General features: G+C 55.4%; 47 protein-coding genes (1 of these 47 running past the window's edge). 11 read left to right on the top strand and 36 right to left on the bottom strand.

What is annotated here, in order from left to right; all coding sequences use genetic code 11:
- Positions 1–825, top strand: the 3' portion of a protein-coding gene (bioB, locus tag CKO12_RS04935) for a biotin synthase BioB (RefSeq protein WP_200153624.1). It extends 171 nt beyond the left edge of the window; 825 of the gene's 996 nt are visible here — the last part of the coding sequence; its start codon lies beyond the left edge, outside the window; it ends in the stop codon at positions 823–825.
- On the opposite strand, the gene CKO12_RS14865 is transcribed toward bioB, so the two are convergent.
- The 3 genes from CKO12_RS14865 to sat form a co-directional block, all read right to left on the bottom strand.
- Positions 822–1,676, bottom strand: a complete 855-nt coding sequence (locus CKO12_RS14865; protein ID WP_207146266.1) for a diguanylate cyclase — start codon at positions 1,674–1,676, stop codon at positions 822–824. The two genes, bioB and CKO12_RS14865, sit on opposite strands and share 4 nt — an antisense overlap.
- Positions 1,666–1,815, bottom strand: coding sequence for a hypothetical protein (locus tag CKO12_RS14640; RefSeq protein ID WP_207146265.1), 150 nt, complete (start codon positions 1,813–1,815; stop codon positions 1,666–1,668). The genes CKO12_RS14865 and CKO12_RS14640 overlap by 11 nt, the downstream gene beginning before the upstream one ends.
- 366 nt (positions 1,816–2,181) lie before the next feature.
- A complete protein-coding gene (sat, locus tag CKO12_RS04925; protein ID WP_200153622.1) occupies positions 2,182–3,366 on the bottom strand; it encodes a sulfate adenylyltransferase in 1,185 nt (394 codons plus the stop codon).
- A 157-nt stretch (positions 3,367–3,523) separates the two neighbouring features.
- On the opposite strand from sat, the gene CKO12_RS04920 reads away from it, so the two are divergent.
- Positions 3,524–3,739, top strand: a complete 216-nt coding sequence (locus tag CKO12_RS04920) for a hypothetical protein (RefSeq protein WP_200153621.1) — start codon at positions 3,524–3,526, stop codon at positions 3,737–3,739.
- Between the two features lie 8 nt (positions 3,740–3,747).
- Here CKO12_RS04920 and mlaE read toward each other — a convergent pair whose 3' ends face one another.
- The 10 genes from mlaE to glgX all read right to left on the bottom strand — a co-directional run bounded on the left by mlaE (position 3,748) and on the right by glgX (position 20,208).
- Positions 3,748–4,530: a lipid asymmetry maintenance ABC transporter permease subunit MlaE gene (gene mlaE / locus CKO12_RS04915; protein WP_200153620.1), complete on the bottom strand. Its 783-nt coding sequence runs from the start codon at positions 4,528–4,530 to the stop codon at positions 3,748–3,750.
- Positions 4,521–5,351: an ABC transporter ATP-binding protein gene (locus tag CKO12_RS04910; RefSeq protein ID WP_200153619.1), complete on the bottom strand. Its 831-nt coding sequence runs from the start codon at positions 5,349–5,351 to the stop codon at positions 4,521–4,523. Before CKO12_RS04910 ends, mlaE begins: the two co-directional genes overlap by 10 nt.
- Before the next feature lie 103 nt (positions 5,352–5,454).
- Positions 5,455–6,861, bottom strand: a complete 1,407-nt coding sequence (gene gltX, locus CKO12_RS04905; protein WP_200153618.1) for a glutamate--tRNA ligase — start codon at positions 6,859–6,861, stop codon at positions 5,455–5,457.
- 136 nt (positions 6,862–6,997) lie between these two features.
- Complete coding sequence (locus CKO12_RS04900; protein WP_200153617.1) at positions 6,998–7,219, bottom strand: HypC/HybG/HupF family hydrogenase formation chaperone; 222 nt, start codon at positions 7,217–7,219, stop codon at positions 6,998–7,000.
- Positions 7,220–7,315: 96 nt separating this feature from the next.
- Positions 7,316–8,527, bottom strand: a complete 1,212-nt coding sequence (locus CKO12_RS04895) for an acetate/propionate family kinase (protein WP_200153616.1) — start codon at positions 8,525–8,527, stop codon at positions 7,316–7,318.
- The gene (pta, locus tag CKO12_RS04890) at positions 8,527–10,668 is read right to left on the bottom strand and encodes a phosphate acetyltransferase (RefSeq protein ID WP_200153615.1); all 2,142 of its coding nucleotides are present in this window, start codon (positions 10,666–10,668) and stop codon (positions 8,527–8,529) included. Before pta ends, CKO12_RS04895 begins: the two co-directional genes overlap by 1 nt.
- Positions 10,669–10,734: 66 nt before the next feature.
- Positions 10,735–11,808, bottom strand: a complete 1,074-nt coding sequence (locus CKO12_RS04885; RefSeq protein WP_200153614.1) for a DUF4892 domain-containing protein — start codon at positions 11,806–11,808, stop codon at positions 10,735–10,737.
- Complete coding sequence (locus CKO12_RS04880) at positions 11,792–15,937, bottom strand: hypothetical protein (RefSeq protein WP_207146264.1); 4,146 nt, start codon at positions 15,935–15,937, stop codon at positions 11,792–11,794. Before CKO12_RS04880 ends, CKO12_RS04885 begins: the two co-directional genes overlap by 17 nt.
- A gap of 50 nt (positions 15,938–15,987) precedes the next feature.
- Positions 15,988–18,024, bottom strand: a complete 2,037-nt coding sequence (locus CKO12_RS04875) for a methyl-accepting chemotaxis protein (protein WP_200153612.1) — start codon at positions 18,022–18,024, stop codon at positions 15,988–15,990.
- A gap of 72 nt (positions 18,025–18,096) precedes the next feature.
- Positions 18,097–20,208 carry a glycogen debranching protein GlgX gene (glgX, locus tag CKO12_RS04870; RefSeq protein ID WP_200153611.1) on the bottom strand — a complete coding sequence of 704 codons (2,112 nt, stop codon included), beginning with the start codon at positions 20,206–20,208 and terminating at the stop codon, positions 18,097–18,099.
- A gap of 298 nt (positions 20,209–20,506) precedes the next feature.
- Here glgX and CKO12_RS04865 point away from each other — a divergent pair, with 298 nt between their 5' ends.
- The gene (locus tag CKO12_RS04865; protein ID WP_200153610.1) at positions 20,507–20,857 is read left to right on the top strand and encodes a PilZ domain-containing protein; all 351 of its coding nucleotides are present in this window, start codon (positions 20,507–20,509) and stop codon (positions 20,855–20,857) included.
- A gap of 67 nt (positions 20,858–20,924) precedes the next feature.
- Here CKO12_RS04865 and CKO12_RS04860 read toward each other — a convergent pair whose 3' ends face one another.
- Positions 20,925–21,887 carry a Gfo/Idh/MocA family protein gene (locus tag CKO12_RS04860; RefSeq protein WP_200153609.1) on the bottom strand — a complete coding sequence of 321 codons (963 nt, stop codon included), beginning with the start codon at positions 21,885–21,887 and terminating at the stop codon, positions 20,925–20,927.
- 448 nt (positions 21,888–22,335) lie between these two features.
- Here CKO12_RS04860 and CKO12_RS04855 point away from each other — a divergent pair, with 448 nt between their 5' ends.
- Positions 22,336–23,172 (top strand): symmetrical bis(5'-nucleosyl)-tetraphosphatase, encoded by an 837-nt coding sequence (locus tag CKO12_RS04855; RefSeq protein ID WP_200153608.1) that lies wholly within the window; start codon positions 22,336–22,338, stop codon positions 23,170–23,172.
- Here the strand turns inward: CKO12_RS04855 and CKO12_RS04850 are convergent.
- The 14 genes from CKO12_RS04850 to CKO12_RS04785 form a co-directional block, all read right to left on the bottom strand.
- Complete coding sequence (locus tag CKO12_RS04850; RefSeq protein ID WP_200153607.1) at positions 23,148–23,684, bottom strand: dihydrofolate reductase; 537 nt, start codon at positions 23,682–23,684, stop codon at positions 23,148–23,150. The two genes, CKO12_RS04855 and CKO12_RS04850, sit on opposite strands and share 25 nt — an antisense overlap.
- 3 nt (positions 23,685–23,687) lie before the next feature.
- On the bottom strand, positions 23,688–24,044 hold the full coding sequence (rsfS, locus tag CKO12_RS04845) for a ribosome silencing factor (RefSeq protein ID WP_200153606.1): 357 nt from the start codon (positions 24,042–24,044) through the stop codon (positions 23,688–23,690).
- A 41-nt stretch (positions 24,045–24,085) separates the two neighbouring features.
- A complete protein-coding gene (gene nadD, locus CKO12_RS04840; RefSeq protein ID WP_200153605.1) occupies positions 24,086–24,715 on the bottom strand; it encodes a nicotinate-nucleotide adenylyltransferase in 630 nt (209 codons plus the stop codon).
- A gap of 19 nt (positions 24,716–24,734) precedes the next feature.
- Complete coding sequence (locus CKO12_RS04835) at positions 24,735–24,893, bottom strand: hypothetical protein (protein WP_200153604.1); 159 nt, start codon at positions 24,891–24,893, stop codon at positions 24,735–24,737.
- A gap of 39 nt (positions 24,894–24,932) precedes the next feature.
- Positions 24,933–26,390, bottom strand: a complete 1,458-nt coding sequence (locus CKO12_RS04830; RefSeq protein WP_200153603.1) for an NAD(P)/FAD-dependent oxidoreductase — start codon at positions 26,388–26,390, stop codon at positions 24,933–24,935.
- A 180-nt stretch (positions 26,391–26,570) separates the two neighbouring features.
- On the bottom strand, positions 26,571–27,845 hold the full coding sequence (locus CKO12_RS04825) for a glutamate-5-semialdehyde dehydrogenase (protein WP_200153602.1): 1,275 nt from the start codon (positions 27,843–27,845) through the stop codon (positions 26,571–26,573).
- An 80-nt stretch (positions 27,846–27,925) separates the two neighbouring features.
- Positions 27,926–28,438: a hypothetical protein gene (locus tag CKO12_RS04820; RefSeq protein WP_242466212.1), complete on the bottom strand. Its 513-nt coding sequence runs from the start codon at positions 28,436–28,438 to the stop codon at positions 27,926–27,928.
- A 19-nt stretch (positions 28,439–28,457) separates the two neighbouring features.
- Positions 28,458–29,090: a nucleotide-binding protein gene (locus CKO12_RS04815; RefSeq protein ID WP_200153600.1), complete on the bottom strand. Its 633-nt coding sequence runs from the start codon at positions 29,088–29,090 to the stop codon at positions 28,458–28,460.
- Between the two features lie 35 nt (positions 29,091–29,125).
- Entirely contained in the window at positions 29,126–29,890 is a 765-nt protein-coding gene (locus CKO12_RS04810) for a LolA-like protein (protein ID WP_200153599.1), read from the bottom strand.
- Between the two features lie 20 nt (positions 29,891–29,910).
- A complete protein-coding gene (locus CKO12_RS04805) occupies positions 29,911–30,198 on the bottom strand; it encodes a hypothetical protein (protein WP_207146263.1) in 288 nt (95 codons plus the stop codon).
- A complete protein-coding gene (locus tag CKO12_RS04800; protein WP_242466213.1) occupies positions 30,195–33,899 on the bottom strand; it encodes an efflux RND transporter permease subunit in 3,705 nt (1,234 codons plus the stop codon). Before CKO12_RS04800 ends, CKO12_RS04805 begins: the two co-directional genes overlap by 4 nt.
- A 195-nt stretch (positions 33,900–34,094) precedes the next feature.
- Entirely contained in the window at positions 34,095–35,252 is a 1,158-nt protein-coding gene (locus CKO12_RS04795) for an efflux RND transporter periplasmic adaptor subunit (RefSeq protein WP_200153597.1), read from the bottom strand.
- 143 nt (positions 35,253–35,395) lie between these two features.
- Positions 35,396–35,899 carry a hypothetical protein gene (locus CKO12_RS04790; RefSeq protein WP_200153596.1) on the bottom strand — a complete coding sequence of 168 codons (504 nt, stop codon included), beginning with the start codon at positions 35,897–35,899 and terminating at the stop codon, positions 35,396–35,398.
- The gene (locus CKO12_RS04785; RefSeq protein ID WP_207146262.1) at positions 35,896–36,537 is read right to left on the bottom strand and encodes an IS607 family transposase; all 642 of its coding nucleotides are present in this window, start codon (positions 36,535–36,537) and stop codon (positions 35,896–35,898) included. The genes CKO12_RS04790 and CKO12_RS04785 overlap by 4 nt, the downstream gene beginning before the upstream one ends.
- Before the next feature lie 231 nt (positions 36,538–36,768).
- Here CKO12_RS04785 and CKO12_RS04780 point away from each other — a divergent pair, with 231 nt between their 5' ends.
- On the top strand, positions 36,769–37,332 hold the full coding sequence (locus tag CKO12_RS04780) for a lipid-binding SYLF domain-containing protein (protein ID WP_200153594.1): 564 nt from the start codon (positions 36,769–36,771) through the stop codon (positions 37,330–37,332).
- A 139-nt stretch (positions 37,333–37,471) separates the two neighbouring features.
- Here the strand turns inward: CKO12_RS04780 and CKO12_RS04775 are convergent, their stop codons facing one another.
- Entirely contained in the window at positions 37,472–38,611 is a 1,140-nt protein-coding gene (locus CKO12_RS04775; protein ID WP_338032696.1) for a phospholipase A, read from the bottom strand.
- A 299-nt stretch (positions 38,612–38,910) separates the two neighbouring features.
- On the opposite strand from CKO12_RS04775, the gene CKO12_RS04770 reads away from it, so the two are divergent.
- The 4 genes from CKO12_RS04770 (at position 38,911) to CKO12_RS04755 (ending at position 40,507) form a co-directional block, all read left to right on the top strand.
- Positions 38,911–39,087 carry a CsbD family protein gene (locus CKO12_RS04770; RefSeq protein WP_200153593.1) on the top strand — a complete coding sequence of 59 codons (177 nt, stop codon included), beginning with the start codon at positions 38,911–38,913 and terminating at the stop codon, positions 39,085–39,087.
- A 138-nt stretch (positions 39,088–39,225) separates the two neighbouring features.
- Positions 39,226–39,384, top strand: coding sequence for a DUF3309 family protein (locus CKO12_RS04765; protein WP_476695832.1), 159 nt, complete (start codon positions 39,226–39,228; stop codon positions 39,382–39,384).
- A 136-nt stretch (positions 39,385–39,520) separates the two neighbouring features.
- Complete coding sequence (locus CKO12_RS04760) at positions 39,521–39,874, top strand: BON domain-containing protein (RefSeq protein ID WP_200153655.1); 354 nt, start codon at positions 39,521–39,523, stop codon at positions 39,872–39,874.
- A 105-nt stretch (positions 39,875–39,979) separates the two neighbouring features.
- Positions 39,980–40,507 carry a Spy/CpxP family protein refolding chaperone gene (locus CKO12_RS04755; protein ID WP_200153591.1) on the top strand — a complete coding sequence of 176 codons (528 nt, stop codon included), beginning with the start codon at positions 39,980–39,982 and terminating at the stop codon, positions 40,505–40,507.
- A gap of 123 nt (positions 40,508–40,630) precedes the next feature.
- Here the strand turns inward: CKO12_RS04755 and CKO12_RS04750 are convergent, their stop codons facing one another.
- The 6 genes from CKO12_RS04750 to CKO12_RS04725 form a co-directional block, all read right to left on the bottom strand.
- A complete protein-coding gene (locus tag CKO12_RS04750) occupies positions 40,631–42,010 on the bottom strand; it encodes a diguanylate cyclase domain-containing protein (RefSeq protein WP_242466211.1) in 1,380 nt (459 codons plus the stop codon).
- Between the two features lie 130 nt (positions 42,011–42,140).
- Positions 42,141–42,860 carry a Crp/Fnr family transcriptional regulator gene (locus CKO12_RS04745; RefSeq protein ID WP_200153590.1) on the bottom strand — a complete coding sequence of 240 codons (720 nt, stop codon included), beginning with the start codon at positions 42,858–42,860 and terminating at the stop codon, positions 42,141–42,143.
- A gap of 123 nt (positions 42,861–42,983) precedes the next feature.
- Positions 42,984–45,347 carry a phosphoketolase family protein gene (locus CKO12_RS04740; protein ID WP_200153589.1) on the bottom strand — a complete coding sequence of 788 codons (2,364 nt, stop codon included), beginning with the start codon at positions 45,345–45,347 and terminating at the stop codon, positions 42,984–42,986.
- Positions 45,348–45,495: 148 nt separating this feature from the next.
- On the bottom strand, positions 45,496–46,620 hold the full coding sequence (locus CKO12_RS04735; RefSeq protein WP_200153654.1) for an ABC transporter permease: 1,125 nt from the start codon (positions 46,618–46,620) through the stop codon (positions 45,496–45,498).
- 2 nt (positions 46,621–46,622) lie between these two features.
- Positions 46,623–49,412, bottom strand: a complete 2,790-nt coding sequence (gene rbbA, locus CKO12_RS04730; RefSeq protein ID WP_476695831.1) for a ribosome-associated ATPase/putative transporter RbbA — start codon at positions 49,410–49,412, stop codon at positions 46,623–46,625.
- Positions 49,349–50,422 carry an HlyD family secretion protein gene (locus CKO12_RS04725; protein ID WP_200153588.1) on the bottom strand — a complete coding sequence of 358 codons (1,074 nt, stop codon included), beginning with the start codon at positions 50,420–50,422 and terminating at the stop codon, positions 49,349–49,351. Before CKO12_RS04725 ends, rbbA begins: the two co-directional genes overlap by 64 nt.
- Before the next feature lie 775 nt (positions 50,423–51,197).
- On the opposite strand from CKO12_RS04725, the gene CKO12_RS04720 reads away from it, so the two are divergent.
- Positions 51,198–51,908, top strand: coding sequence for a hypothetical protein (locus CKO12_RS04720; RefSeq protein ID WP_200153587.1), 711 nt, complete (start codon positions 51,198–51,200; stop codon positions 51,906–51,908).
- A gap of 134 nt (positions 51,909–52,042) precedes the next feature.
- On the opposite strand, the gene CKO12_RS04715 is transcribed toward CKO12_RS04720, so the two are convergent.
- Complete coding sequence (locus tag CKO12_RS04715; protein ID WP_200153586.1) at positions 52,043–52,372, bottom strand: HVO_A0114 family putative DNA-binding protein; 330 nt, start codon at positions 52,370–52,372, stop codon at positions 52,043–52,045.
- Between the two features lie 330 nt (positions 52,373–52,702).
- Here CKO12_RS04715 and CKO12_RS04710 point away from each other — a divergent pair.
- Positions 52,703–57,671 (top strand): beta strand repeat-containing protein (locus tag CKO12_RS04710; RefSeq protein WP_200153585.1); only part of this gene is annotated, 4,969 nt, incomplete at its 3' end.

The raw sequence follows: 57,671 nt of genomic DNA, 5'->3' as shown, positions 1-57,671 counted from the left end.
GATTGCAGCTATTGCGCCCAAAGTGCCCATCATCACACCACTTTGCAGCCGGAACGAATGCTGGCGCTGGACGCTGTGCTGGCCGCAGCGCGAACCGCGCAGGCAGCGGGCGCAACGCGGTTTTGCATGGGCGCGGCGTGGCGCAATCCGACCGATACCAATTTGGAACAGGTCATCGCCATGATTGCAGGCGTTCACGCGCTGGGGCTGGAAACCTGCGTTACCTTGGGAATGCTGACCGCAGCGCAGGCGCGACGCTTGAAAGACGCCGGGCTGGATTTTTATAACCACAATCTCGACACCTCGCCGGAGTTTTATCCGCAGGTCATCACCACCCGCACCTTTCAGGAACGGCTCGACACGCTGGAGCATGTGCGCGAAGTGGGCTTGAAAACGTGCAGCGGCGGCATTCTCGGCATGGGCGAATCGCGCCAAGATCGGGCGTCGATGCTGCGCCAACTCACTAATTTGCCCGCGCATCCCGAAGCAGTGCCGATTAACTTGCTGGTGCAAATTGAAGGCACGCCGCTGTTTGGACGCGATGCGCTCGATCCGTTTGAATTCGTGCGCGTGGTCGCCGCCGCTCGCGTGGTCATGCCGCAATCAAACATCCGACTGGCGGCGGGACGCAGTGAAATGAGCGACGAATTGCAGGCGTTATGTTTTTTTGCAGGCGCGAATTCGATTTTTTATGGCGAGCATTTATTGACAGCGGCGAATGCGACGGCAGCGCGAGATCGGGAATTGCTGGCGCGATTGGGATTGCAATTTGCGACGGTAGCGGCTGAACGCCGCGAGCCGGGCGGCTGTCATCATCAGCATTAAAGTGGCTGCGCCGCCGCACATACGCGATTGCGCCCTGCCGCTTTTGCTTGGTACAGACTGGCATCAGCCGCTTTAATTAAATCTGGAAGTAACGTATTTAATTGAGTGGAATTTTTAGTCTCCGCCACACCAAAACTCGCCGTGATGCGCACCGCGCTGAACGGCGCAGCAAGTTGAATATCCGACGTGGCTTGACGCATTCGTTCAGCAATAGCCAGTGCCTCTAATAACTCCGTTGCACCCAATAGCACAATGAATTCCTCACCGCCATAACGGGCGCATAAATCCTGCTTTCTAATGTGTTCTTGCAGCGTTTGTGCAAACGCAATAATGACTTCATCCCCGCAGGCATGACCAAATTGATCGTTAATCTCTTTGAATTTATCCAAATCACACATAATGATGCACGTTGCTGACGCTGCCGCATCGGAGAATTGACGCTGCGCAATCGCGTTACAAAAATACTGGCGATTGTGCAATCCGGTCATGCCATCGCGGATCGCATCAGCGTAGTATTTCAAACTCAAATCATTCAAAAATAGTGCATAAAATCCGCCGAGTAGCGCAAACACGATGGTAATTTGTACGACAAACGACCAGCCCATGTAATATGACGGCACCGTTTTCCAGTAATAAAAAAAATGCAATACAACAATGCTGATAACCACATAACACACTGCATAAAATAGCACCAACTCGCCGCGATGATGATTGTCTTTATGACGCCATAGCAGTTGCAATACCAAGAAAAACACAAATCCCAAGTTAGCACTCAATAATTGAATTCTTAACCCTAAAAGAAATTCATCTTCACGCAAAGCAAGAGCGACTTGAATTAAGCTAAATAACACCAAGTGCATCACAAAAAAATACCAGATCTGCACTGGGCATGGTAAATGATAACGCCATCTCAAGCCATAATAAACGCTGTAACCAGATAACAAATAAAATAGGTTTGTGATCAATACCGAAAGCGGCAGCGGCAGCCACACTCTGGAGATGAAGCCGATATAACTGATGAGCGAAAAGACAAACGAATAAACAAAATACTGTTTACTGATGTTGTGCGGTGCGGGGAGATTTTGAATAGAATTCAGCAGCAAAATTGCACCGGAATTGACGAGCAAAAACGACAGCATATACACAACTAAATTAGGGTCTAAAGTCATCATTTTCTCTGTAAAAATAATGTTGTGTGTGACTGTAAAGAATGATAATGCGCGTGGTGATTTTCCGGTAGTTCGGTGTTGTTGAGTAGGCAGTGGCGCGACGTGATTTAGAACACAGCGGCGGTTTTTTCATTATAAAAACCTCCCTTTTTTAAGGGGAGGTTAAATCAACGTCGTGATGCAACGATCAATCAAGCGATTGATAATAATCCATTAAAATCTGCGCAACTTCGGGGCGGGAAAATTCTGGCGGTGGCGCAATGCCGCTGCCCAACAATTCCCGCACTCGCGTTCCCGATAGCAATACAAAATCGTCTTTTGTATGCTCTGGAGCTTCACACATCATCACCACGCGGTTGAGCTTTTTAGAATACGCAGTGTGATCTGCTTTGAAAATTTCAATCTGCAACGCATCGTCTGGCAATTCATCAAAAATGGTCTGCGCGTCAAATGCGCCATAATAATCACCAACGCCCGCATGATCGCGTCCAATAATGAAATGAGTCGCGCCCATATTCTGGCGAAAATACGCATGTAATACGGCTTCTCGCGGCCCCGCATATAGCATATCAAAGCCATAACCAGTGACCATCGCGCTATTGGGTGGGAAATACAATTCAACCATTTTGCGAATTGACGCATCGCGCACTGGTGCGGGAATATCGCCGGGTTTTAATTTACCCAGCAGCATGTGAATCACCAAACCATCGCAATTGAGTCGCTGCATCGCCATGTGGCACAGTTCTTCGTGAGCGAGGTGCATCGGATTGCGGGTCTGAAATGCGACCACGCGCTGCCAGCCGCGCTCGGCAATCTCGTTGCGAATTTCAACCGCCGTGCGGAAAGTATCGGGGAAATCGCTGTGAAAATACGAGAAATTCAGCACCTGAATCGTTCCAGAAATCGCGCAGCGTCCTTGACTATTAAACGCGGCGACGCCCGGATGCGCGGGGTCTTGGGTGCGATAAACTTGCGCGGTCATCACTTCCATTTGTGCGGCGCTGACTTCCTCCAAACCGGTCACGTCCATGATCGCCAACACCGGATTGCCTTCGACGTTGGGATCGCGCAGCGCGATGCGGCGGGCGCTGCCAATCGCACTGAAGTCATTGATTAAACAGAGAATTGGTACCGGAAAAAAGCGCCCATTGGTCAAGCGCATGGTCTCAGCGACGCTGACTGCGTCGGCGACGGTCATAAAGCCAGACAGCGGACTAAAATAACCTGCGCCCAGCATCACCGCGTTGCCGGCGGCTTGCGAGCTGATGATGACGGAAGGCAAGGTTTCGGCCTCCCGCAACAGTGCGTGATGGTGATCGGGGTCGTAAACGAACAGCGGTTTTAAGGTGTCAGAACCGACGGGTTTAATCATGCGTTAGTGCTCCTGATTGCAAAGGGAATAATCCGCTCGCTCGCTGCGAGTGGCAATTGAACAATAGCACGTCGGCAAAAATATCTTTACACGGTTCTATTTATAGCAACAATAAAATTTTTTACGATTCAATTCAATTGCACAGGAGCAATTCGCCATGCCGTATTTCGTGTATCAAATCACCCCACCGCGCCAACTCACGCCGCTGCAAACCTTTGATCGCTATCAAGATGCGCGGACGCTGGTGCGCAGTCGTCGTCAAGCCGAAACCACTGCCGGGGTCGATTACCGCTTGATTTTTGCCAGCCAGCCCGGTGAAGCAGAAAAACTATTATCTGCGCCCCGCGATGAGCGCGTCATTGGCGAGGATTAAAGCGGCAATCACGCGCCAAACATCAATGCGGTGAGTACAAAATCAACGCCGAGCACAACGAGCGCGGCGTGTACCACCGAACGCGTGGTGGCGCGGCTAACGCCCTCGGCGGTGGGGATACTTTCATAACCTTGGAATAGCGCAATCCATGTCACCAATAAACCAAATACTGCGCTTTTAATAATGCCATTAACGACATCTTCTTGGAAATCAACTTTTGCTTGCATTTGACTCCAAAATGCACCGTCATCAACGCCAAGCAAGCCCACGCCTACGAAATAACCACCGATGATACCAACTGCGCTAAATAGCGCCGCTAATAATGGCATCGCCACCATGCCACCGAATAAACGTGGAATGAGAATGCGGCGCACCGGATCAACCGCCATCATTTCTAAACCTGCCAATTGTTCAGTCGCTTTCATTAAGCCAATTTCAGCAGTTAATGCTGATCCAGCACGACCGGCAACTAATAATGCCGTCACCACTGGCCCCAATTCGCGCACTAATGAAGTGGCAACCATCACTCCCAAACTTTGTTCAGCCCCGAATTGCGCCAATACATAATAGCCTTGCAAACCCAATACCATGCCCACGAATAACCCGGAAATTCCGACAATCAATAACGATAATACGCCGATATTGAATAACTGCGCCGTGAATAAGCGGGGACGCCGCAACAGTGCCCCGCTACCAAGCAAACAAGCAGCCAATAATAAATGCGCCCGCCCAATACGTTGCAACGTATTCAATCCGCCGCGCCCTAATTGTGCTAAATACGTTAATGCCATCCGCTACGTCCTCGAATTGGCGTGCGAAAATCGTCTGCTAATGGCAGCGCCGGATAATGAAATGGCAAAGGTCCATCAGGATTACCGTCCATAAATTGCCGCACCTGTACAGCATCATCTGCGGCTAATTCTGCTGGAGTTCCATGCGCAATCACTCGCCCCCCAGATAACAAATACATCGCGTCCGCAATTTGTGCAGTTTCTTGCACATCATGTGACACCACAACGCTGGTTAAACCTGCCGCATCATTTAATTGGTGAATCAGCCGCACCAATACTCCCATTGAAATAGGGTCTTGTCCCGTAAAGGGTTCATCATATAGCAGCATCATCGGGTCTAAGGCAATTGCGCGTGCTAATGCAACTCGGCGAGCCATACCACCTGATAATTCATGTGGCATTAAATCCCGCGCACCCCGCAATCCGACTGCTTCCAATTTTAATAACACCAATTTACGCAATAATGATGGCGACAATTTCGCGTGTTCGCGTAAAGGATAAGCCACATTTTCAAATACCGTTAAATCGGTTAATAATGCTCCACTTTGAAATAACATTCCCATGCGCTGCCGCAACTGAAATAACTCTTTTTTGGGTAAACGCTGCACATTTTTACCATCAACTTCAATATCGCCGGCATCTGGATGCAATTGCCCGGTGATGAGTTTCAGCAAGGTCGTTTTACCGCTACCGCTTGGGCCGAGCACAGCGGTCACAGCACCGCGCCGAATATCAAGATCAAGCTGATCAAAAATCAACCGCTCACCGCGCCGAAAAGTTAATCCGCGAATTTTGATTAAGATGTCACTGAAATCATTCATGAAACGATCCACTAACGACAGTTAATTCCTTTATTGTTCTAAACAAGAGCATTAAAAAAGCGCCTCAATAGCGCCTCTTTCACACAAGAGGCGCTAATAAAAATTAACCTCGCGCTGTAATATACTCTAGCGCCTTATCAATTCGCCGTAACGTCGCTTCTTTACCGACCAACAGCAGCGTTTCATCAATACCCGGTGATGCAGCGCGTCCCACAATTGCCACCCGCAATGGTTGCGCAACTTTACTCATATTGATTTGTAACCGTTCGGCGACCCGCTCCACCGTGTGTTTCAAAGTCTCCGCCGTCCAATCTTCATGCGCAAGCAATTCAAATGCAGCGCGAATTTGTTCTAAAGGTTCACGCGCCACTAAACGCAAATGTTTTTTTGCTGCCGCTTCCTCGAATTCAGCAAAATCACAATAACAAAAGGCGCTAATTTCTGCCAATTCCGTCAGCGTTTTAGCACGAGCCGCCTGCGCTTTAATCACCGCAGTTAATGCCGGACCAGTAGAAGGATCAATACCAAGATGCCCTAAATGCGGACTGAGCAGCCGTGCAATACGCTGAGGTTCGGCGTGTTGTAAATACTGTTGATTGAGCCAATTGAGTTTATCCGTATTAAATGCAGACGCAGCTTTATTCACATCGCCAATATCAAATAATTCAATCATCTGCTCAATAGAAAATATCTCTTGATCGCCGTGTGACCAGCCCAGCCGCACTAAATAATTCAATAATGCTTCCGGCAAATAACCCTGATCGCGGTATGCAATGACACTGACAGCGCCATGCCGTTTTGATAATCGTGCTCCATCATCACCGAGAATCATCGGCACATGTGCATAATGCGGTGGCTCGTGTCCCATTGCGCGTAAAATGTTGATTTGACGCGGTGTATTATTCAAATGATCGTCGCCGCGAATGACATGAGTAATGCGCATATCGGCATCATCAACAACGACGCTTAAATTATAGGTTGGCGCACCATCGCTGCGGCGAATAATTAAATCATCCAATTCATCATTGGCAAATGGAACGCGCCCCCGAATTAAATCATCAACAATCACCACGCCATCAGATGGATTTTTGAAGCGGATCACATGCGGCGCGTTTGGATCAATATGCCGATTGCAGCAATGCCCGTCATAACGCGGTTTTTGTTTGTGCGCCATTTGATCAATGCGCAGTTTTTCTAAGCGTTCTTTTGAACAATCGCAGCGATATGCCAATCCCCGCGCTAATAAATCATCAATCACGGCATTATAGCGATCAAAGCGGTGCGTTTGATAAAATGGCCCTTCATCATAGTCCAAACCTAACCACGTCATGCCTTCTAAAATCGCATTGACTGATTCGGCAGTTGAACGCTCTAAATCGGTGTCTTCAATCCGCAGAATGAATTGCCCGCCGTGTTTACGCGCATAGAGATAACAAAAAAGCGCAGTACGCGCTCCGCCAACATGCAAATACCCGGTAGGAGATGGAGCAAATCGCGTGCGAATAGTCATTTTTAATCAACACCGTAGTGAAAGGAATGAGTGGTGCCTGTTGTTATCAACAGAATGCTTCAAGGATAATCTTACTTAATTTAACAATCGTCATTACAACCGGCGGGTAAAGTTGTTATTTCAAGCGAGCGCAGCGTTATATTGCACCAATTTCTGCCAGCACGCGCAATGTTTCTTCTGCCGCTTCGGTGCTAATTTTATTGAGTGCATAGCCAACGTGAATGAGCACATAATCACCAACGGCGGCGTCATCAATTAACGCCAGCGACACTGTTTTACTAATACCACCAAGCGTCACCGTCGCTTGATCGGTAGCAGCATCAAGCTGGGTAATTTGAGCAGGAATGGCAAGACACATATTGGCACCGAATCCGTTAGCAGTGAAGTTTACGACATTGACGGTTACTATGATGAAAACGAAAATCCCCTTTTATAAAAAAGGGGATTTTGCAGGTTATACGTTAATAGACACTGCTGCTAATGCTTGCTGGGCAATTTCTAACTCTTCATTCGTGGGAATGACGAGCACTTGAACTGGACTTGCCGCTGTACTAATGCACCGCGCTCCATTCAATTCTCGCGCAGTATTTGCTGCATCATCCAAAATGATGCCAAGGTTTTCCAATCCCGCGCAGGTGCGGTGCCGAATACCAGTAGCGTTTTCACCAATGCCGCCGGTGAATACGAGCGCATCCACTTGTTCCAATTCCGCATAATACGCGCCAATATATTTTTTCAGGCGGTGCGTGGTCATGCCAATGGCTAATTCTGCTTGCGCATCACCAGCAGCAGCGCGGCTTTCAATTTCGCGCATATCATTCACACCACAAATGCCCAGCAGTCCACTCTGGCGATTGAGCATTTGATCGACGGCGGTGGCATCTAAACCGATGTTTTTCATTAAATAAATCACCACCGCTGGATCAAGATCACCACTGCGCGTCCCCATTACTAATCCTTCTAATGGCGTTAAACCCATTGACGTATCAATACACTGACCGCCTTGAATCGCGCAGGCACTCGCGCCATTACCGAGGTGCAAAGTAATCAGGTTGCATTGCGCCAGCGGTTTACCCAGCATGAGCGCAGCGCATTTCGCTACATAATGATGCGAGGTGCCATGAAATCCATAACGGCGAATCTGATGCTCGGTATAAAGAAATTCTGGAATTGCATAGCGATATGCAATAGGCAGCATGGTTTGATGAAAGGCAGTGTCGAATACGGCCACTGCGGGCACGGTGGGAAAGAGATGCTGGGCAACCCGAATACCAACTAAATGCCCCGGATTATGCAGCGGCGCTAAAGCCACCATCTGTTCAATGGCAGCAATCACGGCATCATCAATCACCACGGGGCGATTAAAATACGCTCCGCCATGCACCACGCGATGTCCAATTGCTGCCAATTCATTTACATCAGTTAATAGCTCATGCTCACGCAAATCGGCTATCAATAAATCAAGTCCCGCTTGATGCGTTGGAATGGATAATTGTGCGTGCCGCGATTGGGATGCGCCGCTTGCATCAGTCCAATTGAATTTGAGTTCGCTCTCGGTTTCACCAATCCGCGCCAGCATACCATGCGCTAAAACGTGCCAGTTATCGCTGAGAAAGAGTTGATATTTAATAGAAGAACTGCCTGTATTTAATACCAATACTTTCATTACAACGTCTCCTGCTTGATCGCGCTGGCAACTGCCAACTGACAACTCACTATTTCCGCTTCATTCTGCGCTTGAATTGCCGTAATCGCTACTGTATTCACGATGTCGGTGACGGTGCAGCCGCGACTTAAATCATTGACGGGTTTATTTAACCCTTGCAATACTGGCCCAATAGCAACGGCGTTGGCACTGCGCTGTACGGCTTTATAGGTGTTATTGCCGGTATTTAAGTCGGGAAAAATCAATACGGTGGCATAACCAGCCACTTCGCTATCGGGCATTTTTGAGCGTCCAATCTCAATATCTACTGCGGCATCGTATTGAATCGGCCCTTCTAATTTCAGATCAGGGCGGCGCTCGCGGGCAATACGCACTGCCTCGCGGACTTTTTCAACATCTTCTCCTTTACCCGAATCGCCGCTCGAATACGAGAGCATGGCAATACGCGGCTCAATTCCAAATGCAATTGCAGTTGTGGCAGAACTAATTGCAATGTCGGCCAATTCGGCTGCATTCGGATTTGGATTGACGGCGCAATCGCCATATACGAGCACGCGATCCGGTAAACACATGAAAAATACACTCGATACCAATTGCACGTCTGGTTTGGTGCGTACGGTTTCAAATGCCGGGCGAATGGTGTGCTGAGTCGTGTGCGCAGCCCCAGACACCATGCCATCCGCGTCGCCGCAATACACCATCAACGTGCCGAAATAACTGACATCTTCGAGGGCATCGTGCGCCATTTGCAGCGAAATACCCTTATGTTGGCGCAATTCAAAGTAAGTTTGCGCGTACCGCTCGCGTTCCGGTGCCGTGACGGGGTCGAGGATGCGAATTCCGTCCAGTTTTAGCCCTAACTCCGCGATTCTCCGCCGAATTTTGTCGGGATTACCGAGCAAAGTGAGTTCGGCCACGCCGCGCAAGGTGAGGATTTCGGCGGCGCGTAAAATCCGCTCATCGCTGCCTTCGGGCAACACGATGCGCTGTTGCCGCGCTTTGGCGCGTCGAATCAACTCGTATTCAAACATCAATGGCGTGACGCGCTCCGAATGGCGCACCGCAATGCGTTGGCGCAATTCTTCCACGCGGATTTGGCTTTCAAATAAACCGAGCGCCGCCGCAATTTTGCGATCATCGCCGGGCAAAATCGTCGCCTCCACCTGATGCACATCCATCACCGTCGTAAAGGTGTCGGTCGGCACCTGCAAAATCGCCACCTTGGTGCGCCGCAAGCCTTCAATCAGCCGCCGCACCGTGTCCGCCAGCGGCAGTCCGCCCGTCAACAACAGCCCGGCAACTCGCGGAAAAGATGACGACACATCCGCCGCCAAACTTGCCAAAATGATGTCAGCGCGGTCGCCGGGCGTGATAATCAAACAACCGTCCTCGATGTAGCGCAGAAAATCTGGAATCTCCATCGCCGCAATCCGATAACAACTCACCACCTGATGCAGCGCGTCGCCCTCGCCATACAAAATCGTCGCCCCCAGCGCCCGCTGAATTTCGCTGATAGTCGGACGCGATAACGCCGATTGTTGCGGCAGCACATAAACCGTTTCCGTCGCCGTTAACAAATCGCGTGCCAACGCTTTAATTGGCTCCACATGTTCAGCCGCCACGCCATTGACCACGCTGGCGAGAAAATCGCCGCCGCGCTCGCGCATCAATTCGTGCGCAATATGCAGCGCATCCACCGCTTCTTGCGGATCGCGCCCAAAACCTTTGACAACAATCACCAAACTACAACTAAAGTTAATGGCTAAATCGGCATTAAAATCAAATTCCAATGCCGGAATTAACCCATCATAATTGGTGCCCGCGCACACCACCAAATCACAGCGTTCTTCTAACGCCTTAAACTTATTCATAATCAGTTTAAGCAGTTCATCATAATGACCACTGCCGATCAATTGTCGCGCCGTTTCCACCGTGCAGCCATATAACATTTCAGCGGGAAATGGTAATTCATAGCGACTTTTAATAAGCGCGGTGAGATTATCCAGCTCGTTTTCTTTCGGCGCAAACGGACGGAAAAAACCGACCCGTTGATTCACCGCCGACAACAGCTCCATAAACCCCAACACCACCACTGATTTACCGCTGCCCGAACCGGCACCGGCGATATAAATACTTTGCATTGTCACACTCTCAATAAAGAAAAGATCGTCACGACTGAAAAGTCAGCAGTGACAAAATAAGCGCGGTTAATTCACCACCAATTCAATCCGGTAATTACGCATTCGCCCCGCTGGTTCCGCATTACTCGTAACCGGAGCCAGATGTGCCATACCGGTTGCCGCCAACCGTTTAGCGGCAATGTTAAACCGTTGAATTAACGCCTGCATCACTTGACTGGCACGTTGTTGTGAACGTTGCAAATTGGATTTTAATTCGCCAACATTATCCGTATGCCCCACAATATACAGCGTCAATTGTGGCTGTTGTTGCAACAATAACGCAATTTGCTCTAATTGCGCATCAGCAGCGGGGCGGATGGTTTGTTGTGCATCATCAAATTCAATTGCGTATAACACAGCGCGTCCAGTATCCGTTAATTGCTGCGCCAACTCCGTCGCATTTAATACAGCATTCGTGACGGTTGTATGATGAGATGGCGCAGTTGAGGACGATTCTGGCGGTGGCGCAGCAGCTTGCTGGGTAACGACCGCTTCAATAAAAATTGCAACCCGTTCTCCGGCAGCGGAATCCGCATAATTATCTTGCAATGCTGCAAAGAGAAATACATAAGATTCAGTGCCATCGTGTAAGCGTTGCACAACCTGAATGCGCGGATCGCGCACTGAACCTGCCGAATACACGGAACGCAAAATATAATTGCTGATAAACTGTTTACCATGCGTGGCGTTACTATAAAAATCGTCTACATTCTGCCCGCAGTATTTCGTACCCGCGCATTGAAAAAGCGATTGATACCCCAGCTCCGCTAACTGTTTTTGATAATAGCGCATGACTTCTAAAGAATTCACTTTCGGGGGCGCGAGATATAACAACCGCGTCACTTCACCATTAAGCGTCAATGCCTCTTCCCAATCGCTTTTTTTAGCGCGACTCTGCCATGCCGCAGTAGGAATTTTAGTCGTTGCCGCCGCGTGTTGTTCATAGCCAATCAATATCGTATTGGCGAAGCGCGGCAAATAGGGAAGTTCAACCGCATTCGGGACATCTTGGGTTAAATCAAATGCGGGCGCTGTCGTTATCCACAGCGCCAACGCGAATACTAAACCAATTTGATAACTGGATTTAATGTGCCAGCGCATCACTCACTTGCTCATGCTTTATCGGCGCTGCAATGGCATTCCACCCCCAGCGCAACCAATTCAATAGGCGCACTGCCAACCATAATGCCCACGCCAGCATCAATGCGCGATATACCCATAATGGCAGCGAATAAATCTCCACTTTCGGCAAGGCGTTATCTGTGCGATCTTGATACCAATTCAATACATGCGCAGTCGAATCATTACCCGCAATGTGCATATCGGGATAACCCAATAAACCCTGTTGAATTGCAATTAACAACGCAATTAACGCCGCTAGCGTCAATCCCGCCAATCCCGTGTGCAGCAGCCACAAACGCCAGCCCGCCGGTACGGTGTGCAATTGCCGCTGCCGCTGGTGTGCGCCGAGAGCAAATAACCAGCCAACAATCAACAGGTTCGCCCACACTTGCGCCACACTCAGCCCCACGCCGAGCAGCAGCCAATCGCGGGTGCGTAACGGCGTCAAGCGGCTGCGACCCAGCGCCAGCGCCATTCCCGTCACCACCAGCAATACGCCCCACACCAATACTGCCGGCCCCAGCAGCGGGCCAGTCGTCAATAAAATCCAGCGATCAGTCGGCATCTGCACCCGCACATTGAGATTCACCGCTGGCTGTCCCACATCCGGCAGCCTCGGCGTCAAGTGAAATCCCAGCGGCTGCGGATCGCGCCACGTCAGCGTCACCTGCTGGCTGCCGGGCACCAGCGGCAATTCAACTGCAATCGTCCCATCCGCTGCCGCAATTGGCACCGGCAGCACCCGTCCATCAAGCGCAATTCGCAGCGGCTCAACGCCCGCTGGCAACGGCAGTAGATGATTTCCACCGCGACTGCTGCGCAGCGCCAACGTCAGCGTCACCGTGCTCCCGCGCTGCCCCGGCGCGATCTGCGCCGCGACGCGATCAAATGTCAGCGTTGCGCCGGGCACTCCCAGCGGGCGCGTCAACTCCAGCGTCAACTGCTCACCAGCGCGGGGTCGCCACTGCGGAAGCCACTGCGCCAGCGGCTCGCGTTGATACACCGGCGCGAGTCCGTGCCAAGTCAAATGCCACAACGTGCTCAGATCAAGCGTCCACAATTCGCTCAAGCGCGGATCGGCGCTCGCCGTCAACGTCAATGCACTGACCGGATCAAGCCGCGCCGTCCACGTCAATTCGGTCACGCCCGGCGGCAGCGCCGCGAGCACTTGCCCGTCAACCACCGCCACTCCCGCCGTTTGCACCGCTTCACTGGGCAGCAGCGTGATCGGCAGCAGCACCGCAAATTCTGGCGCAGACAAGCGCAGCACTCGCGTTTCCACCTGCCATTCCACGCCAAATCGCAACCGCCGTTCGACGCGCAGCAACGGCGGCAATGCCTCCTGCGTCAGCGTCGCCAATGGCGCAGCATCTGCCGTCGCCAATCGAACGAGCTGCAACTGCGTCACCGTCGTTTCCGCCTCCAAACCGGCGACGCGCCAGCCGTCAACGTCCACCATCACCAGATGCGGCGCTAACGGCAGCGGCACATCAAGCTGCGCTGCCGCCGGAATTGCGCCCCGCAAAATCACTTGATGCTGACCGGCAGCGAGCGGCACAACCAATTGCCCCGCCGCATCCCGCTGCATCAGCTCCAGCGCCGCGCCATCCACTTCAACCTGCTGCGGCGACCACGCGCCACTGCCGCCCGGCACTGGCGCAGCGACTGCCGTTGCTGCGTCCAGCGTCAATTCCAGCGTTAAAACAGTCGCATCCGCTCGCACCGCCAACCGCGCCAATTCCACGCAGTGCGGCACACAATCTGGCGGAGCGAGGAGCCGCTCGCGCAATTCTTGCAACAGCTTTGGCGACGGCAATTCCTCTGCCAGCGTCGGCTCGGAATGCAGCCCGCCGGTCAGCGCCGCCATCAGCACCAGCGCCGTTTTCATTCCCGCTGCCGTCGGCTGCGGCAGTTGCCAACCGCTCAAGCGCCAGCCGAGTAGCCCCATCAACAGACTGCCGAGCAGCGCCACTCCCAATTGCAGCGGCGGCGTCAGCAGCCAGAGTTGCGCCGCTTCCGTCGCGCCGACCGGCCCGCTCCATGCCAGCGTCACCTGCTGCCAGTGCCAAGTCGGAACGCCGACGCCAGTTTGGATTTGCGCTTGCGGATCAATCACTTCCAACGGCTGCGGCGGTGCTGAAGCTGGGCTGGCGCTCTTGCGCCGCGCTGTCGATGACAGCATCTCGCGGGCGATTGGCGCTGCCGGTAGCGCGTCCACTGCGTCCTCAGTCAAACCGGAAACCTGCGGCGCGAACTGCACTTCGGCGTTGCCAAAACCGTCACCGGCTCGCGCCAACGCAGCGGGATGCGTGAGTTGCGGATAAATGCCGGTGCGCACCTGCGTGATAACAAACGACAAGCCAATCAACAGCAGCGCCAGCACGCTCCCGCGCCAATAACCCGTCACCACTTGCTGTACCCAGCGCCCGCCGAATGCTGCGGTCAGCACCGCCCGGCGTAACGCAGTCGCAGCGAGCAGATGCAGCCAGACTTGCTGCGGCGCGTCCGGCGCTTGCCACGTCAACACCAGCGCGAGCAAAGCCACTGCGCCCCAGCTCGCGCCCCACAGTCGCGCTGCGCCGATGACGACGATCAGCAGTAAAAACAAATCCAGCAACGTCCAGCGCGTCAGCCATGTATTCGGCACGTTATCGACGCCAGAAATCGCCAACACGTCCCAGCCCGGCGGCAGATGCAGCGTGGTCTGGGCAGAATCAAACCGCAGCGCCCAGCCCGATGCCGGTAACTGATTGATTGGCAGCTCTAAACGCCCATCGGCGCTGACGTTCACCAGCCCGCGTCGCACCTCCACGCCAGCCGCTGCGCCGTCGCCGAGCCGGTTAATCGGCACTGCTTGCCCGGCGATTTGCACCTGACCGAGCTGCAACCGCGCATCCGCTTCCAGCCGCCAAGTGCGCGTCAATTGCCCGCTGATCCGATCCTGCACGCTGTAGCCGCTGCCGGTGAAATCCAGCCACAGCTCGCGGTTGAGTTGCAGCCGGTCGGGATCGGGCGTCGGATCACCGCGCCGTTGCTCATCCAGCCGCAGCGTGTCACCAGCGCCGAGGCGATACACCGGCAACGCTGACCACTCCGCCGGGAGTTGCGTTTGCTGCGGATCAAGTGCTGGCGCTCCGCTGACCGTGACCTGCCGCAAATCTGGTCGCGCCGCAAATGCCCAAATCTCCACCGCCGGCCAGGGCGCGGGGCGCGGCGTCAAAGTCAGTGGGACGTTGAGATCGGGATGCGCGGTGGCAACCTCCAGCGTCCACTGCCCCGGTCGCACCTGCACCCGCAACATGCCATCTGGCTCCAAGCGTGCTGGCAGCGGACTGTTCAGATCAAACGGCACGCCGTCGCCAATCGGCACTGGGCCGAGTTGGATTTCTCGCGCCCGTCCGCCAACGGTGAGTTCCAACCGCGTCCGCATTTGCAGCGGTAGCTCGTCCTCAATTCGCCGCAGCACCGTCACGCGCAGCCAATCGCCCGCTGCATCGGCTGGCGCGGCGGTCGGATCGCGCAGCCACAGCCGTCCATCCGGCTCCAAACGCGGCTGCGGTTGCAGTTGCCCGTTGCGGCGCAGCGTGAATAAGCCAGTCGCGGCTGGCACCGGCAACGCATCCGGCAGCGTCGCCGTCGCCCACTGAAATTGCCCAGTTAAACGATGTTCACCGGCATCAAGCCGCACTGCCGGATGCCCGGCATGTGGCAGCACCGGCAGCGGCTGGTCGCCGTCGCGGACGGTTTGCGGCCAGAGCGCGGCATCGCCCGGCAGCGCGATCCAAGTGGTCGCCAATACCGTCCACGTTTGCGCAAAATGCCCGCCGTTGCTGTCGAGATCGAGTTCTAAACGCCCCGCCCACGCGCAGCGCCGTTCGCCACTGCGCAGATCAAGCGGACAATGACGGCGATCTTGACCGTCGGTGGCGAGCACCCACGGGAGCCAAGGTTGCAATGGCGCGGGGAGCCACGCGGGAATGGGGAGAGTTTGAAGAAATGGCGCGGGTATTGAATTGGCGGCGGCTGGCGCGGGATGCGTCAGTGCCGCCAAATGAATCACGCTCAAGAATAAAGCGAGGTGCCAATTGTGATAAACACGGGATCGCATCTGCTGATACATTTTTGGCGCGGCATTGAATGGTGAAAAGGGGTGATCAATTAAATACGGAATTGACGCAGCCGCGCTTGCAATCCATTCGCCAATTGCGCCAATTGTTCACTTGAATTGGCAATTGTCCGCGAGCCTTGCGCAGTCATTTCCACTGATTGCGTGATGTTATTCACATTGCGATTGATTTCTTCTGCGACTGCGCTTTGTTCTTCCGCCGCGCTGGCAATTTGCGTATTCATATCATCAATCCGCACAATTGCCGTGGCAATTGAATTCAACGCCGCGCCAGCTTGTCCGGCTTGCGCCACCGTTTCAACTGAACGGGAACGACTTTGCTGCATCGCCGAAACCGCACTTTCTGCGCCAGCTTGCAGCCGTTCAATCATCGTTTGAATTTCTTTGGTGGATTCTTGGGTGCGACTCGCCAAGGTGCGCACTTCATCGGCGACCACCGCAAACCCGCGTCCCTGTTCACCAGCGCGGGCGGCTTCAATTGCCGCATTGAGCGCCAGCAAATTGGTCTGCTCGGCGATGCTGCGAATCACATCCAGCACCTTGCCGATGGTGTCGGAATCAGTTTCCAAACGCCGAATCACCTCGGCAGCCGCGTCGATGTCACGCGCCAGCGCCTCAATCGCTGCCACCGTGTTTTGCACGATCCGCTCACCTTTACCCGCTTCCTGATTGGCATCGCGGGCAGCATGAGCGGCACTGTTGGCATTCCGCGACACTTCCTGCACCGTCGCCGTCATTTCGTGCATCGCAGTCGCCACCTGCTCAGTCTCCGTGCGCTGACGCTCCACCTGCGCCTTGGCCTCTTCGCTGCCGTCCGACAGATGCGCGGCTGCCGTTGTGAGCTGGGTCACAGCGTCAGTGGTTTGGCGCACAAGCGTATGAATTTTATCAACAAAGCGATTAAACGCCGTCGCCAGATGCGTGATTTCATCATTGCCCTGCACCGGCAATTGGCGGGTCAAATCGCCCTCACCGCTGGCGATGTCTTCCAGCACGGCAACCACCTCACGCAGCGGATGCGCGATGCTGCGGCTCAACAGCCAAATCAACGCGATCATCAACACCAGCCCCACGCTGCTGATGAGCAACATCTGCTGCATCAACTGCGTCGTCACCGTCAACACGCTGCCCATCGGCACCGCCAGCGCAATTGACCACGCATCGCCGGTGTCGCCGAGCGGGATTGGCTCGCTGATAATCAGCGTTTCGTCTGGATACAAGCTGCTGTGGCGCAGCGCCATAAAGGGTTGCACGTCGGTCACTGCTGCAACGAAACGCGGCAAATCCTCGCCCAACACATCGCCTTCCGTCTCGCGCATGTTGCGCCCCAGCCGCGCCGGATCAGGATGAGCAATCACGGTGCCGCCATGACTAAAAAACGCAAAGGTGCCGTTAAAAAGTTGAATTTTTTTAGTCTTTTCTTGAATTTCAGCAATCAGCAAATCCACGCCCACCACGCCCACAAAGCGCCCGTTTTCCAGCAGCGGCACCACAATTGAGGTGATCAGCTTGGTGACGCCGCCCACCGGATACAGATACGGCTCCAAAATCACTGGCTTGCGGGTTTGTTTCACCAGCAGGTAATAATCGCCCGCGCCCGGCGTGTCGTAATCCACCAGCGGTTCCAGCGCGATCTTGTCGCCGTTGCGATACCAATACGGCACATAACGCCCGCTCGCATCGTGCCCCGCCGTGCCCACAAATTGCGCATCGCGCCCATCAAAAGCATTCGGTTCCCAGCCCGTCCACGCCGCCAGCAAATGCGGATGATCGGCGAGATAACGCGCCAGCACTTGGTCGAAAGACTCGCGGCGCGTGGCGTCGGGAAATTGCGTTCGCGTTGCCGCCACGCTCGCCAGCGCCTTCACGCTGGCCAAATCTTGGGTCAAATAACTGACGATCCGCTCGCCTTCGATGTGCGCAAGCTGGCGCGTCGATTCGAGCGCATTGGCGGTCGCAGTCTCCTGTACCAGCATCCGCACGAGCAGCGCGGTGCCGAGCAGCATGACCACCGTCAGCGGCACCAAGGTAAACAACAATTTGCGCACCATCGGCAAGCGGTTCAGCATCGTCTTTCCTACCTGTCATCGTGATTGAAGCGATTGATCTCAATACAGTTTTAGCGCCCGGCAATGATCGCGCTAGGCGCTGCGTCCTTCCAACACCACGACGCTGCGGGCGCGTACCAGCAGCGGCGCAAAATCCACCGTGATCTGATCGCCCGGGGCGCTGACATCCAACGGCGCGGCGCGACTGGTATCCAGCGCCAACTGCCAGCGATCCAGCCGCCAGCGCAGTTGCGGCAGACGCGGCAGCTCAAAATGACACGCGGCATCACCCATGTTGAGCATGATGTGCAGCGGTGCCTCACTTTGATGTGCCGGAGCCAAGGTCAGCGCCAGCGTCGCTGCCAGCGGGTCATCCCACGCCGGCGCATTGAGCGTGGTGCCGTGCCACACCACATCCGGCACATCTGATCCTGCCTGCGGCTGGCCGGACAGAAAATGCCGCCGCCGTAAACTCGGATGACGTTTGCGCAGCGCAATCAGCCCGCGCACAAAGCGCAGCATCTCGGCGTTGCGCTCCACCAGCGTCCAATCAAACCAGCCAAGCGCGTTGTCTTGGCACCAAGTGTTGTTATTGCCGTGCTGGGTGCGCAACACCTCATCTCCCGCCAGCATCATCGGAATGCCTTGGCTCAAAAACAGCAGCGCCAGCAAATTTTTGGCCTGCCGCTGCCGCAGCGCCAGCACTTGCAGATCGTTGGTGTCGCCTTCGATGCCGCAGTTCCAACTCAGGTTGTCATCGCTGCCGTCGCGGTCTTTTTCACAATTGGCGTGATTGTGCTTGCGGTTGTAGGACACCAAATCCCACAGCGTAAAACCGTCGTGACAGGTGACAAAATTGATCGAATTGATCGGCTGGCGCAGGTTGGCTTGATACAGATCGCTGCTGCCAGACAGCCGCGTCGCCACTTCTGCCACCAGCCCCGGATCGCCGCGCACGAAACGGCGAATGGTGTCGCGGTAACGCCCGTTCCATTCCATCCAGCGATAGCCCGGAAAGCTACCGACCTGATACAGCCCGGCGGCATCCCACGCTTCAGCGATGATTTTGGCGGCCGCCAGCGTGTCTGAGAGTTCAATTTCCCACAGCACCGGCGGATTGGCCATCGGGCGACCGTCCGCATCTCGCGCCATCGCGCTGGCGAGATCAAAGCGGAAACCGTCAACGTGCATCTCGCGCACCCAGTATTCCAGCGCGTCGACGATGAAATGGGCGACGATGGGATGATTGGCGTTGACGGTGTTGCCGCAGCCGGTGAAGTCGAGATATTTCGCTTTATCCAGCGTGTCGAGGCAATAAAAGGTCTCGTTGCCGATGCCTTTGAAAGTCAAGGTCGGGCCGGTGCTGCCGCCTTCGCTGGTGTGGTTGAACACGACGTCGAGAATGACGCCGATTTTAGCGCGGTGCAGCGCCTTGACCATTTCGCGGAATTCGTTGAGATGGGTGCCGCGTTCGGGAGTGACGCAGTAGCCGGGATGCGGCGAGAAGAAGCCGAAGCTGCTGTAGCCCCAATAATTTTTCAGCCCCGCGTCCCAGACCGCTTCGGGCACGTCCTGCTCGTCAAACGCCATAATCGGCATCAATTCAACGTGTGTGATCCCAAGTGCTTGTAGATACGGGATTTTTTCAATCAAGCCGAGAAAGGTGCCCGGATGGGTGACGCCGGAACTGGGATGGCTGGTGAAGCCGCCGACGTGCAGCTCATAAATCACCGTTTGTTCTGACGGCAGCCGCAGTGGGACATCGCCTTCCCAGTTGTATTCTTCGGCGATCACCAGAGCACGGGGCGAATCGTGGGGCTGAATGCCGGTGCGCGAACGCCGGAAGCGTTGCCAGTCGCAGGTGTTAATTGCCCGCGCCCAAGGATCAACCAATTCGATCTCAGGATTAAAGCGCCAGCCGTGCGCCTGTGGCTGATTGGGGCCGTCCATGCGCCAGGTGTAATGGGTGCCCGGCGGCAAATCGACCACTAGCAGATGCCATGAAAAAAAGGTGTGATTGACTTGCGGATCAAGCCGAACGATTTGAAATGGTTCGGCGCTGCTGGCGCTGGCATAGAGCAATAATTCAGCGCCGGTGGCGTGGCGACTGAAAATGGAAAAATTAACACCGTCGTCTTCAACGGTGGCACCCGGCGGATAACGGCGTCCGGGCAGCGTGGCATAAGGGGTCTGGAGAGCGGACATCATGGCAGGAGGCGCGTCAAGCGAGAAAAATTAAAGCGTCGGTTGCCACAGCGAGAGTGATTGCATGGGCGAAACACCACCCATCATCTGCAAAATCTGCGAACTGGGGCCGAAACAGGATGATGATGTCATCATAACACGCAAGGTTATTCGTCATCTGCGTTGCTCAAAACTCCGAATTGAGCGGTGTAAAATAGCGTTGATGCGTACAGTTCGATGCGAAGTTAATTGATACAAAACAAATTGTTGACTTCTATTCGTTGCGCTTTTTCATTGTGGAAAACTCGTGGAATCGTGTATGGAAACTAGCGAATTTGATAATCGCCGCCAGCATCAACGCTCACTGATGGAAGGCTGTGAAGTGCAACTGAAACCGATGGATGCTGCGCTCGGCGAAGCGGTGAAATGCAGTTATGACAGCGCGTCGCGGGATATTAGCGATGGCGGAATGCGCATCTGGTCGGATCGTTGTTATCCGCTGCACACGCGCTTGCTGGTGTCATTTGAATGCAATGTGCAGGAATGGCCGAGCGTGACCACGCGGGTCGGGGTGGTGATGTGGGTCAGCCCTTTGGAGGAGGAAGGACGCTGTTTGCTGGGGATCAAGTTTGGTGATGACGATCCGCCAGAATCTGCGGCTGGCGATTGAAGAAAGTTGTCAGTTGACGGTTGTCAGTAAAAAGCACCGTTGTGACTGACAACTGCCAACTGACAACTCAGTCAAGCGGCACAGTAGCGGCAATCCGCGCCTGCACTTCCAGCGCGACCTCCAACGCTTTCAAGCCCGTGCGCCCATCCACCAGCGGCTGCTGCTGCGTTTGTACGCAGCGCACAAATTCGGCAAGTTCCAAATCCAGCGGTTTGATGGGTTCAATCTGGAGCCGCTGGCGCTGAATATCGGGACGCGGCGCTCCCGCCACCATCTGCGGTGCAGCAATATCAAGCGTTTGCGCGACGAAATCCAGCGACAGATACCGCTGCGGCTGAAACACGCGAATCCGCCGCGTGGTGTGATCCGAGACGCGACTGGCGACAACGTTGGCGACGGTGCCATTCGCAAATTCCAGCCGCGCATTGGCGATGTCTACATGCGATGTCAACACCGCAGCGCCAACCGCAGCGATGCTGCTGATCTCGGCAGGCACCAGCGACAAAATGATGTCGAGATCGTGAATCATCAGATCGGACACGACATCGACATCCGTCGCCCGTTCGACAAAACTGCCCATGCGTTGGGCTTCGATATACAGCGGAGAATCAATCTGTTGCGCCAGCGCCAGCACTCCGGCGTTGAAGCGTTCGACGTGACCAATTTGCAACAGTGCGCCGTGCGCTGCCGCCAGCCGCACGAGTTCTGCGCCCTCCGCAGCAGTGGACGCAATCGGTTTTTCGAGCAAGACGTGAATGCCCCGGGTCAGCGCCGGAGCCGCCACGGCGAGATGCGCAGTGGTTGGCACCACCACGCTCACCGCCGCGACCTCTGCCATGAGATCAGCAGCGTGTTCATACACTGCACAACCGGCTTCACGCGCTACGGCGTGGGCGCGGGCGAGATCGGTATCGACCACGCCCACCAGTTCGACTGCCGCCAGCCGTGAATAAATCAAGGCATGGAAGCGGCCGAGATAGCCGACGCCGATGACGCCCACCCGCAGGCGTGAGGCACGAGAGATTGACATCACTTTCTGCGACCGTCTCAACCGCCTACCGCTGCCGGGGCAGGTACCGGCGTTTGGATGGCGATGGGATAGTCACTGGCACCGGAATAGAGCATGACCTGATATGTCAGGGTCACGCACATCCCAATTGAGACAAACAGGAGTAGCACCATAAACGGGTCTGGCTTTCGCCGTTGTGGTTTGGAAGGAATAAGCATGGTGATGGTCGCTTCGAGTAAACTGTTAAAAAGATGATACAACGCGATCAAATAATTAGAAAGATGTGAATTTCACCACCCAAAAATAGACCTTTGATCCGCATTGGAGCCGTTAAATGCCTGCGCTTTCAATCAAAATTCTAACGCAAAGTCAATACCAATTTGCGTCATTTTTACCAATAGGAAAGCGCCGCATTTTGGCGCTGTCTATTGCTGTTCAAACTGACCTCAGCCGCGCCGATTAACCCGTTATGTCTCTTTATGCCATCGGTGACATTCAAGGTTGCGCCCGCGAGCTGTGGGCGCTGCTCGACCAACTTGCCTTTGATCCGCAGCATGACCGGCTGTGGTTCGTCGGCGATCTCATCAATCGCGGGCCAGACTCGCTGGCGGTGCTGCGCTTTGTCCGCGAGCTGGGCGCTGCTGCTGTCGTGGTCTTGGGCAATCACGATTTGCACTTGCTCGCACTCGCCGCCGGCAACTTGAAATATGCCCATAAAAGCAACCTTGATGCCGTGCTCACTGCCCCAGATCGAGAAGAGCTGCTGCATTGGCTGCGCCAGCGCCCGCTGCTTCACCATGACGCCGAACGTGAGTTGACGCTGATTCATGCCGGGCTGCCGCCGCAGTGGACGCTGGCAGACGCCCGCGCCGCCGCTGCCGAGGTGGAGGCGGCGCTGCGCGGGGAGAATTATCAAACATTCTTGCTGGCGCTGTACGGCAATCAACCAGAACGGTGGTCGCCGGAATTGCGGGGGCTGGAACGGCTGCGGTTTATTGTCAATTGTTTGACGCGGTTGCGGTTTTGCAGTGCTGACGGACGGCTGGCGCTGAAAGAAAAGGGCGAGATCGGCAGCCAAACACCCGGTCTGGTGCCTTGGTTTCAGGTGCCACAGCGCCGCACCCGCGCTGACCGCATCATTTTTGGGCACTGGTCAACGCTGGGTTATTACGCGGGCGAGAACGTGTGGGCGATTGACAGCGGTTGTTTGTGGGGCGGGGCGTTGACGGCGCTGCGGGTGGAGCCGCTGCCATTGCTGCCAATACAGCGGCAGTGTGCGGGTTATGTCGTGCCGGGCGAGGACTGAACAATGCTGGCAGCAGCGCCGCGTCGCCACTCCAGAAAGGTCATCGCAAAGGCGTTGCGCTCATCGGCGGGCTGTTCACTCTGGCTGACTAACTGCCACTGCGTCGCATCCCACGCAGGAAACCACGCATCGCCGTCAAGGTGCCCGTGAATCTGGGTCAAACAGAGGCGCGTTGCCAGCGGCAAGGTTTCCGCGTACAGCGTCGCGCCGCCAATCACCATCAATTCTGCCACCGCGCCTGCGGCCGTCACCGCTGCGGCCAGCGAATCCACCACCTCCGCTCCTGCCGCGTAAAAATGCGGATCACGCGATAACACCAGATGGCGGCGACGCGGGAGCACGCCGGGCAGCGATTCCCACGTCCGTCGCCCCATCACGATGGTGTGATCGAGCGTTAACCGTTTGAAATGCGCCAAATCTGCCGGTAAATGCCAAGGCAGCGCGTTATTGCGCCCAATCACGTTATCCGCCGCGACCGCCGCAATCAGCGTGAATGATGGACTGGAGCGCACCGGTTATTCCGCGCTCGCCTTCGCTAACGACGTGGCTGGTGGCACCGACCACAGCCGTTCGAGGTGATAAAACTCGCGCACCTTCGCCTGCATCACATGCACCACCACGCCGTTGAGGTCAACCAACGCCCACTCGCCCTGCGCCAGCCCTTCGCTGCCGAGCGGCGTTTCGCCAGCATCCTTGGCACGAAAGGCGACGGTTTCCGCAATCGCCTTGACGTGCCGATCCGAGGTGCCGGACGCCACAATCATGTAATCGGTAATCGCGGTTTGCCCGCGCACATCCAGCACGGTCACATCCCGCGCTTTCATATCGTCCAGCGCCGTGAGCACCAATTGGTGTAACTCTTCAACGTGCATGTAGTTGTCTCAATTGCGAAAAAAACAAAAAGGCGCGGTGATCAGCGATATAACCGCTCGCGCTCAATCAGCGCCAACACCGCCTCGGGCAGGAGATAACGCGGACTCAAACTGCTCGCAATGAGCTGGCGAATCTGCGTCGAAGAAATGGCAAGCGGCGTCACCGCCTGCCGGAAAATGTATCCCGCAGGTGCCGCAGCGAGTGCCGCAGGTGCGGTCGTACCGTGCTGGCGCTCCAACGCCACCAGCGCCGGCTCCGTCACTGCCGCGCTGTGCGGGCGCGTCATTACTACTAAATGCGCGAGCTTGAGCAAATCGTGGGGACGCCGCCACGTTAAAAAATGCGCAAACGCATCAGCACCCAATAATAAACACAACGGCATTGTCGCGCCGTATTCAGCCCGCAATGCCGTTAACGTATCAATTGAAAAGGAACTGCCGGAGCGATCTAATTCGCGGGTATCCACAACAAAATCGGCTTGTTCACGAATTGCTGCGGCTAACAATTGTAAGCGTTGCGCCGCAGTGGCAATGGGTTGCGGGCGATGCACCGCCACCTTTAATGGAATTAAACGGATTTCCTGCAAATCTAATGCTTGGCGGCATTCCAACGCCGGGCGTAAATGCCCAAAATGAATGGGATCAAAGGTGCCGCCAAGAATTCCGATCATTGCCGCAATCACACCACCATCAATTGTGTGATTTTAACAGCAATTTCAGAATTTTTAGGTTAATCACCCAAAAACGATAAAATTGCCAAGTAAACGACGTGCGCATATAACGCACCCAAGGCGTGGGCACTGGTGGATAATATGCCTGTTGATAGGGTTCTTTATTCTTTGCAGCCATGATATTGCACTCCGGTGAATGATGAGACGCGCTGAAAAATCAATCAGGAAGAAATGACCAACCAAACCGCAGTTTTGCCTGATAAATAAAGACGTGATGCAGGATGTATTTCATCCAATGTCCCGCCAACCCAATCTCACCAAACGTCAAATTCATATCCCGTCCATATTCAGGATAAGTATCGTAATCAGGCACCACTGGGAATACCGTCATCGTCGCCGCCGTGCCCTTGAAAATATGCGAACCTGTGGAAGCAACACAAGCTGCGCCCATCTCACCCATTGACGCAGTGTGCGTCGGTTCTGGCGCACCTTTCAACATGTCCCGAATACTCTCAGCCACTGCTTTTCCAATCGTTGCTGATGGCATTCCAGTACGCGGCGGCGTCGGACTAATTTGCACACCGCTGGGGCTTTTCATCACCTTGCTAATCGGATGCGGCGGCGCAAAAGCAATACCGATTGCAAAGATGTTTTTATAGCGCGGGGTCTGATAAGTACGCGGCCAATCTGCTTTACTCCAATCCTCAAAAGCTTTTGGATTGTAATCTGCATCCACCTTCATAAAGCCATTGGGCGCAAAAAGTTGATCGGTCATATCGGCATCAGCGGCATCAAAGGCTTTCAAACCCACGCCCGCAAATGGTGGAATGAGCATTGAAAAATCGAAATCAAGTTCATGCTGACTGCCATCGAGCAATTCATAATGAATCTTGCCCGGTTCAATCTTGCTAACGTGGGCGCGGGTAATCCATTCCATATCGCGCTCAACCATCAACGATTCCGCAAAAATTTTGCCGTTGGTGACATAACCGCCCCGCGTGATATGGACACCGCCCATACCAAAATCACCCAATTCATATTCATTACTAATCCACACCAAACGCCCGCGTTCACGCACTCCCGCCTCGCGCAGCGCGTGGTCAATATTATAAATGTATTCAAAAGCGGCACCTTGACAAGTACACATGCCATGACCGGTACCCACGACAAAGGTGCGTTCTGCACCTTGCTTCATCGCTTCAATCTGTTTTTGTAATTGCGCATTCGCTTCTAACGCATGACCCGGCGTACACACTGACACCGTATAACCAGTCTCCGGCCCTAATCCCGGCGTCGCTCCAAAGTTCAATTTTGGGCCGGTCGCGTTAATTAAATAATCGTATTCAACCGTATCGGTTTGACCAGAACGCGCCAATTCCGTGTATTCAATCGTCACGAATGGCTTGGCGTGTTCGCTATTGCCATCGGGATGAACTGACAGCGCCTTCGCTTGCCGGAACTCAACGTTGACCTTTTTATAGACGGGTGCCAACTCAAAAGTCACCTGCCGCTCAGTCATTTCTCCAATCCCAACCCAGATATTGGAGGGAATCCAATTCCATTTAGAATTCGGCGAAACCACAATCACCTGATGTTTTTTACCGATCCATTTTCCCAAATAACGCGCAGCAGTATGTCCAGAAATACCCGCGCCAAGAATGACGATGCGTGCCATACAATAGAACTCCAGAATTGCTAACGTGGTGGCAAAATAACGACAACATGAGCGGCGCAATTGCGGTCGCACTCATGCCCCGTTCTATTTTTATCAAGATGCGTCATTCTTGTCGAGAACTAGAATTAACTGCTTATATTCGCAACTACCGACCTTGCCGTATTCACAACGGCGCAGCGTTTAACCGCGCACCTCGCCATTGCCTAACACAATGAATTTTACCGAGGTTAAACCTTCTAATCCGACCGGCCCTCGCGCATGAAATTTATCAGTGCTGATCCCAATTTCCGCACCTAAACCGTATTCAAAACCATCGGCAAAGCGCGTTGACGCATTTACCATTACTGAACTGGAATCCACTTCGCGCAAAAATTGCCGCGCTCGCGTGTAATCTTCCGTCACAATAGCATCGGTATGCGCTGAACCGTGCTGCGCGATATGCGCAATTGCCGTATCAATACCATCTACAATCCGAATGGATAAAATTGGCGCAAGATATTCAGTATCCCAATCCACTTCGGTTGCGACCAATGCCGCAGGAATGATCTCACAGGTACGCAAACAACCGCGCAATTCAACGCCTTTTTCTTGATATGCCGTTGCTAAACGCGGCAAAATTGCCGCAGCAATTGCAGCGTCAACCAATAGCGTTTCCATCGTATTACAAGTGCCATAACGTTGCGTTTTTGCATTCAGCGCAATTGCAAAAGCCTTATTCAAATCCGCTGCCGCATCAATATAAACATGGCAGATACCATCTAAATGTTTAATCACCGGCACCCGCGCTTCGTGGCTAATGCGTTCAATTAAACTTTTACCACCGCGTGGAATAATCACATCAACATATTTGGGCATTGTCACCAACGCCCCGACCGCCGCCCGGTCAGTGGTTGCGACCACCTGCACCCCGTCCATTGGCAACGCAGCGTGCGCTAAACCTTGCTGAATGCAGCGAGCAAGTGCCTGATTTGACTCGAAAGATTCTGAGCCACCGCGCAACACGGTTGCATTGCCCGATTTCAAACACAGCGCCGCAGCGTCCACCGTCACATTGGGGCGCGATTCATAAATAATGCCAATTACACCCAGCGGAACGCGCATTCGCCCAACTTGAATTCCCGATGGACGATTATTGAGATCAGTAATTGCACCAATGGGATCAGGTAAAGCGGCAATTTCGCGCACCCCGTCAATCATGGCATCAATTCGTGCTGGGGTCAGCGCAAGGCGATCTAATAATGCCGCATCTAATCCCTTTGCTGCGCCTGCTGCCAAATCAAGTTGATTGGCGTGCATAATCAGGTCACGGTGATGATTTAATTCGTCAGCAATCGCCAACAATGCAGTATTTTTTTGACCTGTCGGTGCTTGCGCTATCACACGAGCAGCAATCCGCGCTCGCTGCCCAAGATCATTCATATAGGTGGCAATATCAGAGATTGAGGTGTCAGTCATATTCAGATTTTTGAGGTCGGTGAATAGAAAAGTGGATTGAGTTACACAATCGCATTAAACAGGATTCGTATTAAAAAGAACTACCAAGGCATCATGTTGTTCATAAAATTCATCGGGCGGCTGATATTTTGATTCATCACTGCCAAGTCATTGCGCATTGATGTCGTTGCCAGCGTCATACTTTGCATTGAGCGATCCATATTTTGAATGCTGACTAACATTGGCTCCAACGTATTCACATTTTGCGCCATTGACTCCACATTGCCGGACATCGTGCGCACGTTATTACTCATCAGTACCACGCTTTCTGACATCATTTTGACGTTATTGGCCATGGTGGTCATATTCGTATCGACGCTGACAGTGAGATAGTGCATGTCTTTGGCTAAACTAAAAATTAAATAAAAGCCGTAAGCAGCCAGAATAATGAACGCAAATAGCGTTGGATAGACAATCAATTCCCAGCGTTTGGCGCTGGTTTCAAAGGCTTGCGAGAGACGATCAATTGCAAACGCATTAAGCTGAGAATCCGTAGCGGTAGAATTGAGGGCATCTAAATGTGCAGGGTTTTTGAGGTCTTCAGACGTGGGCATTTCAGTTGTCATAATGAACCTAGCTGACAAGATGCGGATAAAGTGCCGCCGCTAAACCCATGAACTCGTGCGCCGCCTTGCCGCGTGGTTCGAGTTCAAACACCGCTAATCCTTCGCTAAAAGAACGACGAAACACGGTGCGCTGAGAGAGGCGCGATTTAATAAAACGAATTCCAGGTAACGCAATCAACGCCGCAGCAGTTTCATTCGTTTCCTGTATTGAGTGATGCGTGTCGCCGCGATTGATAAAGCCAATAATTTCGAGCGGTTTTTCACGTTCAATCGCGGCAATGAAATGTAAATAACGCTGCGTTGACCATAAATCTGCTTGCGAGGGCGGCACTGGCACCACCACCCGATCACAGAGTGTCAATGCCAAACGCATACTCTCCATGTCCGCTGCGCCAACATCAATCAGCGTTTCACTTGCTTGCCGCAACTTTTCTGAAGTTAATGCTTTACAATCAAGTGCTTGCAGCGCAGGCGTCCAGTTTTCTTCCCGCCGCACGTCAATGACATCCAACAGCGTCGCCTGTGGATCGGCGTCCACCACCAGCACCTTATTTTCCGCCAGCGTGAGCCACACCGCTAAATTAAATGTCAGTGTGCTTTTGCCTGATCCGCCTTTCAAACTACCAACAATCGTAATCATGGTGATGTGCTGTAATGAAATAAAAAACTGAATTGTTATTGCGCTGCTGGCGGTGTTTCCAAGCGCGTGTAATCCGCTGGAATTTGGAATAATTCATCCGGTTGCTTGCCCAGTGTAATCTGCTGCAAGGCGCGGACATTGCCACCAGTGAATTCTTCGCGCACCGCGAGTTTTAATACCGGATCAAACCATTGCAAAGTGCGTACTGGCGTTTGATTGGGCATGGTCACGGTCATTTCCCATTTTTCTACAGCGCGACCTGCAATTGTTTCCGTGCCGAGTTGTTTTAATTCCATTGCTTGTCCATTCGGCATTGCATATTTCAATGGCAAACCGCGTTCGACATCCAACCATTGCGTGCCGGTCAAGGTTTTACCCTCGCGGGTCACGCTCATTTCCCATTGCACCGCCGCCCGTCCCGCCACTTGATCGACTCCCACGCGGCGGCAAGTCACCGCTTGCAGCCCGTCACAAGGATCGTGTTCCGCCGACGGCGGCGCCGGCACCGGCGCGACTTCACCAGCAGGCGCACTGCGTTCTAAATAGCCTTTGTGTTGGGGAAACAACACCCAGTCGGCGCGTCGCGCTTGATCGCTGATGCGCACGATCTGTTGCCCGTTTTGTTCCAGCTCCACCCGCACGCGCCCCGCGCCGACAAACATCTTGCCGGTTGTGGGCGCACTATCCGGCCCGCTGCTGACCATTTCTGCGGCAAATTGCACCGGCTCGGCGGCATTCGCCGTGCCAATAATTGCGGCACCAAACAGCAGCGTGAATGAGGTTAAGGCTTGAATGTTCATGGTTTTTCTCTCGTGATGCGCTAGTGCAGTGGACGCCAAACGGCGGGTGAGCGGCGCTGTTCTGATTCTGATAAAGGACGAAAGTGATAACCGGCGGGATCATGCGGCAGCGTCTGTCGGCGCGGATCACCGCGAAAACGATACTCATGCTCCGCTGGCACTTCCTGCGCTGCCGGTACCGGCGGCAGTGACCAATCGCGCCAATCCGCTGCCGCTGGTGCTGAAACTGGCGGCGGGGCGGCGCTGACGCTTCCGAGCGCCAGCAGTCCCCACGCCAGCCAGCACCAGCGCGGCATGAGCACCGTCAACTGTGATCCGCGTCCGCATCATCATCCGTTTTGAGGCGGATACCGCGCCGAGGTGGTTTTTTAGCAGATGCCGCTGCTTTTGCTACCGGTTCGGGTTCAGCAGCAGGCGGTGCAACGTCTTCTGCCACCTCAACCGCAGTCTCCGCAGGTGTTGGTGCTGGCTTCCGCGCCGGTGGGGGCGCTTCCGAACGTGGTAACACGCCTTTCACGCCGTCCAACAGCAACAAGCCGATTCCGCGCACTGCGTCAAACAGCAGCAGCACTAACTGACCCATCCAGCCCCAGATTCCGCGTGGTTGCGCGCCCGCCAGCGCCGTTTGCAACCGACACGGCAACGCCACGCCGGGCGCGTGAGCGCTGGCAACCGCGCACATATCTTTACTGGCCGCCACGCAGCCGAGCGGAATCACGATCAAGGTCAACACGGTTGACACCAAGACGCCGGCCAACAGCGAGATCGCCATGCCCTGAAAAATCGGGTCAGTGATGATGACGCTCGAGCCAGCGACCAGCGCGAAAGCGGTGATTAAGATCGGGCGCGTGCGGATTTTGCAGGCGCGGATCATCGCCTCATCAACCGCCACGCCGTTTTGGATGTCGTGAAGCGCAAAATCCACCAGCAAAATCGAATTGCGGACGATGATGCCCGCCAACGCGATCCAGCCAATCATCGACGTCGCGGTGAATTCGCCGCCCAGCCCCAGCGCAAACATCACCGCATGAGCCGGAATGATGCCCAGCAAGGTCAGCGGAATCGGTGCCATGATCACCAGCGGGATGCGGAAATTGCCGAATTCCCACACCACCAAGATGTAAATCAACACCAGCGCGACCACGAACGCCGCGCCCATATCGCGGAAGGTTTCATACGTCACCGTCCACTCGCCCGCCCATTCCCATGACAACCGCGCATCATCTGGCGGTGGGCCGAGCCAGAAAAACGCATCTTCAAATCCCCCCAACCCCCCTTTTTCTAAGGGGGGCTCAAATCCCCCGGCGGGCTTACTGCCATCCGGCGCGGTGTAGTCACGCGCAGCCAACAAATCTTGAATCTGGAACATCGCGTACACCGGCGCCGCCAACCGCCCGCCCACGTCAGCAACGACATATTCCACCGGACGTAAATCCTTGTGAAAAATCAAATCTTCTTCTGGCGTGCGCTGAAAGTGCCCCAGCTCGCTCAACGGCACCGTGCCGGCGCTCGCCGTGATCGGCACATCGCCCAGCCGGTGAATTTGTGACCGCTCCGCCAGCGGCACCTGCAACACGATCTGAATCGGCTCGTGTCCACTTTGCCGCCCCGCCTGCTGCTTGATGTCGCCCAGCGGCACCCCGCCCAACGCCATCGCTAAATTGCGGTTGATGGTGTCCACCGCAATCCCGCGCCGTACCGCCTTTTCCGTGTCCACCTCAAAGCGCCAATAGTCATACGGCGTCCGCAGATAATTATCGACATCCCGCGCACTCTCAGCTTCCGCAAAAACAGCAGTGACATCCCGCGCAAACTGACGGCGCAGCTCCGGCGTGGGGCCGTGAATTTCCGCCACCACTGATTGCAGCACCGGCGGCCCCGGCGGCATTTCGACGACAGCAATCGTCGCTCCCGCCTGCTGCGCCAACTCCCGCACCAGCTCTCGCGCTTGGGTGGCGATCTCGTGGCTCGTGCGATCGCGGTCATGTTTATCGGTGAGCTGCACCTGCAATTCACCCTGCCAAGGTTCTTGGCGAAAATAGTAATGCCGCACCATCCCGTTGAAATCGAACGGCCGCGCCGTGCCGGCATAAAGCTGAATGGCGACCACCTCCGGCAGGGTGCGCAAGGTCTCCGCCATCCGCTGCGCCAGATTCGCCGTCACCGGTAACGCGGTGCCTTCCGGCAGATCAATCACCACCGAAAACTCTGGCTTGTTATCCAGCGGCATCATCTTCACTGCGACCCCTTGGAAATAGAACAACGAGCACGCCAGCGCCAACGTGCCCCACAGCACCAGCCGGAAATTGCGGCGCTTGCGCGGGTCTGCGATCAGCGGCGTGAGGATGCGGCGGAAGAAGGTTTCCATCCGCTCGGCGTCACGGTGCTCGCGGAGTTCAGCGGCTTTGAGGTAGCGCATCGACGGCCGCAGCCAGTTGGAAATCGCCAGATACGGCGTGAACACGAACGCGGCGAACAGCGAGATGAACATCGCCACTGAACCGAGCACCGGAATCGGTGCCATGTACGGCCCCATCATCCCGCTGACAAAGCCCATCGGCAGCAGGGCGGCGATCACGGTGAAGGTCGCCAAAATGGTGGGATTGCCGACTTCGCGCACTGCATCCACCGCCGTCTCTTCATCGGTGCAGCCGTTGGCGAGCCAGCGCCGGTAGATGTTTTCAATCACCACGATGGCGTCGTCCACCAGAATGCCGATGGAAAAAATCAGGGCAAATAAACTCACGCGGTCAATGGTGAAGTTGCCGACCCACGCGACAAACACGGTCATAAATAAGACGACTGGAATCACCAGCATCACCACGATGGCGGGGCGCAGCGCCCGGAATGCCAGCAGCACCAAAATCACCACAAACGAAGTGGCTTTGATCAATTTCAGAATCAGCTCGGAGACTTTTTGATCGGCGGATTGCCCGTAATTGCGGGTGACGCTGACCGCGACGTTGGCGGGAATGCGGGTGCCTTTCAGTTCTTCCACGCGCTCCAATAACGCCTGCGCGACGGTGACGCCGTTGGTTAATTCCTTTTTGGCAATGGCGATGGTGACGGCAGGACGCCCATCCGCTCGCGTCGCCGTGTCATCTCCCCCCTTAGAAAAAGGGGGGCTGGGGGGGATTTCCGCCGCCGGCCCGGTGTAATAAGCGACCAACTGCGCGGAATCTTCTGCGCCCAGCGTGACCTCGGCAACGTCGCGCAGATACACCGGCATCTCGTTGAACGTCCCGACGACGAGGCGGCGAATGTCCTCCACGCCAGTCAAAAACGCGCCGGTCGTGACGGTGAAATGGGCGCCGCTGGTTTCCACACCGCCGGCCAGCGTTTCCGCATTCGCACTTTTGAGCGTTTGCGCGATCTGATCGAGGCTGATGTGATAGCCCGACAACCGCTCCGGCGCGACGTTAATGGTGACCTGCTCGCGCCGCCCGCCGACGATGAAGGCATTGCCGGTATTTTTGACCTGCTTGAGCGCCTGCAAGGTGTCCTGCGCCAACAGCCGCAACTGCCCATCATCGACATCCGGTGCGCCATCTTGATCGAGGTCTTTTGACCACAGCGTGAGCGTGACGATGGGCACATCGTCAATGCCTTTGCTCTTCACCAGCGGCGGCAACATGCCCGGTGGCACCTTGTCCAGATTGGAATCGAGCTTGTCGTTCACCTTGATCAACGACGGCCCCATTTTTTGCCCAACCTCAAACTCCACCGTGACGACGCCTTGCCCACGCTGCGAGACCGAGTAGACATGTTTGATGCCCGGAATCTCGCTCATGATCCGCTCCAGCGGCTGCGCGGCGAGATTCGTCACCTGCTGCGCGGACGCGCCGGGGTACTGAATCATGATGTCTATCATCGGCACCGAAATCTGCGGGTCTTCCTGACGCGGTGTCAGCAGCAGTCCCATGATCCCCATTAACAGCATGGCGACATAAAACAGCGGTGAGAGCGGCGAGCGGATGAAAAACTGGGCGGCGCGTCCAGCAAGGCCCAAATAGGCGTCATCTGGCGGCGTGCGTTCGGGGAGTTCGGGTGGCGTGAGGGGCGGTTGCAAATGAGCGGTCACGATTGAATCACTCCGGCGGTGGTCAGTTGAAAGCTAGGCGAGCTAGGCAAGCTAGGCGAGCTAGGCAAGCTAGGCGAGCTAGGCAAGCGAGACGGTTGGCAGTGAAGCAGTTGGCGGTGGTCATCACCGCAGCGTGCCCATGTCCTTTGCCCAGCCCGCGCTGACATTGGGACCCGGATTGGTCAACACGCGCTCGCCCACTTTCAGCCCGCTTAACACCGTCACCATGCTTGCGCTCACTGCTTCACCGACGCGAATCAAGCGCAACGTCGGTTCGCCGCTGTCACTCAACACATACACGCCCGGCAAGCTGCCGTTGTAACGCACCGCTGCGGTGGGAATGATCGGAATGGTGCCGGTCGTCGCTGTCTCATCGGGCACCAGCACCCGCGCATACATGCCCGGCTCCGACACGCCCTGCGGCAAATCAAACTTGATCTTCACCGTGTGACGCTCACGATCGGCCATCGGGAAGATGTGCGCAATCCGCGCTGGCACCCGCTGCCCCGCCGGGTCCAATTCTGCCTGCACCATCTGCCCTTCTTTCAAACCGCCGCGCAGGCGCGCGGGGATTTCGACCTCCACTTGGAGATAGTCGACATCCGCAAAGGTGAGCAACGGTTGTCCGGGCTGCACCGTGTCGCCGACTTCGACACACTTCTTCACGATCACGCCACCAAAAGGCGCGATGCTGCGGGCGTCCCGAAGTTTGGCATCCAGCGCCTGCACTTCGGCTTGCAACTGCAACAACGTATTGCGGGCGGACTGCACCTGAATTCCCGCTGCAAACAAATCCGCCGAGCGTTCTGTCCCGCGATCCCGATCACCCATAAAACTTTCCGCCGGGCGGGTGAACATCTGGTCAAACAAATTTGGTAAACCCATGCCACCGGGCGCAGTACGCGATTGCGGTGAGTCCATTTCACGTCCGTATTGCACATCGGCATTGCGCAATTGCGCCTCGGCACTCGCCAGTTGCGCCAATAACGCCCGCCGTTGCGCTAACAATTCCTCATCGCCAAGCGTCACCAAGCGCTTGCTCTCTTCAAAATGATCGCCCTCGCGCCCAGCAATGAAGGTCACGCGCCCCGGCACCTGCGCTGCCAGCGTCACCTCTTTATAGGCGACCACCGTGCCACCGAGTGAGACCGTTGGCGCATCGGGCGCTTGTTGAACGATAAAAACGTCGCCCGCTGCGGGTAATTCCGCCCAACTCAGTGGCGCAGCACCGCAAAGGGCAAGTAAGCAAGCAGCACACAAACTCTTTTTTTTGATTTTCATCGAATAACACACCAAATACTTTTTTGTTAAGTCCAAATGCCCGCTGATTTTTTTCAATGCTTAGATGTATTGGATTTAGCGTTGCGACGCGGGCGATGATCTGCATTTAAAGCGACGTCACGATGACTTCAATGCTCAAAATCCTAACATGACCCACCTGAAAAGTCTGTTTGATGCTGGACATAGGCGTGGTCAACGCATTGATCTGCTGGATCAGTAACCGCGTGCGCTAAACCATGATTCTCTCTGCTGAGAGCCTGTAAACCGATATTTTTTATTGCGCATTGCTGCGTAATGCTCAGTGATGCGCAACTGCCAATCCGCATAGCTACCAAAGCGCGTAATAAAGAAATGACGCGCACCGACTCAATCACGATCAATTCATGCACCGAATAAGAGCAGAATAAAATTTGCTCCGCCGGCGTATGTGTCGTTGACATTACGACACGTTTACTGAATTCAAATGCTTTATATTTAATGGATTGCTTAAAACGGTAATGGGAAAAACTGAGCAGCGAACGCACCGTCTTTGCTTGAATGTTACGTCCCGCCGTGCTAATTATTATTTGCCATCCAATTTTGACACGAGCGAATAAAATCAATTGTCCAACTAAAAACATAACGAAAAACAGCCATCCAATACTCAAATATCTTTTTCTGCTTGCGCGTCGCTGAGAGCTTGATTAACTTGATTTTTATAATTTTTGAGTCCGGGCATTCGACATGAAAAAACGTGAAGGATATTGAATAAGTCTTTGGTAAGTTCGTGCTCTGGCGAGTGAGCAGATTGGTCGAGAATCACGAGTTCTCCGCCGTTGTGCTCAATAATTTGTTGAATGAGTTCGTAGCCAAATCTTGCCAGTCGATCACGGTGGGCAACTACAAGTTGGATGCACTCGCCGCGCAGTGCGCGTTCCAAAATGCTGTTAAGCCCTTTTCTTTTGAAATTGAGTCCAGTACCAATGTCTTTAATGAGTTCTGCTTGTGGATATTTCTCGCGCATGAATTGAACTTGGCGGTCAAGATCATCGCGCTGTTTGAATGAAGACACGCGGCAATAGCTAATGATAACGCGCTGGGGTTGGATGCGGAGGTAGGCGTCAACGTCGTAGCGGCGCTGTCCGCTGCTGGTGCGAATATGCGGGATTTTGCCCGCATCTGCCCATTTTCTGAGCGTACAGGGGTGGCAACCAAGCCTTTTTGCAGCTTCTCTACTTGGAATGTACATAGGGGTTTCATGCCATAAGCAATGAGTAACGTTACTCAATAAAGCATAGCATATCATTTACTATGCTGTAACTTTTTCGCATTCAATTTCGCGCTTGATTTTTCCTGCTGCTCTGTACGCCAGCGAACAGAACGTGCGCAAGGTTCTGCTTATTCTCGTGTTTGACATTCAGAAACCTCCGCCGCGGTCGGAGGAGACGGATTCAATGAATGACGGTCACGGATGTCGCGCTGATGTCACTTGTTCCCAACCGCCTTCTTCCATCCAGAACCACGAAAGGATAGACACATGAATAATTTACGACGCGTAATGACACGTTTCCTGCTCGTGGCAGCCGCCACTGTGTCACTAGCCACAATCGGCGGTCAGGCAGTTGCTGCGACGGCGGACGATCTGAATCGAGACGCTACCCAAGCGTTACAGCTCTTGTATAAAACCAATCCCGCAGTCGCTGCAATCGCGAAGACGGCGCGGGCAGTCTTGGTGTTTCCGAGTGTCGTCAAGGCTGGGCTCGTTTTCGGCGGCAGTTATGGCGAAGGCGTTCTGACGAAAGGCGATAAGGTTGCCGGCTACTACAACTCGGTATCTGCGTCTTGGGGCTGGCAGGTTGGCGCTCAATCCTACAGCTATGTCGTCTTTCTTATGAACGACAAGACGTTGAGCTATCTGGACAAATCGGAAGGCTGGGAAATCGGAGTTGGGCCAACCTTGGTCGTTTTAGATGAAGGAGCCGCCAAGAATCTGTCCTCAACGACATTAAAGGATGATGCCTACGCCTTCATTTTCGATCAGCAGGGTCTCATGGTCGGTCTCAGCATCGAAGGGACGAAAATCACCCCCATTAGACGTTGATCTGACCGCATTGAATTGACTGCGGGCTGAGAATGCTCGCGGACAATTTTCAAAACCCGTTGGTTTTTTTCATTCCAACGGGACGCAACGAACGAACCAACCGCTCCAAATCGTTATTCAGTCACCGCCAAGGTGCCGCTTAAAGCAAATCGCTCAAAATCACGCCCACGCCAATTGAACTTTGCTTCCAGTTGTAATCAATCAAACTTTCCCCGTAGCCCGTGAAGGCTTGGACATATCCACGCAAGGGACCAAGAAGCGGACGGGAAGTCCAAGTGAATTGGGCAGCGCCCTTGTCGGTGTTCGGATTGCCGCGCCCCATCAGTGTGACGCTCTGACCGTGCCATTTGTAGACAGCGGTGATGTCGCCGTGTCCGTAATAATCAAGGATGTCTGGATTGTCGTCCTCATTGGCGTCTCCTTCGATGCGATACCAAGGTCTAATCAACAGGGCGAAGTTGCCCCGCTCGATCCCAAGTTCCGCGATTACACGATTCCAGCTCCGCGAGGTGGGATCAGAACGACCGTTGGACTGGTGATTGAGACCGACATTCAACAAGCGCCAATTGAATCCGCCAAACGCGAGACCGGGTCGATAGCTGACTATCAGCTCCGGCATGTAGTTGGTTTCGCGGAACGGACGCGAGAGTTCTCCGTTGTAGATTTGCCAGTGACTCTGCTGGGTGTAAGCGCCCCAGATACTCAAGCGGCGGTCAGCAAGCGTCCAAAGTCGCGCTTTGAAACTGACCTGAAAACGTGCCTCGATGGGGTCAAGCTCTTGGCGCGGAACCTCAGCAGGATCAAGCAAAGGCGAGGATGGGCGTTCGTTAACTCGGTCGGTATAGCGCCCAAATAATAGATAGTTAGGGCGGTACAGATTGACCATGTAACGGGGGGAGGCAGGATCAAAACTCCACGCTGCATCAATCAAGGACGCCGGGGCAGTGACCGCTGCTGGCTCGGGCACCGGCTGCCGAAATGCCAATGGTGGGCGCGGTTGCACGAGATCGCGCTCTCTGCTCGCCCGGTCGTAACAGGCAAGCCGCACCCGGTCAACTGTCATCGCCGCACAGTCAGCATCATCTGGTGCTGCGTGCGCCAGCGAGGGAACAGCGACTGCTGAACCGATGACAAGCGCGGCTGCAATCAATGCGGTCAGCATCCAATTATTTTGATGTATTTGATTGAACATCAGTCGTTTTCTCTGTTGGCGAGCGCGTCCCAACCCGAGTGTCAAAAACTGGACATCTGCCAGCGGGACGATAATAAGGCTCGCCACACTACGCTCACCATCCAGTCAATGTCTGTTCGCTAACGCACAGAGCGCGGCGATCTAACCGTTTATCAACCTCTCCGCCGCGTGTTATCAGCCGCTTCGTAACCACGCCGATTATCAATCATCCTCAATAAAGACCTCCGATGCTTTTTATACGGCATCGCATCAAAAAATAAAGAATTGGCTTATGTGCGATGCCGCACCGAGCACGTTCGCTTATGAAGCGTAGTGTGTGAATTGAGCAGTGGGAAACAGCATTCCACGCTCAAGTCGTTCTCAATTCACCGTTCAGGAGAGTTTCAATGAACAAAGAACAAGTCAAAGGTCGCTATGAAGAAGCGAAAGGCAAGGTGAAGGAAGTTGCCGGCAAAGCAGTTGGCAATGACGCGCTGGAGATTAGAGGTAAGGTTCAAAAAAACGCTGGCAAGATTCAGGCAAGCGTTGGTGATCGTAAAAAAAATAGCAAGGATGACCACTGATCTATCGCTGTACCAACTCGCGCTCGCGCCGCCGCGTTGCGGGCGTGAATTGGCACTGCCAAGGGTTCAGACCATGCCGTTTTGGTGTGGTTTGCAATCAAACTTTTTAATGACTTTAATGGAAGTGCCATTATGACTATTTCACTGGGCACCATTTTACTCATCGTTCTCATTTTACTGCTGTTGGGCGCAATTCCAACTTGGCCACATAGTCGGAGTTGGGGCTATGCGCCGAGCGGCGTAATCGGAACAGTTTTGCTCATTGTATTCGTTCTTTTATTGCTTGGACGCTTATAAACGCGATGACGTATTGAGTAGCCATTCGCTCACATTGTTCACATTTCAGTACCAAGGTTCACCTATGAGAATCACAACAGATCGTCTGCCGTTGAGTGCGTCGAAGAGTCTATTTTTGATCGCTTTTTTATCAGCCATGCTTGGAGTCGTCGGCTGTGAGCAGCAAGGAACGGCTGAAAAAGCTGGGGAAAAATTGGATCGAGCGGCTGCAACCGCCAGCGACAAGCTGGATGCAGCGAAGGCGTCATTGAGCGGGGAAGCTGAACGCACTGGAGACTACATGGACGACGCGGGAATCACCGCCAAGATCAAGGCGGAAATCTTGGGCGATCCGACGCTGAAAGTTTTTCAGATTCACGTCGCCACCACAGGCGGTGTCGTGACGTTGAGCGGCACGCTTGATGCGCAGTTGAGTATCAACCGGGCAGTGGATTTGGCTCGCGGTACCCAGAATGTGACCTCGGTCGAGAATCGCCTGATTCTCAAATAAGCAGGTCAAGCCCAACACGGAAGGCAGCACCACCGAGCAGGGATGCTCATCGGCTCAGAGGTTGATTGAGCCATCATCTAAGACACCATTTAAGGAATCCTCACCATGAATCAGCATCGCATTCGTACTGGACTCACGAGCATCACCGCCGTCACCAGCCTACTTCTTGGCGCATCGCTCGTGGGTGCTGACGCGGTTTATGCCCGCTCCGACGAAGGCTGGCGTCCTGATCCTACGCAGCGCGTTGGGACATACATTGATCGGATGGCTAAAGACCTTGATCTGACTGAGGTACAGCAAACGGAGATTCACAAGATCATGGCAGCTGAACAGGCGCAGCGTGATCTGCAACGTGTGGATACCCGCAAACAGATTACTGCCGTGTTGACGGACATCCAGCGGGCTAAACGTGAGGAGATCATGCAGACGCGCATGGAGCATGATCTGGATCGGATGACCGACCGGCTTGATCTCACCGACGATCAAGTCGCTCAGATCAAGGTGTTATTTGATGCGCAGCGGACGAATCCAGAAATGACCCGCACCCAACTGCGTGAGGGCATTGCGGCAGTTCTGACCGATGAGCAGCGCACGAATCTCAAGGATCGGAAACGTTCTGGCGGCGACCGCTAAACGTCGCAGGCAACGCAGTTTTGCTGCCTCAGCTTTGAGGCAGCGATGAGACAAGGTGCCCGGTAGCGGCATTTTTGTCGTGTCCGCGCTGGCGCGATCTCCGCTGAAATACCGCCGGGCGCGTTAAACGAGTGCTTCGCTCGCAAACTGATACCGACCGGGACTGATCTGCTTGGCGCGATACATGGCAGCATCCGCACGTTTGATTAACGCGTCGATGGTGTCGCCATCTTGCGGAAACAGGCTGATGCCAAGACTGGGAAGACAGCGCAGTTCTAACCCCGCGAGCAGATAAGCGGGCGTCAAGTCTGCGATTGCACCTCGCGCCGCGCTCGCCACATCTTCACGGTCGCGGATATTCGCTAAGACGACGATGAACTCGTCGCCGCCGAGCCGAGCAATCAAATCCTCAGCGCGGAAAGCGTCCAGCAGCCGATTCGCAAAACCCTGTAGGAGCTGATCACCCACCGGATGGCCGTAGGTGTCGTTGACCGACTTAAAATGATCCAGATCGAAAAACAACACCGCCAGATGACCACTTGCCCGCCGGGCGCTCGCCAGCATGTGATTGGCGAGTTGGTCAAGTAAGGCGCGACTGGGCAGACCAGTCAGAGGATCGTGTTGTGCCAGATAAATCGCCCGATCCTCGGATGCCTTGCGCCGGGTGACATCCTGATGCACCAGCAGCACCCGTCTCAGCACGCCTTGGGCGTCCAAAATCGCCTCCAAACGGGCGACGAACCAGCGATAAATATCGCGCTTGCACTTTAGCCGGTATTGCATCTCGCACGGCGCGGCATACGTCTCCATGAACCGGTCAAGATCATCGAGAATCCGCACCCGATCTTCGGGATGCAGCAAAGCCGCCCACTCATCCAGTTGATGCGGCAATTCTTCAAGGGCATAGCCGGTTTGCTGCCACCATTCGGGCGGAAAAAACACCTGATTGGTGTACACATCCCATTCCCAAAACGTTAATTCCGCAATCTCCGCTACCCGCCGTAACCGTTCTTTGATGTCGAGCAGCGCCTGCTCGCTGTATTTACGCGCACTGATGTCAATCAGAATAAGCCGCCAAAGTGGTTGACTGCCCTGCATCTCTAATCCCAAGCCAATTTCTAAAAAAACCCAGACCTGCTGTTGCCCAGACACCTGCTGCAAGCGCAGCTCGCAGGATTTGCGCTCGCCGGCGCTGCACTTCTGGCGGCGGCAGTGGTAATAAATGTCCTGATCGGCGGGGAGGATAAAGCGCGTTAGCGGCATCCCAACCGAGCTGCCCCGCGAGGTGCCCAGCAGGGTGGCGGCGGCAAGATTCGTCTCTTTAATCAGTCCCGCATCAGTGAGGGTGAGATAGCCTACGGGGGCGAGGTCGTAGAGGTCGAAATAACGCGTATACGACCATGCCAACGCTTCTTGGGTGCGACGCAGCTCCTCGTTTTGCATCTCCAGTTCAATCTGGTGGACGCGCAATTCGTGAACTAGCTGTTCATTTGTCTCGGACATGATGGCGTCCATTCCTGAGTTCACCTAAGTGGCAAGTCGCGTTTTCGCCCGCTGGCGCAGGTTCGGTGGCGGCAGCGGGCAGAAATCAGCGGGGTGCGTTGAATTCCGATCAACGCTGTCTAAAAAACACTTAAATCGCCAAGCGGTCAGGCAACAAGCGGTCACTCTCTTTCTTGACCACCGCGTAACACTCGCAACTGCGTTTCTCCAATCCTGCGCGGTCAAGAACCGTGATATGACCACGGGCGTAGCGGATCAAACCAGATTCCTGCAACTTGAGCGCCGCTTCGGTGACACCTTCGCGGCGCACTCCGAGCATGTTGGCGATCAATTCCTGCGTCATCACCAACTCATTGCCCTCCAAACGATCAAGACTCAGCAGCAGCCAGCGGCAGAGTTGCTGATCCAGCGTGTGGTGGCGGTTACACGCCGCCGTCTGCGCCATCTGCGTAATCAGTGACTGGGTATAGCGCAGCAACAGGTGCATCACCGGACCGGCGCGATTGAATTCATCCAGCATCATCCGCGCCTTCAGCCGCACACCGATGCCGGCGCTTTGCACGACCGCACGGCTGGGCGTGGTTCCGCCCCCCATGAATAGCGAAATGCCGACGATGCCTTCCTTGCCGACGACTGCGATCTCAGCCGAAGCGCCGTTTTCCATGACATACAGCAGCGACACAATAGCGGTGATCGGAAAATACACATGCGTCAGGCTGCGACCTGATTCAGAGAGCACTAAACCCAGCGGCATCTCGACCTGCTCCAGTTGTGGTTTCCAACGCTGCCACTCGGCATCGGGCAGTGCGGCAAGCAGATGGTTTTTCTTGGGGTCGAGAGTAGTCGTCATCGGTCAGCTCCGTGGGGAGGGGTGTATCCCGGTGCAATCTGGCAAAGGGTTTGCCAGACTCAACTCCCATTCTACAAGGGTGGAATCACCACCTCTGTACGCTAACGAACATAGTTTTGCCAGTTAGTTCCCAACCCATTTCCAATCCTGAATCTCCGGCAAATCCTCGCCATGCGCAGCGATGTAGTGCTGGTGTTCGATGAGTTTGTCCCGAATCGCCTGCTTGGCATAAGCCGCTTGGGAGCCGAGGCGCGGCACCCGATCAATGACATCAGCAACCAGATCAAAGCGGTCGAGCGCGTTTTTGACCACCGTATCGAAGGGCGTTGAGGTGGTGCCTTCTTCTTTGTAACCGCGCACATGCAGGTTGTGATGGTTGGTGCGGCGATAGGTGAGGCGGTGAATCAGCCAGGGATAACCGTGATAAGCAAAGATGATGGGCTTGTCGGTGGTGAAGAGCAGATCAAAATCCCGGTCGCTCAAGCCGTGCGGATGTTCGCCGGGCGGCTGGAGCTTCATCAAATCAACCACGTTAATCACCCGCACTTTCAGGTCGGGAAAATGTGTGCGCAGCAAATCAACCGCCGCCAAGGTTTCCAGCGTCGGCACGTCACCGGCGCAAGCCATGACCACCTCCGGCTCACTGCCCTGATCGTTGCTGGCCCAAGACCAGATGCCGATCCCGGCGGTGCAATGTTTGATGGCGGCGTCCATGTCAAGCCATTGGGGTGAGGACTGTTTGCCGGCGACGATGACGTTGACGTAGTTGCGGCTGCGCAGACAGTGATCCGTGACCGAGAGCAGGGTGTTGGCATCCGGCGGCAGATAAACCCGAATGACTGCCGCTTTTTTGTTGATGACGTGGTCGATGAAGCCGGGGTCTTGATGGCTGAAGCCGTTGTGATCTTGCCGCCAGACATGCGACGACAGCAGGTAGTTGAGCGAAGCAATCGGTCGTCGCCAAGGAATGTCGTTGCACACCTTGAGCCACTTGGCGTGCTGGTTAAACATGGAATCAATGATGTGGATGAAGGCTTCGTAGCAGGAGAAAAACCCGTGCCGACCGGTGAGCAGGTAGCCTTCGAGCCAGCCCTCGCACTGATGTTCGCTCAACATTTCCATCACTCGCCCGGCGGGGCTGACGTGCTCGTCACCGGGGACGATCTGCGCGAGCGAACAGCGATCCGTCACCTCGAACACCGCGTCCCAGCGATTGGATGCCGTTTCGTCCGGGCTGAAAACGCGGAAGATGTCAGGATTGAGCCGCATCACTTCGCGGATGAAGCGACCTTGGACGCGGGTTGCCTCGGCGTCCACGCTCCCCGGCTGCGGCACCGCCACCGCCTGAGCGCGGAAATCTGGCATCCGCAAATCGCGCAGCAGTTGCCCGCCATTGGCGTGCGGATTGGCGCTCATGCGCCGCTCCCCTTGTGGCGCTAAGAGCGCCAGCTCGGCGTTGAATTTACCGTTGGCGTCAAACAATTCTTCCGGGCGATAACTCCTCAGCCACTTGTCCAGAATCTCCAGATGCCCCGGATGCCGCATATCGGCCATCGGCACCTGATGAGAACGGAAGGTACCCTCGGCGGTTTTACCGTCCACGCTTTTGGGGCCCGTCCAGCCTTTGGGCGAGCGCAAAATAATCATGGGCCAGCGCGGGCGGATTTTGAAACCGAAGGCGCGGGCATCGTTCTGAATCCGCTGAATCTCGGCGACCACCGCGTCAAGTGCGGTGGCCATGAGCTGGTGCATCGTCATCGGATCGTCGCCCTCAACGAAAAAGGGCGCGTAACCGTAGCCGTGAAAAAGCGCCTCCAACTCATCGCGGGGAATTCGCGCCAGCACGCTGGGGCCGGCGATCTTGTAGCCGTTCAGGTGCAGGATTGGCAGCACAGCGCCGTCGTGAATGGGATTGAGAAATTTGTTCGAGTGCCAGCTCGTGGCGAGCGGGCCAGTTTCCGCCTCGCCATCGCCGACCACGCAGGCGACGATCAAATCGGGATTATCGAAAGCTGCACCAAAAGCATGAGACAAGGCATAACCCAATTCGCCGCCCTCGTTAATCGACCCCGGCGTTTCCGGCGCGACGTGACTGGGGATGCCGCCGGGAAAGGAAAATTGCTTAAACAGCCGCCGCAGTCCCTCCTCATCTTGGGAAATGTTCGGATAAACCTCGCTGTAAGTTCCTTCCAAATAAGCATTCGCCACCATCGCAGGTCCGCCGTGCCCCGGCCCGGCGACATAGATGAGGCTGAGATCGTTGTCTTTGATGACGCGGTTGAGATGCGCGTAGATAAAGCTCAAGCCCGGCGTCGTGCCCCAGTGTCCGAGCAAGCGCGGCTTGACGTGCGAAAGTGCCAGCGGTTGCCTCAGCAGCGGATTGTCGTACAGGTAAATCTGCCCAACGGAAAGATAATTCGCTGCTCGCCACCACGCATCGAGCTTGCGGAGTTGTTCGGGATCGAGGGTTTGGGTCGCTGTGCTCATGCGCTGATTCCTGAAAGTGAGTTGTCAGTGATCGGTTGTCAGTTAGCGTCAACAACGCTGTTTTTTACTGACAACCGATCACTGACAACTGTCACAAGTTCCGCCTCAGCATTCTGTGCGTTATAGAACAGAGGGGCGCAGCGGCGCGTCAAACCATCGCGCTGATCGTGCGGCGAAAGCGGATGAGCGCGATAGTGAAAAACACCGCGCCAATCACGGCGAGCGCGAGAAACGACGACCACACCACATCAAGTCCAGCACCGCGATAAAGGATGGCTTGGGCAGCGGTGACGAAGTGCGTAGTCGGCGCAGCCAGCATCACGTCCTGCACCAGCTCCGGCATACTTTCGCGTGGAGTTGAATTGCCTGAGAGCAGTTGCAGCGGCAGCAAAATGAGTACCGCCAGCATTCCGAACTGCGGCATTGAACGCGCCAGCGTGGCCATGAAAATGCCGAGCGAGGTGGTAGCGAAGAGATGCAGCGCGGCGGCGACCAAAAACAGCGCCACCGAACCTTCAATTGGAATGCGCAGCACACCCTGCACGACAAACACCAGCGCCACGCCCGCAGCCAGCAGCACCACCAATCCCATCGACCAGACTTTCGCCAGCATGATCTCGGCGGGCGTGACCGGCATCGCCAGCAGATGTTCGATGGTGCCGTGCTCGCGCTCGCGGATCAGCGCCGCGCCGGTCAGGATGATCGACAGCAACGTGACGTTATTGATGATCTCCATCAGCGCCCCGAACCAAGATTGCTCCAAGTTAGGATTGAAACGGATGCGCAGCGCCAGCTCCACCGGCACCGGGGCGCTGCCCCGATAGCCCTGCACAAATTCGCCGACCTCGCCCAGCACCATCTGCTGCACAAAACTGCTGCCGGTGAACGCTTGGCTCATGCGCGTGGCGTCAACGTTGAGCTGGATAACAGGCGAGCGCCCAGCCAGCACATCGCGTTGAAAATCTGGCGGGATATCCAGCACGAAGGTGAACACACCGGCATCCATCCCCGCATCAATCCCCGCCAACGCGATCATCGCTGGCGGATCGAAACGCGGCGGATAAAAGGCGCTGACGATCCGCGCCGACAACGGCGAGCCATCCTCATCGACAATGGCAAGCGGTGCCTTGTGCAGCGTCTCCGGCATCGCAGTCGCGGCGACATAAATGGAGACCGTGAAGGTGTAGGCGATCAACACGAGCATCGCCGGGTCCCGCGCCAAGCTCCAGAGTTCCTTGATGCCCAGCCGATAAAGATTGGCGAGATGCGCCATCCTCAACGCTCCTGCTTTTTTAACAGCAGAATCGACAGCATCAGGATCACCGGCACCGCCAGCGCGAGCGGCCAAAATGAGGCTTCGAGACTGGCGAAACCGAGCGCCTTGTTGAAGACGCCCCGCGTGATGGTGAGGAAATGCGCGGCGGGATAAACCAGACCGATGACATGCCCCACGCCTTCGAGCGAGGACACCGGGTTGAGCATCCCCGCGAACTGAACCGCCGGAATGATGGTGCCAATGATGGTCACAAACATGGCCGCGATCTGGCTGCGGGTGAACGTGGAGGCGAAAAGACCGAAGCCGGTGGAGAAGGTGACGAAAAGCAGCGCCCCCGCCGTCAGCGCCAGCAGGCTGCCCTTGATCGGCACTCCAAACACGGTGACGGCCAGCAACGTCAGCAGCGCGAAGTTGAGCATCGCCAGCAGGATGTACGGCAGTTGTTTACCGAGCAGGAATTCGCTGCGCGTGACCGGAGTGACGTAGAGATTGATGATCGAACCCAGCTCCTTTTCACGCACCACCGCGAGCGCAGTCAGCATTGCCGGAATCATCAGCAGCAGCATGGGCATGATCGCCGGCACCATCGCCGGCAGGCTGCGCACGTCGGGGTTGTAGCGAAAACGGGTGGCGATGGTGGCGGGATTGGTGGCGGCGGCGTCCAGACCGAGCCGATGCTGCGCTTGCTCCAGCAGCCAGCCTTGGTGCATTCCCTGCACATAACCCCGCACCGTTTCGGCGCGAACCGGCATGGCACCGTCCACCCAAGCGCCGATCTGGACGCTGTGACCACGAGCGACATCGCGGGCGAATCCATGTGGAATTTCGATAGCCAGCGCGAGCTGACCGGCACGCAGGCGCCGGTCAAGATCGCGGTCGTCGGTAATTGGTGGGCGCTCAACGAAATAGCGCGAGCCAGACAGGTTGAGCGCGTAATTCTGGCTCAAGCCAGTTTGGTCGCGGTCAAGCACGGCGTAACTCAAATTTTCCACATCCAGACTGATGCCATAGCCAAAAACGACCATCAGCAGCGCCGTTCCCAATAACGCCATGCTGGCGCGCATGGGATCGCGTCGCAGCTCCAGCGCCTCGCGCAAGGCGTAGCTCCAAGCGCGGCTCAGGCTGAAAGGAACGCGGTGGGTGCGCGGTGCGGTCGCCGGAACTGCTGGCGCGGAGGTGACTGCTTCGCCCCGCGCCCCGGCGTCTTCCAGATAGCCGATGAAGGCCGCTTCTAGCGTTGCCGCGCCGCGTTGCCGCACCAGCTCGGCGGGGGCATCAGTGACCAGTACGCGCCCGGCGTGCATCAGCGAGATGCGGTCGCAGCGTCCGGCCTCATTCATAAAATGGGTAGAGATGAAAATGGTGACCCGATCTTGACGCGCCAAGTCGATCATCAGTTGCCAGAGACTATCGCGTGCAATGGGGTCTACGCCCGACGTTGGCTCGTCCAAAATCAGCAGTTCCGGTCGATGCACCATCGCCACTGCCAGCGAGAGGCGCTGGCGGATGCCCAGCGGCAACGTGTCGGGCATGGCATCGACCGCTGCGACCAGACCGAACCGCTGCACCATTTCCTCCACGCGTGCCGGAATGTCGATCTCCGGCACTTGAAACAGGCGAGCGTGGAGCACCAAGTTTTGGCGCACTGACAGCTCGGAATAGAGCGAGAACGCCTGCGACATATAGCCCACGCGCCGGCGCGTGGCGATGTTTTTGGGGTCAACCGTTTGCCCGAACAGCTCCGCACTGCCTGCGCTGGCTGGCAGCAGTCCGGTCAGCAATTTCATGGTGGTGGACTTGCCGCAGCCGTTGGAGCCGATGAATCCGAATATCTCGCCGCGACGGATGGAGAGATTCACATGATCGACGGCGACGAAATCGCCGAAACGCATGGTGAGGTCTTGCGCTGCAATGGCGATGTCGGTGTCGCTGCCAGCGGCGAGCGGGGGGAGCGTCACGGCGTGATGACCGCGCCGGCGCTCCTCCGGCAGCAGGGCGATGAAGGCTGCGTCCAGCGATTTGCTGCCGCTGCGCTCCAACAGCTCGGTCGGGGTGCCGGTCGCCAGCACGCGCCCCGCATCCATCGCCACCAGCCAATCAAAGTCCTGCGCCTCATCCATATAAGCGGTGGCGACGATCACGCTCATCCCAGAACGCTCGGAACGGATTTCTGTAATCAAGTTCCAAAATTGGGCGCGGGCGAGCGGATCAACGCCGGTGGTCGGTTCATCCAAAATTAACAGGTCGGGATCGTGGATCAGGGCGCAGCAAAGACCCAGCTTTTGTTTCATCCCGCCGGAGAGTTTGCCGACCGGACGCGCCAAAAAGGGCGTTAAACCGGTGCTCGCCGTGAGCGCGTCGATGCGGCGACGGCGTTCGGCAGCGGGGTGCCCGAACAGCCGCCCGAAGAATTGGAGATTTTCCTCAATCGACAGGGTTGGATAAAGGTTTTTACCCAAGCCTTGCGGCATGTAGGAAATACGGGGACAGACGCGGCTCCGATGATCGGCGCTGGTCATGTCCCCGCCCAAGGCGTGTATTTGACCGTGTTGAATCGCGCGAGCGCCGGATAGCAGCGCCAGCAGGCTGGATTTACCCACGCCGTCCGGGCCGAGCAGTCCGACCATGCGCCCGGCGGGGAGGTTCAAAGTGATGTTATCGAGCGCCACCACCTTGCCATAGCGCAGACCAACACCGACTAAGCTGGCCACCGGAGCTGCGGTGGTCAATCCGGCACCTTGATGACCAAGTGAGCCGGCCACACCGCGCCCGTATCGAGCTTGAGCCAAGCCATGCCGGGCAGCCCCGTTTTGACCAGCTTGCGGTGTTGTTGCAGCAACGCCGGGTCAATGCGGGCCTTGACGCGAAACATCAACTTTTGCCGCTCGCTGGCCGTCTCCACCGTTTTGGGCGTGAACTGTGCGGTGCTGGCGACATAAGACACCCGCGCCGGGATGACATATTGCGGCGCGGCGTCGAGCACGAGATGCACCTCGCTGCCCAGTACCACCCGCCCGACTACCGTCTCGGGCAGGAAAAAGGTCATGTACACATCGCTCAAATCAACCAAGTTGAGAATCTTGCCGCCCGCAGCCAGAACCTCGCCGGGCTGGGCGATGCGGTATTGCACGCGCCCAGCGCGTGGGGATTTGAGCTGACTATCCTCAATGTCGGCTTCGACACGGGCGACCGTCGCCTCGCTGGCTTCAACGCCGGAGTGAGCGCCGACAACCTCGGCGCGGGCGGCGGTGACCGCAGCCTGACTCGCAGTGACCTGCGCTTCAGCACCAGCCAGCGTGGCTGCTGCGCCATGCACGCTGGCGCGGTCGTCATCGAGAATTTGGCGGGTCGTCATGCCCTTTTCGGACAGAGTTTCAGAACGCGCATAACGCCGCTGCGCCGCGTCCAGCTCGCTCTCGCGCTGCCCCACCACAGCCTGCGCCGCAGTTGTGTCGCTTTGGCGCACCGCGACCTGAGCCTCGGCGCTGGCGACGGCGGTGACGGCTTGGCGGGATTTCGCCAACGCCTCATCCCGCTGGGCATCGAGGGTAGCAACCCGCATCTGCGCCAGTGCCTGCCCCGCCTGCACGAAATCGCCCTCGTTGACTAGGATCGCTTCCACGCGCCCCGCGAGCTTGGTGGCAACGTCGATCTCGGTGGCTTCGATGCGACCGTTGCCGCTGACAAAACCGGCACCCAGCTTTGAGGGTTGCAAGGCATTCCAAGTCAGAACTGCGCTCGCGGCGATAGCGATCAAGATGACTGTCACCACCGCTTTCTTGGTGAATGCTGGTGTCATGGTTTCAGACCTTCCGCAAGGCGACGCAGCGTTGAATGCCAGGAATATCAATGTTGTAGCTGGCAAGCGCACGATCCATGTGTTCCAAGTGACTGCGGTCAACGTCACTCTGACTGCGCCGGTATACCAAGGCGACTCTCCGACGTTCGCAGATCAGCTCTCTGACCTCTGAGACGCGGCGATCAACCGATTGTGCCAATGGGGGAATGGGCGGGAGATGTTTTGTGCGATTGTTTGAACTGCTGGTTAATCGACTCATCGTCATATTCCTTTCACGGCGCGTTGGTTCGCTGGTTGCCAAGTGCTGTTTTCAGCACTTGCACACGGCGACGTTCACATCAGGCTAAGGCGATGCTTCGTCAAAGTCTGTTCGCTAACGCACTGTGTGACTCCTAGTCAATTAAAAAAGTTGCTTGTTTGCTGTCAATCTTTTTTTAATCAACAGATTGAAAAAATAACCACGCATTTTTAACGCGCATTATTGGCAACTGAAAACTTTCCTAGAGTCTTTGCTTATGTGTGTCGCCGTACCGATCACATTTTTTCTGGCAGGTAGTCTGCAATTGTAGCGACAGAGAGACTTCATTCCTCGCTCAGGTCATGGCGAACGCGCCATGTCTTAACCACCACTTCATTAGGATGTCTGCATGAACAGAAAACAGCTCAAGGCTCGTGTCGGAAAGGTGAAAGGAATCACTTGGCTGAATACGCATCGCTCGCCAGCCGCACATCAATCATCTCGCACAACGCAACTTAATAGAACGGAGTCCATCTTATGACCGCTCGCATTATGCAATCCATATTCAAGCCGTTTATTCATCCCGTCGCGGCTTTCTCACTTTTAGCATTGACGCTGGGCAACGTCCAAGCAGGCGTTACAATTGACCATTTCACTAACAGCCAACTCGTCCGAAATCCGGCGAATGTTGGCGAGTCCAGCAGCAACACAATCATGGGCGGCGATTTCATCGGTACCAGCCGCGAGATGTCAGTGGATCGCAATGGGCTGTTGGGCAGCAGTTATGCCGAGAGTCATTCAGGTAATCCCTCGACTTTGGTGATCGGTAATTCGGGCAACGCGACCGGCATCGTTGTCATGCAATGGAATGACATTCTGGATATCAACTTGACCGAAGCTGGTGCGGAAGGTGTTTTCCTGTCCTTCACGAATCCTATCGACCGCGCACTTACAATCACATTCAATGCTTTCGACGATGTAATGAATGTCAATGCTATCGGAAGCAAGACTTTTGCGGATCAATCTCAAGGTCTGGATTTCTTCATTCCGTTTGCGACCTTTTCTAATAGTAATGTGTTAAAGAGCGTCAACACGCTTACTGCGACCTTCACGAGCGTCCATGCCAATTGGGATGCAAACATTGACTACATCGAAACCCGCGATATGGAAGTTCCGACACCTGGTATCTTGTCGCTGATGGTTATCGGCTTGACTGGTCTGGGTTTTTCACGACACCGCCGCGTTTGAGATTGAGCTGAACTAAAGTTAGAGAGTTGAGCAGCCCCGCCTAAATGCGGGGCTTAAACCGTTCGCTTGAAATAGCATTCATTTTTTCATTTGCTGTCATCACTTCTTTTATCACTTTCTTAATTATTGAGCATTTACGCAGCATTAGCAGATGGTTTCATGTGCATATCAATCCGAATTTCCGCATAGGGACAGATCACACCACCCTGCGCCGTGCGTTCCACAATTCCGAGTTCAGCGAGTACCACAACATCCTCATGGACACGCTTCACATCACGCCGCACCCGTCTTGCCAATGCGCGGATCGGTAGCTCACCAGCACCAAGCAGCGCATCAATCAATGCCCAGCGCCGTTGGGTGAGACGACCAAAACAGGCAGCAGGAGTCTCGAAGTTGAGGGTTTCGCCCTTACCACGCTCATTGTCAAAACCAATCACGCGCTCACCATCAACGATGAAGACCATTCTGTATTTGAACTTGATGACGACTTGGCGGTACGCGAGTTGGCACACGCCAGACCACCATCTTAATCAAGTGACATTCGGGCGTGATGTCTTTAGAATTGCGCGATTAAAATCACTGGCATGTTGGCGATAATGACAACAAATCCAATCGTCAACCTACTGCAATTTTCCTGACATGATAAGCCTTTCAACTGTCTGGAGTGAGACATGTCTGTGAGCAAACAACACTGATTGGCAGCAAATGTGAGTAAAACAGATATAATTAGCCCACCGCTGTTCTGGCGGCAGCCAAACAAGCCGATTTGATTGTTAATCCTCTGGAGAATTTTCATGGTAAGAGTCTATCTTAATGCAACTGACACCACATTTACCCTGAGTAATACGGCGACGGTTTATGGCGCGGCAGGCGTTCAAAAGTTGATTGTGAATGAAGGCGTTACCGGCGTGGTCGCGGATCAGCTCGTGGAGCGCGTTGACCTGCCCGGTTCTTTTGCAGATTTCACCTATAAACAAGCCGGTAATGGCTTGCAAGTATATGACGGCAAGACGCTGATTGCGACGATTCCGTTGCAGGCAGATGGCACCCAGATTGTGACCTCATCTGGCAGTGTGGCCGCTTTGTTGAACATTGAAGGAGTGATGACTCTCGGCAGCACTCTGGTGAGCGATGTGGCACCGGGCGCGGTAGTGCCGCTGCCGGCAGCAGTCGATACGACCATGACCACTGGTTCAACCTTTGTGCCAGTGCCGACGTTCACCATCAAGGGTCCTACAGATGCAGTGCTGGAAGGAACGAGCGCGGTTTATACGGTTAATTTGAGCAGTGCGCAGACGACCACCACCACCGTTAAAGTGGCGCTGGGTGGTACGGCAACGCTGAGTACTGCAACGGTTGCAGGCGATGTTGGCACCGCTGCGAGCAATATGACGGCAACGGGAGCAACGCTGGCTGCCGATGGCACGCTGACGTTTGCGCCGGGTTTAACCAGTGCCCAGATCACGGTTCCCGTCAACTTCGATACGACGGTTGAATCCGGTGAGACCTTAATCGCAACGTTGTTGAATCCCAGCACTGGCGTGGTGTTGGGAGCAGGTGCAAATTCAGCCACCACGCTGCTGAAAGACGCCGAGCAGCCAACCTTTACCTTGACTTCAAGTGCCGCTGCAAGCACAGCAACCCAAGAAGGCAACGTCATTACGTTCACGGTGACACCAACAGGCGTGGTGGTGAACCCCACGACGATGACGCTGAATCTGACTGCGCCCAAAACGCCGATAACGGGTGTGCGTTCGGCAGATGCGCCGGACTTTACGCCGAGCGCCACCGAGGTGAAATTCGCGCCCGGCGACACGGCTCCAAAAACAGTGAACGTGACGGTCGCGACTGATACCACGACCGAAGGGCTGGAAGCCTATGACGCGAATCTGTTGGCAACCGGGACGAGTGGTGTATTGGCGACAGTTAGCACGGTCAACGGTTTGATTAACGATCCAGTGCCGGCGTTGACCTTGGCGCAGGATAAAGCGGCGGTCGATGAAGGCGGCAGTGTGGTTTATACCGTGACTTCGACGCTGGATGCGCCCGTCGGTGGCATCACTGTGCCGTACACGTTGACCGGTACCGCAACTGCCGGTACTGATTACAGCGGCACGGCAACCGGCAATATCGTGATCGCGGCAGGTTCTAAAACCGGTTCGGTGACGGTGAATACCATCGCGGATAACGTTGATGATGGTACCGATACGCTGATCATCAATCTGGGCACGCCGTCCAATGGCACGATCACCACCGGCACGGTGACGACAACCATCAATGACACCAGTAAAGCTCTGGGTGCAGCAGAAATCGCGCTGACCGGTGCGGCAACGGTCGATGAAGGCGGCGATCTGGTTTATACGGTGACACGCGGTTCGGCGGTGGCAACGGGTTCAACCTTGACCATTCCTTATACATTAACCGGTGAGGCAACCAACGGGACGGATTACACCGGCAGCGCCGCGACTGGCAATCTTGTGATGGCAGCAGGCGCGAGTTCCGCTTCCTTAACGCTGAAAGTGACCGCCGATAGCCTGACGGAAGCCACCGCAGAAAACATCATTATGACGCTCGGCACGCTGCCCGCCGGTACCACCGTTGCGGCTGGACGTCCCAGCACAATCACGACGGCAGTGAACGACACCAGCAAAACGGTACTCGGTGAGACCGGTACGCTGACAACACTCGCCACCGATAGCGTGCTCAATAAAACCATCGTCAATGGTGTGTTGGATGCCGGCACAACCAATCGCACTTGGCATGTCTCCGATAGCATTTCTGGTACTGCCGCTGCATCCGATGCGCTGAATGCCATCGTGCTCGGTAATTCGACTGCGACCACCACCGATACTTACGCTGGTTTGGCTACTTCCCTGATTGAAAATTTCAATTTCCGTTATATCGACGGCGGCGATGGTGTTGCAGGCGCGATCATTGATGCGTCGGGCTTGACCGGCGCGGCGAAGTTGGCAGTCAAAGGCAGCACAATCAATGGAACGGCAAGCGATACCTTCACCATCAACGGCGCAGTGGCGACGGCAGCGTTGGAAGTTGCCGACAATTCCAGTTTGTTGAATGTGAAGTTTGATAACGCTGGCACGGCAACATCCGCTGATTCCGTCAAGGTGGTGACCAGCGGTGGCAGCACCGGCACCGTGACGCTCGATGACTTGGTGAACAATGGTTTTGTGACAGTCAATGTGACCACCGAAACCGCTGCGTCAACGCTGAAAGGTTTGGATGCTGGTTCGACGTTTACAACGCTGAATGTGAGCGGTAATCAGGGCTTGACGATCACGGATGCGTTGCCAACCACCGTGACGACCATCAACGCAGGTGCCAATTCGGGCGCAGTGAAGCTGACGACAAACTCCAGCACGTTGACGGCTGCCGGCGGCACCGGCACGACGGATGTGTTGACGCTGAACACGATCCCAACTACTGGCGCGATTTCTGGCTTTGAAACGGTGGTGGCGGGTGCGGCAGCGTCGGCTCTTAATCTGGCAACTGTGACCGGTGCGACTAAGTTGGGCGTGGCGACTGGCTTGGGCAGTGCGGCGTTTACCAATGCGGCGGCAACGACCAATACCATTCACCTGTCCGGCAGCTATCAGCCCAACGGTGCGGCGCTCACCACCGACAAGAGTTTGACCACCGGCACGGTTGCTTATACGCCAGTGAGTTTGGCAACGGCGGCGGGCGATACGTTGACGATTGCGGTCGATAACGGCGGTACAGCCAACACGACCACTTACACGGCTGGCACCATCGCAGCGAATCAGATCGAAAACTTGACGCTGACGACGGCCGATTGGACGAATGTCACGACCGGCAACATCACGCAGACGGTTGCAACAACTGCGGCGGCGACGTTTACCGCTTCCGGTGCGGCAAATCTGGATTTGGGAACAATCGTGGATATTGCTGGCGGCCTGAGCGATGCCACCGGCGTTGATACTTACAACTTCAGCGGCGTGACCGGCACTCTGAAGGCGACGATGGGCGGTACCGGCAACTTGAGTGTGACCGGTGCGGCGGGCGCGGATACGTTGACGACGAGCGCAATTGCTGACACTACGGCAACGGTATTCACACAAACCTTCAATCTGGGCAACGGTGATGACAGCATTACCTTTGCAGCAGACGTTGCTACGGATGAAGGTGCCGGCAAAGACAAGCTGATCCTCAACGGTGAGGCGGGTAATGACAAGTTCACCTATGCCACTGCTGGAACGGCTGTTGATGATCTCATCACGATTGCGGGCGGCGTTGGAAATGACACGCTGTTTGTGACCGGAAATGCTGCCAATGGTCCGACGGCAACGGTCTCTGGTGTGGAAGGCATCACTTTCAACAATGGCACAGCCGCAGCCGCAAAGACGACTCTGGCTTGGACGGGTGGCGCGACCGACATTGTGACCATCACTGAACTAAACGCTAATAAGGAAATTTTAACCATCACGACGGTTGCCGGCTCGGGTGTACTCAACACGAGCAACTGGGTGTGGCAGGGCTGGGCACCTACGGACGAGCTCTCGCTGACGGGTGACACCGGAAACGATGTGCTAACCGGTACGATTGGTTTGGATACCCTGAGCGGTGGCACGGGTGCGGATACCCTTAATTTGGGTGCTGGCGCTGGTGTTGCTGACTTGGTGATGTTCTCCAGCGCGACGGCAGCGGAAATGGCGATCGAAGCTGGCAGTACGGTCGGCACAGCCACGGTGGCTGGCGGTGACACGATTAACCAGTTTGAGACTGCTTCTGATGTGATCCGCTTCAATCCGGCGTTGTTCAACAATGGTCCGGGCGCGATTAGCAACACGCTGAAAGAAATTGCTAAGGGTGGAATCATTGACAACGCTGATGCGTTTATCCAAGTTTGGGATACAGCGGTAGCGGATGCTGTGGATACCGTTGCTGGTGCGGTAAAGGTGTTGAATGGGTTAGACACCGCTACGGTGGCAATTGGTGAGCGTGTTCTCGTGGCGATGGATAACGACACCGACACTTTCTTGTGGTTGGTTGACCAAAAATCTGCGGCTAACACCATCGCAGCTCAGGATTTGACCTATGTTGGCAAGATTGCCGGAGTGCTGGATATTGCTAACGGCGATTTGACGATGGTGTCGGCGTCATTGCCTGATACCACCCCGCCGACGCTCACCAGCAACGTCCCGGTGGACAACGCCACGGCGATTGTGGTCGGCAGCAACCTCGTGCTAACCTTCAACGAGAACGTCACCGCCGTCACCGGCAAGAACCTGGTCATTTACAAGACCAGCGACAACAGCGTGGTCGCCACCATCGCGGCCGACGATCCGCAGATCGCGATTGCGGGCGGTGTGGTCACGGTCAATCCGAGCGCCGACCTTGATGCCAGCACCGAATACTATGTGCTGATCGACAGCGGCGCCTTTAAGGACGCGGCGAACAACGTCTACACCGGCATCAGCAGCACCACCGCGTTGAGCTTCACCACTGCTGCGGCCGACACCACCGCGCCGACGCTCACCAGCAGCACCCCAGTGGACAACGCCACGGCGGTTGTGGTCGGCAGCGACATCGTGCTGACCTTCAACGAGAACGTCACCGCCGTCACCGGCAAGAACCTGGTCATTTACAAGACCAGCGACAACAGCGTGGTCGCCACCATCGCGGCCGACGATCCGCAGATCGCGATTGCGGGCGGTGTGGTCACGGTCAATCCGAGCGCCGACCTTGATGCCAGCACCGAATACTATGTGCTGATCGACAGCGGCG

Source organism: Chromatium okenii (genome assembly GCF_016583745.1).
GTDB classification, from domain to species: domain Bacteria; phylum Pseudomonadota; class Gammaproteobacteria; order Chromatiales; family Chromatiaceae; genus Chromatium; species Chromatium okenii.
Note: the sequence above shows the minus strand (reverse complement) of the source record. Positions and strands in the feature narration are given on the sequence as shown.

What these genes read in the sequence shown, in the direction of transcription:
- CKO12_RS04900 (WP_200153617.1), bottom strand. Translation starts at nt 7,219, where the DNA reads ATGTGTCTTGCCATTCCTGCTCAAATTACCCAGCTTGATGCTGCTACC.
- CKO12_RS04865 (WP_200153610.1), top strand. Translation starts at nt 20,507, where the DNA reads ATGGAAACTAGCGAATTTGATAATCGCCGCCAGCATCAACGCTCACTG.
- CKO12_RS04745 (WP_200153590.1), bottom strand. Translation starts at nt 42,860, where the DNA reads ATGACGACTACTCTCGACCCCAAGAAAAACCATCTGCTTGCCGCACTG.
- rsfS (WP_200153606.1), bottom strand. Translation starts at nt 24,044, where the DNA reads ATGCACGTTGAAGAGTTACACCAATTGGTGCTCACGGCGCTGGACGAT.
- CKO12_RS04735 (WP_200153654.1), bottom strand. Translation starts at nt 46,620, where the DNA reads ATGGCGCATCTCGCCAATCTTTATCGGCTGGGCATCAAGGAACTCTGG.
- CKO12_RS04880 (WP_207146264.1), bottom strand. Translation starts at nt 15,937, where the DNA reads ATGCGATCCCGTGTTTATCACAATTGGCACCTCGCTTTATTCTTGAGC.
- gltX (WP_200153618.1), bottom strand. Translation starts at nt 6,861, where the DNA reads ATGACTATTCGCACGCGATTTGCTCCATCTCCTACCGGGTATTTGCAT.
- CKO12_RS04755 (WP_200153591.1), top strand. Translation starts at nt 39,980, where the DNA reads ATGAATCAGCATCGCATTCGTACTGGACTCACGAGCATCACCGCCGTC.
- CKO12_RS04855 (WP_200153608.1), top strand. Translation starts at nt 22,336, where the DNA reads ATGTCTCTTTATGCCATCGGTGACATTCAAGGTTGCGCCCGCGAGCTG.
- CKO12_RS04720 (WP_200153587.1), top strand. Translation starts at nt 51,198, where the DNA reads ATGACCGCTCGCATTATGCAATCCATATTCAAGCCGTTTATTCATCCC.
- mlaE (WP_200153620.1), bottom strand. Translation starts at nt 4,530, where the DNA reads ATGGCATTAACGTATTTAGCACAATTAGGGCGCGGCGGATTGAATACG.
- CKO12_RS04715 (WP_200153586.1), bottom strand. Translation starts at nt 52,372, where the DNA reads ATGGTCTTCATCGTTGATGGTGAGCGCGTGATTGGTTTTGACAATGAG.
- glgX (WP_200153611.1), bottom strand. Translation starts at nt 20,208, where the DNA reads ATGTCCGCTCTCCAGACCCCTTATGCCACGCTGCCCGGACGCCGTTAT.
- CKO12_RS04760 (WP_200153655.1), top strand. Translation starts at nt 39,521, where the DNA reads ATGCTTGGAGTCGTCGGCTGTGAGCAGCAAGGAACGGCTGAAAAAGCT.
- CKO12_RS04920 (WP_200153621.1), top strand. Translation starts at nt 3,524, where the DNA reads ATGCCGTATTTCGTGTATCAAATCACCCCACCGCGCCAACTCACGCCG.
- CKO12_RS04815 (WP_200153600.1), bottom strand. Translation starts at nt 29,090, where the DNA reads ATGATTACGATTGTTGGTAGTTTGAAAGGCGGATCAGGCAAAAGCACA.
- CKO12_RS04910 (WP_200153619.1), bottom strand. Translation starts at nt 5,351, where the DNA reads ATGAATGATTTCAGTGACATCTTAATCAAAATTCGCGGATTAACTTTT.
- CKO12_RS04780 (WP_200153594.1), top strand. Translation starts at nt 36,769, where the DNA reads ATGAATAATTTACGACGCGTAATGACACGTTTCCTGCTCGTGGCAGCC.
- CKO12_RS04875 (WP_200153612.1), bottom strand. Translation starts at nt 18,024, where the DNA reads ATGCTGAACCGCTTGCCGATGGTGCGCAAATTGTTGTTTACCTTGGTG.
- CKO12_RS04740 (WP_200153589.1), bottom strand. Translation starts at nt 45,347, where the DNA reads ATGAGCACAGCGACCCAAACCCTCGATCCCGAACAACTCCGCAAGCTC.
- CKO12_RS04810 (WP_200153599.1), bottom strand. Translation starts at nt 29,890, where the DNA reads ATGAACATTCAAGCCTTAACCTCATTCACGCTGCTGTTTGGTGCCGCA.
- nadD (WP_200153605.1), bottom strand. Translation starts at nt 24,715, where the DNA reads ATGATCGGAATTCTTGGCGGCACCTTTGATCCCATTCATTTTGGGCAT.
- CKO12_RS04820 (WP_242466212.1), bottom strand. Translation starts at nt 28,438, where the DNA reads ATGCCCACGTCTGAAGACCTCAAAAACCCTGCACATTTAGATGCCCTC.
- CKO12_RS04795 (WP_200153597.1), bottom strand. Translation starts at nt 35,252, where the DNA reads ATGAAAATCAAAAAAAAGAGTTTGTGTGCTGCTTGCTTACTTGCCCTT.
- pta (WP_200153615.1), bottom strand. Translation starts at nt 10,668, where the DNA reads ATGCAAAGTATTTATATCGCCGGTGCCGGTTCGGGCAGCGGTAAATCA.
- CKO12_RS04835 (WP_200153604.1), bottom strand. Translation starts at nt 24,893, where the DNA reads ATGGCTGCAAAGAATAAAGAACCCTATCAACAGGCATATTATCCACCA.
- CKO12_RS04885 (WP_200153614.1), bottom strand. Translation starts at nt 11,808, where the DNA reads ATGCGCTGGCACATTAAATCCAGTTATCAAATTGGTTTAGTATTCGCG.
- CKO12_RS04785 (WP_207146262.1), bottom strand. Translation starts at nt 36,537, where the DNA reads ATGATATGCTATGCTTTATTGAGTAACGTTACTCATTGCTTATGGCAT.
- CKO12_RS04830 (WP_200153603.1), bottom strand. Translation starts at nt 26,390, where the DNA reads ATGGCACGCATCGTCATTCTTGGCGCGGGTATTTCTGGACATACTGCT.
- sat (WP_200153622.1), bottom strand. Translation starts at nt 3,366, where the DNA reads ATGATTAAACCCGTCGGTTCTGACACCTTAAAACCGCTGTTCGTTTAC.
- CKO12_RS04860 (WP_200153609.1), bottom strand. Translation starts at nt 21,887, where the DNA reads ATGTCAATCTCTCGTGCCTCACGCCTGCGGGTGGGCGTCATCGGCGTC.
- CKO12_RS04725 (WP_200153588.1), bottom strand. Translation starts at nt 50,422, where the DNA reads ATGACACCAGCATTCACCAAGAAAGCGGTGGTGACAGTCATCTTGATC.
- CKO12_RS04825 (WP_200153602.1), bottom strand. Translation starts at nt 27,845, where the DNA reads ATGACTGACACCTCAATCTCTGATATTGCCACCTATATGAATGATCTT.
- CKO12_RS04750 (WP_242466211.1), bottom strand. Translation starts at nt 42,010, where the DNA reads ATGTCCGAGACAAATGAACAGCTAGTTCACGAATTGCGCGTCCACCAG.
- CKO12_RS04895 (WP_200153616.1), bottom strand. Translation starts at nt 8,527, where the DNA reads ATGAAAGTATTGGTATTAAATACAGGCAGTTCTTCTATTAAATATCAA.
- CKO12_RS04770 (WP_200153593.1), top strand. Translation starts at nt 38,911, where the DNA reads ATGAACAAAGAACAAGTCAAAGGTCGCTATGAAGAAGCGAAAGGCAAG.